This window comes from Coleofasciculus sp. FACHB-542 (genome assembly GCF_014695825.1).
Classification (GTDB): Bacteria; Cyanobacteriota; Cyanobacteriia; order Cyanobacteriales; family FACHB-T130; genus FACHB-T130.
In genome coordinates this window covers 1-47,036 of sequence record NZ_JACJPB010000029.1, presented here as the reverse complement: position 1 = coordinate 47,036, position 47,036 = coordinate 1, and the positions used below count along the sequence as shown (strand labels likewise).

The window sequence follows — 47,036 nt, the reverse complement described above, 5'->3', positions numbered from 1 at the left end:
AACAAGTCTTTGAGCCGCTCCCATTGGTCATCGCGCAGGGCATACCGTCGTGTCATTGCTCAGCCTTTTCTTCTCTCTGTTGCTCTAGCTTATCTAATTGATGACACGCCCTAGCAAAATGCGGGACTTCAGTTTTAATGGCTTATTCACCGAGTTACTCCTTTCCTGGCGACTAGCTGCTAATTGCCTGTTTGAGTGTTATTGATTACTGAGATAATCCAAGATAACTTGGTTCAGTTTAAAATAAAATAATTAGTTAGAAAAACTTTTAATCTTGCAAACCAAATGTACTTCTATATTTAGTATTAGTATATTTATTAACTTAGCTCATTTTATTTCGATTAGTGCAAAAATTCTCAATGATTTACGAAACTAGCTTCGGGGTGTTATTGAACCACAAGCCGCAAAGAGCAAATAGACGTCCGCGTTCGTGAACTGGCTTTGAAAGAGCGAGCGTTTAGACGATGTTTGAAAAGTATCAAAAGTTGATATTATCTGTTTATCCCGCCTTAGAAAGGGGATAATTCAGCTCAAATTCCTTCTTTTCAAGGGGGATCTCCACCATCTAAGCGTCTCAATTAGGACTTTTTCAGGCATCCTCTAAGTAAATTTGCTTTCAGATGATTTTCCCGCCCTCATAGAAACTAAAATAGTGATGAACTAGACACAAGGGCAGAACAAAAATATGGCAGTCAAAAGTGGCGATTTGGTTCGTGCTGTGCGAGAAAAATTAGAAAACAGTGTGGAAGCGCAAGCTAGCGACTCGCGCTTCCCTTCCTACATATTTGAAACCAAGGGTGAAGTTGTACAATTGCGGGGTGACTACGCACTCGTCAAATTTGGTCAGGTGCCAGCACCAAATGTCTGGTTACGTGCCGATCAGCTAGAACCCTTTAAGTAAACTCAACGGGTAGCTGCAACCTTGTAGCGAGACGAACCTCTAAGTAAGGTTTTAGCTTAGGGAGAGCCGACTTCCGTGGGCGGGTTGAAAATGTCCCTGTTGACAGATGACGTGCTGTACAGGCAGTTATCACCCGCCCTTACCCTCAACGCTAACAATTCGCTAATGATTGCAATAGAGCGGTTTTCTAAGAGCAACACCGCTTCGCTACCGCGTCCACCAACTTTCAATGAGCGAGAAAAACCCTTCAGTAAATTCTCGTTCCGGAGACGCTGAAGTTTTTTGATCGTCCGAATTTTTACGGATTTCAGTAAAGCTCCAGAGGGCTATGATGTACCGCATACTAGGCTCTATTCTGAATCGTTTATTTAAGCACTTTTAGTAGCCGATTATCGGGAGAAAGGAGATTGGTTCAGCTTGCTTTTTTCTGGCTTTTGACCTAAGTTTTTAGCCGAAAATTAATACAATTTTCGGCTAAAAATACCTTAAATTATTAAACCATATATGGTATTTCCACAATGAATTATTTAAATAAAAACTTTCGTATTGCTGGGAAGTTATTTTCAATTTTTGTTACAGTATTCTGCCTAGTTTTGATAAGTAGCAAAGTAAACTTACCTGGTTCAGTCTCTGCACAAGACTCAAAAGTTTACTATGTATCGCCCTCTGGCGCAGATTCTAATTCAGGAACTTTGTCTAAACCCTTTCAAAATATTCAAAAGTGTGCCAGTGTAGCGACGGCTGGATATACCTGTTTGATTCAAGGCGGGATTTATCGAGAAACTGTTATCCCCGCTAATTCTGGAACTGCGGGAAAACCCATTATTTTTAAAGCTTATCAAAACGAACAAGTAACAATTAGCGGTGCAGATCCGATCTCTAATTGGACTCTGCACAATCACCCCAGCGGAAAAGTCTACAAAGCAACAATGAACTGGGATTTAGGTGAAGGGAATAACCAGGTTTTTGTAAATGATGAAATGATGGTCGAGGCTAGATGGCCTAATATTAACAAAAACCCAGCACAAATTACCAGTAAAGACAAAGCGATCGCTGATGGTGGTTCAATTAGCAACCCAAATGCTGCTGACAATTCACGAGTCAGCGGCACAATTTTAGATGAAGCTTTAAGTGACTTTCCTACTAGTTTTTGGAATAACGCCAAAGTCAATCACGTTCCTGGTCCAAATTGGGCACCCCATACCAGCACGATTACCAGTCACACCCCTAAAACTATTAATTTTAGCGACTATCAATATTATGCAAACTCTCTAGGCTATGCTCCAAAAGCGGGTAATTACTACTATATTTGGGGTAAGTATGAAGCTTTGGATGCACCGAAAGAATGGTTTAGAGATACTTCGGGAAATTTATATTTATGGACGATAGATGGAAGCAATCCTGCAAGCAAACGTGTAGAAGTAAAAAAAAGGCAATGGGCATTTGAGATTAATAGTAAATCTAATATAAGCATAGAAAATATCAATATTTTCGCGGCAGGCATTCACTCAAATAATAGTTCTAATATTTCAATTAATCAAGTCAAGCTTTTGTATGGTTCTAATTTTGCAGTAATTCCCCATCTTTGGTATGACCAAGGAGCGCCAGCTATTTTATTGGGAGGAAATAATAACGAAGTAAAAAATAGCGAAATTAGGTATGCGGCAGGAGCGGGAATTAGAATCGAAGGCAATTCGAGTAAAATTACTAATTCTATTATCCACGATACAAATTACTCCGGGACTAGCAGCGCCATCCATATTAAAGGCGCAGGCAATGCAATTATGTACAACACTCTATTTGATTTAGGAACTCCAGGCGCGATCAATATCAATGAATTGACGCAGGGCAAGGTGATGTACAACGAAGCATTTAATATGGGGCGGCAAAATAGCGACGGAGGTACGGTGCAGGCATGGGGACATGATGGCAAAGGGACTGAGATTGCCTATAATAAAATTCACGATAGTCAAGCAGAATACAACCCCAGTTTGCATTATTTTGGCAGCATGGGAATTTATTTAGACGGCAACAGTTCTAACTATGTAGTGCATCACAATGTTCTGTGGAATATTCCCAAGCATGGGATTGCGATTAACAGTCACGGCACTCCCTGTCTAAATACAAATAGGCAAGTGTATAACAACACTGTAGATGGAGAGATTTGGTGGGAACCGTCTCGATCTAATATGAAAGGTACTATCCTCAAAAATAATATTGCTAAAGAATTTAAAGATACCCAGTCCGCAGGGGGGATGACAGTGGAAAACAATATTGTCATGGAAAAAGATGCGGCAGGTCAAATCACTGTTCCCGATGTACAGTTTGTAAATAGAAGCAACCACGACTATCAACTCACTGCTACTTCTGCGGCTGTAGATAAAGGTGCGGTCATTTCTCCTTACACCAATGGATTTGTAGGGAAGCAACCAGATATTGGCGCTTTTGAATACAATAAGAAACCGTGGACCGCTGGTGCCGCGATCGCTCAAGAAGATTTGTCTCTGAAATAACATTCTCCGCACTGATAGGGCGGATATTCTTCGTTCAACGATTCGGCTTGCCAATCTCCTGTTCGCGAAGCGGCGCGTCAGCGGAGCATTCGGAGCTAAAATCCCTCGGAACCTCAACCCCCAGCCCCTCGACCTCCACGGAGAGGGGAGAATAGAATATTGAAACCCTCCAAGAAGAGCGGGGAGGGGCAGGGGTAGGGTTAGGTGGTACTCCTTGTCCAGTCTTCTCCACCAAGAACCCCCTCGATCCTCTCAGACTAAGGGGAACAAGGGGGTTACTGCTAATTACTTGTATCGTCTCGTTCAGGATCTGTTGAGAAAACCCTGAATTTGTTTCAGAGCATACGGAAGAATATTAAACCCTGCCCAGCCTGCTGCTGCGACAATTGGCAGCAAAACGATTAACACGCGCCAGTCAAACTCCATTGAAGTTTCCTCTCTTATTGCTTAAAGATTTTTGAACAATTCTCATATTTTATTTTTAGGCATCGGGGGACAGTTTGATACATCCCTTGACTTATCCGAACTCCCCAACTGTCCCAGACATCAATGGGGCGTCGTAAATCCCAGATCCGTCCCCTTGCCTGCATGAACCAAAGCCAACTTCTCGTAGCGCCTTGCGTGTTCGATCAGTTCTGCCGTCTCAGCCTCAGAAAGTTCGCGCACCCGCTTGGCAGGCATCCCCACCATCAGCGACAAAGGGGGCACGTCCTTCGTCACCACACAGCCAGCACCGATAAGACTTCCAGCCCCCACGCGCACGCCATCTAGCACCACTGCGCCGATGCCAATCAGGCAACCGCGTTCAATATGAGCCGAATGAATCACAGCGCGATGCCCGATGGTTACATGATCTTCCACAATGGTTGGCTTGCCGGGATCGCCGTGCAAAATCGCACCATCCTGAATATTTGTCCGTTCTCCAATTTCAATGCGTTCTACATCTCCTCGCACCACAGCCCCAAACCAGATGCTGACCCCTGCACCAATCTTTACCCAACCCATGACAACGGCATTCGGGGCGACAAAGGCAGCTAAGGAGAGATCGGGGCTAGGCCAATAGGAATTATCGGAACCGAGGGACGGGTTTAAACTACTCACAAGATGCGCTCAGTGACTCCACAAAATAACCACACTCTTTATGGTGAGGGCGAAGCTTCACCTACACAGATATAATAAAGCCACTGGCACCGTTGGACAGATACATAGAATGCCGATACACACTCCATGATGAATCCAGGCTTACAGTACCCGATCTTTGGGCCGGAGATTCACTGCCCCCATTGCCGCCAAACGATTCCGGCCTTGACGCTAACGGATACTTATCTGTGTCCGCGTCATGGTGCCTTTGAGGCAGATCCGAAGACTGGTGAACTGATTCACTTACAGTCTGGGCGTCACTGGCGTCGGTGGAGTGATGAATGGTACCGGCAGCACACCCATCCGGATGGGATTCGGTTTGAGATTCACGAAGCCCTAGACCGACTGTATACTCAAGGCTACCGAGCGACGCGAGTCATTATTGCCAGTCGTTATCGGGAGTTAATTAGTGCTTATCTGGAACGCAGTACCCCTTGGCGGGGGCAGTCAGATCCGCCGAAACCCAGGCTGTACGGATTGCCGGTGGAATTTAGCCCGGAACCGGAAGAAGAACCCTGCTGGGAAGTGATTAATTTCGATTTGGAAAAAGAACCGGGTATCCCTGTGAGATATCCTTATTTTCGGTTGTTTGAATAATTTCGTTCGTGATTAGTCATTTGTGATTAGTCATTGGTCATTTGTGATTAGTTATTGTCAATTGGGTAAAGACTGGCAGACGATCGCGAAAGACTAAACACTAAGGGCTAAAGACTGATCGCAAAGGACAAAAATCATGCATCATGTTTCGATCCGCACCGCAAATATTCATCGCGCGATCGCTTTCTACGAACATCTGGGATTTACTGTCTGCGAACGCTTCACCGCCGGGATCACCCTTGCCTGCTGGATGGAGGGTAGTCTCGGACGCATTGAATTAATCCAGATTCCGCAACCGAAACCCGCCCCTGACGCTTTTGGAGATGAGCATTACGTCGGGTACTACCATTTGTCTTTTGATATCACCGATACCGCATCTGATTTGCCGAGTTGGTTAAATTCTTTAAAAGAACGCTTTGATGAGGCAGCACAGACTTCTCCAGAGCAGTTTTTTCCCCTGAAGGTACTTTTAGAGCCAACGCAGCAAATGATCGGCTCAAGCGTCTACGAAGTCGCTTTCATTGCCGATACCGACGGCTTACCCCTGGAATTTATCCGCGTTTTGAGCAGCAGCGGCTCGGCAAATTAAGTGTTATTAATTGGGGAAATGATGTTGCAGGGGCTACCCTACAACATCATTTTTTGATTTCGCAATGTCCTGACGCGCAGATGCGATCGCTTATACACCTTGCGATCGCAGATTTTCTGAATCTCAGTCTTAGAGAGGAGGAGTATTCCTTCAAATTATGCCAAAAGTAACAGATTTCTTCACCATACAATGATTAACTTAAAAATCCTCAATGCCCCCCTATCGCATTGCTTTTTTTGAAAAATTTATGTTTTATTAGAGGGTTGGATTTATTAAATAATCTGGCAGTAAAGGACAATTTTTAATGATAATTACAGCCCCGCTCCCTAGTATTGTCTCCTCTGGCTTACTGCACTGGATAATACAGCCGCAGTTAGCCTTGCACATTCCAGATGGCTTCTTGAGCTTGCCCGTTAGCCTCGTGACATGGGTACTCGCCATCGGACTGATTGCACTCGCTCTAAATCGAGTGCAGGCTGACTACCAGGAACGGGCAGTCCCGCTGATGGGTGTGTGTGGAGCCTTTATTTTTGCCGCCCAAATGATTAATTTCCCAATTCCAGGGGGCACCTCCGGGCACCTGCTGGGTGGGACGCTCGCGGGAGTTTTACTTGGCCCGTGGGCGGGATCGCTCGTCATGGTGGCAGTCTTCATCGTCCAGGCAGTCTTGTTTCAAGATGGTGGACTGACTGTGCTAGGAGCCAACATCACCAATATGGGACTCATTGGCACCTTTGCGGGTTACTACCTCTACAAAACAATTCGCTTTGCCTTAGGACGGGATAACTGGCGGGGAATGTTAGTGGGTACGGCAATTGCAGCTTGGGCAAGCGTGTTTATTGCCTCAATTTTGACAGCAGTACAACTAGCTTTGTCCGGAACAGTGCCCTTTGGGGTAGCCGTAGGGGCAATGGCATTTTGGCACGTCCTAATCGGCATTGGAGAATCACTGATTACCGTCGTAGCAGTGAGTTATGTATGGCGATCGCGTCCCGATCTGTTGTTCGATCCACCCCGCCGAGCTGTTTCCACTGCATCTCGTTCGCTGTCACAGCGTTAAGCACTGCGTGCATCTAGTTATATAGGAAAGGGATTAAACGTTTATGAGTAGCAACCTCTCACGGGAACGCAACCGGGCTTTTGTCATCACTGGATTGGGTGTTGCCCTGCTGATTGCAATTTTTTTGTCTCCATTCGCTAGCTCAGATCCAGACGGATTAGACCGAGTTTCTCAGGATCTAAAGTTTGAGGATAAAGCAGCCGAAGAAGCACCCGCCCAAAAACTCCCCTTTTACGCTGTTTTTGAAGAATATGCCCTCAGAGGCGTACCAGAAGGACTCGCCACACCCTTAGCCGGTTTGATTGGAACCTTAACAACATTTGGTTTGGCTTGGGGCATCGGCAAGCTGGTGGTTCGCAATTCTGTTTCATCTTCCTCAGACTATGAAGTCCCCTCGTCCTCAGATAATCCAGATGGCCCCCTGGATAGCTAAGAACTAAAGCGTAAAGCGAATGCTGCTGCACATTATTGCCGTTCAACTAGATGCTGATAGCGATCGCAAAACTCCCTGGCACTCATTAGCATCCCGGACTCGAATCCTGTGTACGCTACTCCTTGTATTTGCGATCGCCCTGACGCCAAACGGACGCTGGTGGACTTGGGCAATCTATGGGTTAGGCGTGCTAGGCGTTGTTCTCCTGAGTCGGGTGACATGGAGCATCCTGCTGAAGCGAATCGCCGTTGAGTTTGCTTTTATTGGCGTTGTACTGCTAGGCACTTTGTTTCGGGACGGCGGCGAGGTGTTGTGGTCTTGGGGAGTGCTACGGATTACTACCGTCGGGCTGATGGTTTTGGGTAGCGTGACCCTCAAAGCGCTACTTTCGCTGATGATGCTAAATGTGCTGACTTTAACTACTTCGGTTGCAGCGCTCCTGAATGGATTAGTCGCCTTGCGAACCCCACCCCTATTGGTGGCGATTCTAGCATCCATGTATCGCTACATTAGCGTCCTGATTGGGGAAGTTAACGCCATGCGTCGGGCAGCAGCCTCTCGCAACTTGATGGGCAGTAACCACTGGCAACGCCAGGTGATTGGCAACATGATGGGAACGCTATTTATCCGTACCTATGAGCGGGGGGAGCGGGTTTATCAGGCAATGCTGTCGCGGGGTTATCAAGGGCTACCGCCCGTCGAGAAGGTGCCGTCGGGCGGACACCGAGACATTGTGGCTTTAACCTTAACCGTAATTTTGGCACTGCTGGGACAAGTGGTTTATTTATTCTAAAAATTTTTAATTTTTGCTATGCACCATAATCCAATATTTATCGAAAATCTTAGCTATATCTACCCTGATGGAACTCATGCACTCAGGGGAATTAATTTATCGATTAAAGCAACTGAACGGGTGGCATTAATTGGAGCCAATGGTTCGGGAAAGTCCACTTTGCAGTTACATCTGAATGGGATTCTCTTACCCGAAGCGGGAGAAATCATCATTGGAGAATGGCCTGTCAGAAAGGAGAATTTGCAAAAAATTCGGAATTTTGTGGGGCTGGTATTTCAGAATCCAGATAATCAGTTATTTATGCCCACAGTTTGGGAAGATGTTGCCTTTGGTCCGATGAATCAAGGCTTGCGAGACAAGGAACTTACCGCACGAGTGCTTCAGGCGATGGCAGCGGTGGATATCGATCCAGAACGCTATGGACAGAGGAATACAGATAATTTATCTGGAGGCGAAAAGAAGCGGATTGCGATCGCAGGCGTGCTGGCAATGAACCCCCAAGTGTTGGTATTTGACGAACCCTCGGCTCAGCTAGATCCCCGTTCTCGTCGCCAGTTGATCGAGTTGTTAAAAAGCTTGCCGCTGACGCAACTGATTGCCACCCACGACTTAGATTTAGCCTTGGAGTTATGCGATCGCACGGTAGTCTTGAGTCAGGGTCAGGTCGTCTACGATGGTGCAACTGAGCAGGTGATGAGCGATCCTGACTTCTTAGTTCAGCACTCTCTAGAGTCGCCCCTCTGCTACAGTCGCCCTTACTGCCAGCTTGAAGATGCGCCGGTTAAAAAGCGCGTTCTTGTTTGAAATTTAATACTTTTCGGTGAATTACCGATAGTTCCCCACTGCATTCAAACGAGATATTGCTATAGATTTGAAATCTTCCCGCAACTATAGCCAATTCCCCACTAGCACGTAGGGTGCCCAGTAACGGGGATGCTGGTATCGCGGATTCTGCAACAGAGACAGCTGGGCAAACCGGAGTGCTTCCGCTTTCGTCTCCTTGGTATTGGTTAACTCTTGATAAAACTGACTCATCAGAAGGGCGCTACTCTCATCGTCCAGCGACCATAGAGACGCGAGGGTACTCCGCGCCCCAGCGCGTACCGCAACCCCAGCCAGTCCTAAAGCCGCCCGTTTGTCCCCAGTAGCGGTTTGGCAAGCACTGAGGACGAGTAATTCGATCGCAGTTGGTCGGTTCGTATCTCTAATTCGGAGTAAATTATCCAACTGAGTGACATTAATCCGATTATCCCAAGTTAGAATAAATGTCTCCTCAGCTTTAGAACTGAATTGACCGTGAGTGGCAAGATGTACGACTGGAAAGGAAACCGCATTCATTTCTTTTTGGAAAGCGGTACTGGTAAATTCCTGATTGAGCAGTACCGTAGTGGGCACTACAGATTTAATCTGATTTAATTCCAGGGTTACATTGTTGAGCGCAGCAAACCCTTGGCGAGATTCAGTAATTCCGGCAGTTAAAGCTTTGATTTTTCCCCGTTCTAAAGATTTGGGGCCGAGTAACTGCAACCCTGGAGTTAATGCAACGCCATACTTTTGGACAAGGTATTGTTGACCGTCGTAGAGTGCAGCCATCGGGATATTTCGCAAGGAACCATCTAGGACAAATACCAAAGTTTTAATGTTGCTCGCGAGATCCTGCGATGCAGGTAAAATCAACCAATCATAGACTTGCTTAGATAAAGCTTGAGTTTCTCGCAGCGTGTACGGTTTGGTCAGTTGCTTTCGCAATTCTCCGACAATTCTTTCTACTTCACTCTGGCTGATAGCAGTTTTGTAGTGGCGTAGCGGTTGTTGAGGTAACTTGAGAATGACTTCTAATCGGTCTGCCAAAATAATCGGATAGATGACTGCGGCGGTCGGATCGTCTTTATCGATGACTTGGTCGATTTGGACTGTTTTGCCTTGCAAACAAGCGGTGCGAAAGAAATTATCGAGTTCGGCGAGTTGTAGAGATTCAATCGTGTTACGGGCTAGTTTGAGATTGTCTTGACTTGGCTGTGAAGTTCCCTCTGTTTGCAATAGCAACTCGACCAGTTGCCGATAGATAGGCTCGACTTCCTCTCGAAAAGAAAACTGAACGTCAGGATTAATGGTGACTAAATCGCTGCGGAGAGATTGGAGAATATTCACCGCTTCCGTGTAAGCAGCGATCGCATCTTTGGTTTTTCCCTGCGCTTTCAATAAGCGTCCTAATTGCCATTGCCAGCGATAGGAAATATCTGAGGCGTTAATTGATTGGGCGAGAAGTAACGCTTGCCGAGTCAAGTCTTGGGCATTCTGCAATTGCTGAGTTTGTTCGTATAGTCCGCCGAGATGTCCCAGCGCATAAGCTTCTGCCCGGATATCTTGGATACTTTTGGCTTGTTGAACTGCATTCGCTAACACCTGACCGATTTCTGTCCAGGAGGAAGTATTTGCAGTGTCAGCTTGTTTGAGTCGCGTCAAACTTTGGGCAAAATTAATCTTGGCATAAACAGCCGTTCGACTGGGGGGTAAATTCGCAATTTCCGCTTGCATTTGGGAACCCAACGCCTTGGCAGCGCTCAATTGCTTCGTTTCCACCAACAAGCTCAATTGATTGAGTTTGGCTTGGTTGCGGGTCATTGGGGAAGGGGCAGTTGATTCGGCTTGTTGATAAAACTTTAAAGCTGCTTCCGTATCCTGTTGCGATCGCGCGGTATTTCCTAAACCCAGGAACGCTGCACTAATGTCTGGGCGAGACTTGAGTTGCTGGGCGACATCCAAACTTTGCTGCAAAACCTGCCGGGACTTCTCTAAATCGCCAACGACGCGGAGGGTGTTACCGAAAGAACTGAGCGCGATCGCTTTCATCGGATTGGGTTGATTCGCCAGCGTCTCCTCTACCTGAGTCAATGCCTTCGCAGCTTGACGATAACGCCCTAAAGATTGCAGCGCTAAGCTTTGGTTAATTAAGCTACCCGTAATTCCCGCCTTGTCTCCTGCTTGCGTATAAATAGCCGCCGCTTGTTCCCAAGTCGTTAAAGCTTGTTCCGCTTGTCCGAGTGCCAATTGCAGCTGCCCTTGGATGTTGAAAGCTTGGGCGAGAACGGGCAAGTGGTCTTTGTTGGGATTTCTCGCTTCTAATAGTTTCAGACTGTTTGCGATCGCTTCCGTTGCCTCCGTCCACTGTCCGAGTTGTTGGTAAGCTAAGGACAGGAAGCTCAAAGTAGAAGCTTGATTGAGGATATCTCCTTGGGCTTGAAAAGTGTTTGCCGCTTGTTGCCAAATCCTTACCGCCTCAACAAACTGTCCAGTTTCATAAAATTCACGTCCCTGTTCCACTTGAGTTGCATTGGAACTTAGTTCGGTAGCATCTAATGCCACCTCTCCTGCCCCCCTTAAAAAGGGGGGTAAGGGGGGATCGAGACTCTTTGGGGCAGAGGTTTCCCTTGAATTGAGGAAACCTAACCCCCTAACCCCCTTCCCTCGTAGGGAAGGGGGAAGAATTCTTCTCCCCTCTTCTGCTCCCCTTAAAAAGGGGGGTAAGGGGAGAGCGAGACTCTTTGGGGCAGAGGTTTCCCTGGAAGGTAACGCCTGACGAGGTAGGGACACAGCACTGCCGTGCCCGTACTGACTTGCCAACAGCAGCGAATGAGAGTGTACCTTTTGACCCCAAGAAAGCAAAAGGGTCAAAGTTAATCCGAAAAGCCCGTACTTTAGAAAAGATTGTACTGCACGGAAAAGTACAGACCGTTTTCTTGCCATGTTCTTTCCCTCGAAGAGAGATTCACTAAAGGAATTCCCCAGTCCAGGCGGGCGCTGAAGCGTGGTGATTGCCGCCACTGCAATCCTAACCCAACCGATAAAAGTCTATTGGGTTCAGGATCTTCTGTGCCCGAACTGTTCCAGGCGGTGCCAAAATCGACGAACGGAATGATTTGGAGAACGCCCTGCACTTGGGGGACGCGCAGCACTGGGTACTGAAGTTCTGCACTTAGCAAGACGCCGTTATCCGTCAGCAGAGCATCCTGACGATAACCCCGAATGCTTTCTAAGCCGCCTAAACCAAATTGTTCTAAAGGGACTAGCGTTCTATCTGCTAGTTGCACGTTGCCACGCACCAATAGCAACGTTTCTGGGGCGAGGAGGCGTACCCACTGGGCTTGCCCTTGCCATGAATAAAAGCGACTATCGGGACCAGATTCGTTGAGAGTTGCATCAAAGGCACCGAGTCCGATATTAAATTGCGATCGCAAGGCAATGACTTGGCGAGTCCCGGTTTGCGTCCATTCCTGAAACAATCGTAATGCTGATATCCGGGTGCGTCCCTCGTCATCAGCGCCCGCCGACAGGGGAAACGGAATCTCTAGCAAAGAAGTTTCGCTCTCCCTCCGAGATGCTGTTAAACCGACGGTGAATTGTTGGGTGGGGGTTTGAACAATTGGCTGGCGCAGCGTCAATTCATAGTAGCGCGAGGCGGCATAAATATCGAGTCGGTCGAAGGGTGGCTCAATCACATCGCTGGATGTGGTGCCGTAGCTGACGCTGAACGTGCCATTGTAAGGATTAATCGGCAGTGTGTAAGAAGTATCGAAGCTATCGCTGCCATCCGTATTGCTGTAGGCAAGGCTTAAACCATCTCCCAAACCGAATAAATTCGCTTCATTCACTTGCAATCGGCGTCGGAAGCTGCCCACACTGGGAGAACGACCGTTATCGATGCCGATTTGGGTGCTAAAGGTCTTCGCCTCTGTTATCCGAACCTCCAGCAAACTGAATCCCGGACGGGTTCCAGCAGAGAGTTCCGCGGATAAATTGGCAATCAGCGGATTGAGTTGCAGCAGTTGTAATGCTTCTAAGAGACGCTCTCGATTGAGCGGCTTTGAGGTGGCGACAGCCAAACGCGATCGCACGTAGTTGGAATTTAACCGTCGCGTGCCGCTAATTTTAATGTCTTCTAAGCCGCCTTCGACGACCTGAATGGTGACGACGCCTCCCTGAATCGTTTGGTTGGCGGGAATCAGGGCACCTGACGTAATATACCCTTGGTTGACGTAAAACTCGGTGACAGCAGTTCGAGCTTGCAGCAGTTCGGCAAAAGAAATTGGTCGATTGGTAAACGGCTTGGTAATTTCCGCTAGCTTTTCGGAACTGAAAGCTGTATTGCCGATGAATTCAAACTTTTCCACCGTAATGTTGCCAGGAACCGTCTCCCCCGGTGTCTCCTCGTCTGGGGAAGGCTGGGTGGGGGACTGGAGTAAGTCTTCTGGCGGCGGTAGTGGCGCAGGCGTTTCCGGGGACGGAAGCGGCGAAGGGGAGGGAGGTAGCGGTTGAATGATGTCTTGTGGCGGAGGGAGTTGAGGAACTTGAGCCGAGTCAATCGTTTCCGGAAGCGATTGCGCTGCTTGCGCCGTCAAGCAGATACTCAGTATGGCTAAACTTAGCCGAAGCAACAATAAGCGATCGCCCCCAGAAAGATTACGGCACATAGCACTTAGCGGTTGTTAGCCCGGAATGAAGAGAGGAGTACGGAACAGCAGCGGTGAGAACAACTTCGCCTTTATCGTTTTTCACCCAACCTTGTGCTTCTACCGGCTCTTTTGTCAAGTTTGACTGTATGGCAACATCCTTTTGGGAGTGAGTGGAAGCTGGTGCAACCTGACGCCAATCTGTCCAAACGGCACTGCTGCTTCGGGTTTCGCTAGGATTGTCCGGCAACCCTCCGCTTCCCGTCACGGTGAAAGAACTCGCGACGTTGCTGCCACTCGCCGGACAAGTTTGTGCTATCAATCCAGAAGCATCGACCAATTCGGCTGGTAAAGTCGCTAACCCGCGACTGGGATCGACATCCAAAGTATTAATTTGTACGGTACCATCGACTCCAAATTCCGAACTCGCCGTGATGTCACTTTGGGAGGTTGGGCGCGATCGCAACTGGCTACCAAAGATACCAGAAGTGGAGATGTTGATATTCCCTCCCCGACCTTGGAAGGCATTGGCGGTAATATCGCTATTTTCAGTCGGGACAGCGACGATGAATTTGGCATTGATGTCCAGATTCCCGCCATCTCCACCTGCTTTTGCAGTGCCTGCGGTGGTGGAAAGGTTACTATTGCGGCGCAGCAATAATAAGTCTTGCACTCGCAATCGAATATTCCCGCCGTCACCGGATACAGTTTGGGCGTTGAGGGTCGCCCCATTGTCTAGCAGGATAGAGCCAGAGTCAATTTCGAGTTCGCCAGCTTTTCCTAACCCTTGACTGCCCACAGAGATTTGTCCCCGATCCCGAACCGTTAACCACTGAGTTTTAACCGTCAGACTTCCCCCATCTCCGGTCGAAAATGCCGGAAGATTACTGCTATCGGAGGGGGAACCATCTCCGTCTCGGATGACATCGGCGGGGTTGCCGGTGCCAGCAAATAATCTGCTGCGAAGCTTTCCATTCCCTGAAGTCCCAATCAGTTCTACCAACTCAGAGGCATTCACCTCCACATTTCCCCCGAAACCTGCCCCAAAAGTAGCCGCAGAGACTTCTGCCCCATTTCGGATCGTCAATTTCCGAGTGGTAATCGTTAAGTTTCCAGCTTTCCCATTGCCTCTAGAAGTTTGAACCGACAATCCACTGGGACGGCGATCGCTCGGTGCGGTGCCACTCAGTTCCACCCGATCGGTGGCATAGACGTTGATACTTCCTCCCTGCCCCGTTCCGGAACCACTCGCTGATATCCGCGCCCCATCCCGAACTAGCAATTGCCGGGTCGTAATTGTCACGTTTCCCGCATCTCCCCCTGCATCTTTAACATCACTGGCGAGTTTGCTGGGTTTTTGACCATCCGCTGAGGTGCCGATCAGTTCTACCGAATCAGAGACATTGATGTCGATAATCCCTCCTTTCCCCTTGCCGGTGGTTGTTGCAGATACCTGAGAACCCCCTTGAACGATCAGCCGCACAGCTTGGATAAAAATTCCTTGTCCATTTCGATTCCCCAGGGTATTTGCAGACACTTTTGATTCATCGCTGAATGTCACCTGTCTGCCGGAAAGCTGGATCGCCCCGCTACCTTGACCATTGACATCAATTACGGCTTGATTCGTGAGGGATATATCTGCATGGACGACGCTATCTAGAAATTTCAAGCGCCAACGATTGCCTTCGACATTCAGCTTTACGGTTCCTGGTTCTGCGACTCCTGCCAACTCGACTCGACCACTCCGCGCTTGTAAAAGCCCGCCCTTCCAACTCACATCACCGCCTAATAACAACAAAGTCTGATTTTCTGCGACTTTCAGGGTGCTAGCAGAACCCACGATTGGTTTCGGCAGTTGTGAAGAGATGAACCCACTCGGATCGCCAACCATCGTCAGTAAGCTACTCGCTCCTTCTGGATTGGTGGCGCTAAACTGACTACCATCCGCCCACACCAAAGCATCCAGCGTGGTGGCAACAAAAGAGCCTCTGGTGGTGCTGCCGACATTGAGTTGAGCCTTTGACCCGAAGTGAATGCCACTGGGATTGATCAAGAAGAAGTTGACCGGCTGATCGGTAAAAATTGAGCCGTTAATCAAGGAGGGAGAACCCCCTGTAACGCGGGACAGAATATTCTGGATATTGGCGGCGCTGCTAAAACCCGCTACCTCGCCTGCGTTGAGGCTAAATTTTCCAAAGCTGTGGAACAGATTACTGCCGACGGTTTGACCCGCTGATTGAGGAATAACGTAATTAGGACCCGTTAAGGTTTTTACCAAGCCGAGGCTGCCATCAAGGGTGATATTTTGGGCGATCGCGCGATCGCTCCCAGCGGCGATCGTACCCAGCGCGATCGCGCTTCTTATCCAACAAGGGTGGCAATGCAGCGATCGAAGCACTCTGCGAATTAACACGCTTGGCTAGCATTACCTTGACGGTAAGGTTTCCGTATATTCACGCAATAGCCTAACACAGCCTACCCATTTAGATGCTCACGTTTAACCTTTTTCCATAAAAGTTGAACTAACTTGCTAACACTGAATCATCAAGACGCGATCGCAATATTAGCGAGGACACTGGGACGCTAACGCTAAACTCTTAGGGGAAGAAGAAACAGCAGCCATCAGCACGACTTCACCTTGATGATTTCTCCCCCATCCAGTCGCTTCCACGAAAGGTATCGCCGGGGAATGAGCCTGAGATTCGGCAACCGCAGTTGAGCGAGGGAAAGCTTTTGCAGCGTGCGAGATCCGATTTGGACGGCTTGTTTGAGAAATTCGCCAATCTGTCCAAACGACGCTGCTGCTTCGGGTTTCGCTGGGATTGTCCGGCAATCCACCGCGCCCAGTCAAGATTAATTCACTTTGTGCAAGCCCCCCACCAGTCGGACAAGTTTGTGCCACCAATCCAGACGCATCAACCAACTCCGCGGGTAAAGTCGCTAACCCGCGACTGGGATCGACATCCAAGGTATTGATATTGACTGCGCCATTTACACCAAATTCCGAACTCGCCGTGATATCACTTTCTGGCGTGAGGCGGGGGCGAAACTGGGTGCCAAAGATGCCAGAGGTTGTGATATTGATATTCCCTCCCCGACCTTCAAAGGCATTCGCAGTAATATCGCTATTTTCTTCAGGGACGGCGACAATGAATTTGGCATTGATGTCCATATTGCCGCCGTTTCCACCTGCCTTATCGGTGCCTGCGGTGGTGGAAATGCTACTACCGTGGCGCAACTGCAATAAATCCTGCACCTGTAGGGTAATATTGCCGCCATTTCCCGATTTGGTTGTTGCAGTCAGGGCGGCTTGGTTGTCTAAAAGAATTGAACCTGCCTCGATTTCTAGATTGCCTGCATTTCCCGTCCCTTGGCTGCTGACATTGACTTGAGCGCCATCTTGGACAATTAACTGCCCCGTGGTAATTTTTAAGTCTCCCGCAGTTCCAGCCCCTGATGTTTGAGTCAGCAAGCTGCTGGCTTGCCCCTGAGCCGATATTCCTACCAACTGCACAGACTTCTTAGCGGTGATGGTCAATTTTCCTCCCTGACCCTCCCCTAAAGTTCCCGCCGATACCAGCGCTCCATTCTGGACAGTCAACTGTCCCGTTTCAACCGTCAAGTCTCCCGCGGCGGCGCTACCTGTTGTCCCCACCAACAAGCCGCTTCTAAACTGACTATTTGCTGACGTTCCAATGAGTTGTATCGAATCTGCGGTGACGCTCACCGTTCCGCCTTTACCTGTCGCGCCGCCAAAAGTAGAAGCAGAAACCTGTCCCCCATCCTGAGCAATCAACTGTCCGGTTTTCACGGTCAAGTCTCCAGCAGCTCCGGAGCCGCCTTGAGTTGCTGCAAACAAACCGCTAGGATTTCCTTTTGCGGAGGTGCCAATCAATTGTACGGACTGTTGTGCGGTAACATTCAATTTTCCGCCCTGACCTGCTGCATCAATCGTAGAAACTGAGACCTGCGCCCCATCTTTGAGAGTTAGCCGATCAGTTTTCAGCGTTAAGTTTCCGGCGGCTCCAGCACCTTCAGTTTGAGTAAACAAGCCGCTAACATCTACCCCATCTGCTGAAGTACCAATCAATTCCACAAACTTTGCAGCAGATACGCTTAACGTTCCCCCCTGACCCGTGCTAAAAGTAACACTTCCTATCTGCGACCCATCTTTGACAATCAACTGCCCAGTTTCAATTGTTACGTCTCCAGCCGCGCCATCTCCGATAGTCTGCGTTAACAAGCGGCTTCCGGCTAAGAGTTCGAGGGACTCCTGTGCGGTTACGGTAATCGTCCCCCCTAGATTTGACCCGATGGTGTTCGCCTCAATTTTTGAGCCATCGGTGAGCGTAATCCGCTTGCCGGAAAGCTGGATAGCACCGCTGCCCTCACCACTGGTATCAAGGACCGCTTTTTCTGTTAAAGAAATATCTGCTAGTTGCACCCCTGCCGGAAAATTCAAATGCAGATTGTTCCCATCAACATTTAGCCCTACAGTTGCTGCTTGCGCCACTCCTCCCAACTCGACGCTACCGCCGGGAGCTTTTAACTGCCCTGCTTGCAACTCTATATCCCCACCCACTAACAACAAACTCCGACCATCAGGAACTTGTAAACCTATCTCAGAAGATTGAATAACAATCGGCTGAGGGGCAATTTGATTAAATAAAAAAGCCGAAGGATTGACCGTTAGAACTGGGGGAACATTCGGCGCAGAAGCACTGAAAAAACCCTGAGTGTCAAACGCAATTGCATTCGCTGTCGTCGCTACAAACGAACCACCGATATCCAGAGAAGCCTTTGAGCCAAAGAGAATCCCATTGGGGTTAATTAAAAATAGATTGGCATCGCCAATTACCCCCAGCGTCCCCAAAATCTCGCAACGGCTCCCTCCTGTCACCCGACTCAGTATGTTTTTAATCGCTGGAGGAGGAAGAAAATAGGCGGCTCCAATTTCTCCAATATCGAATTGTTTAAAACTATGAAACAAGTTGGAATCCCGTGTTGCACCGCTAAAGATAAATTCAACCGGAATGCCAGGAGCAACAGGTACCACTACAGAACTTTCCGTTCCTAAGGTTTCATCGGGTACGATTTGGGCACATACGCGACTGACTTTGAAAAGCGCCCCTACTATCGCCAACGAGCATACCAGACCCAACTGCAAAGTCTGTTGGAGCCAGCGTTTAGGGTTCACGGGATTTGTCTCCATTCAGGTAAGTGAAGAACTGAGTTGGGTATTTTACTGCAACAAAGCTTGTAAGATGTCTAGAAAGTTTTCGCTTCTTCCTAACACACCTTAAAAAGAAGAATTGAGCGTTAAACACTCCCTAATTTACCCAAATTTACAATAGCGCCTATTCTATGAAGCTCAAGTTCAAATTTGACTCGAATTGAGTTGCAAAAGTTACGCGATCGCTCACCAAACTACTAAAGTCAATATTTGCAGTTTGGCTGACTAAATTGCTATTTGCTAAAGCGAATCTAACCAGAGGTGGCACAATAAGGATTGCACCTAAAATATGTTTAAAGTGGGCAGGAACGTTAGGAGTAGCAGGCACATAACTTTTGATGCCATCCTGAAATAGATTGAAGTCTTTAATAATGTCAAAACCATCAGCACTCTGGACATAATAGCCAACTCCCATCTGTATGCCCCAGCCAATAACGTTGGTAAATACAAAAATATCGCTGCCAGCACCGCCTGTGAGAGTGTCAAAGCCAGCACCTCCAACTAAGGTATCATTGCCAGCGCCACCAATGAGATCGTCAATGCCATTGCCTCCATAGAGGTCATCTTTTCCTTCAAAACCAGTAATGGTGTCATTTTCTACACCCCCCTTTAAATTCGGGTCATTTCCAGAAGTACCGTTGATAATTGCCATGTTAATTCCTCTTTATTAATGTTTTTGTTGTTAGCTTAGTGTTAAAAAACACAAGGCTAACCATCTGCTTTTGTGGAAAATTACTCAGTTAAAAACTCTATTCGCTGTGCAGCCGCTAAATGCGAGATTAGTTGTATAGCAATTCAAGGTTTGGATGCGATACATCTGTAGAGATATGACATTGCCATATTCCTACCAAGGCGGCGAAAACGTCAGCACCGCGATACATTCCCCCCGGCTGAAAAACACTATAAAATTCATTCAAGCTTCTCCAACCAAGCGTATTTTCAGTGCATTGAGTGACAATTTGCTACTGGAATTGGACTAATGGCAGAGAACTGATTGAAACTAATCTCTTAATTGGCAAGTTTTTAACCCTTACTTTATAAGGTTAACTATTTTGTGAGCTTGTTACCAGTCACTTATTTTGGTAAAATATATTTGTGGTAGCTCATTTAAATGTTATTCAGTTAGGTAACACTTAGATAATACAATTTAATTTTATTGCTCGGATTTATCTGAGCGCTAGAACAGTGACAGACAAGCATTTTGCCTGGGTCATATCTAGCGCTTAAAGTTCGGAAATTTAAAACAGCAGCGATTGTGTAAAAATCGGGTTAAATCCCGACTCAAATTGATTTACATAACTTATGCGATCGCTCAAAAAATCACCAGTGTCAAGCGCTGGAAATGTACTGACTGTGCCTCTATTTTTCAAAGCGCCAAGAACCTCAGGTGGAGGCATGATGGGTGCGCCTGTAACGTGTTTCAACTTGTCAGGAGGGCTATCACTACCAGGCGGCACCTTAGGAGCAGGAACATATTCTTTGATAGCATCCTGAGCTGGATTGAAGTCTTTAATGATGTCATAACCATCAGCACTCTGAACGTAGTAACCAACGCCTGGGATAGCTCCATGTGAACTAACTCCTTTAAATACAAAGATATCACCCCCAAGATCGCCCGTAAGAATGTCAAAGCCAGCACCTCCAACTAAGGTGTCATTGCCTTCTCCTCCGTTGAGGGTATCCATGCCATTGCCGCCATAGAGGTTATCGTTTCCGGCAAAACCATTGATGGTGTCATTTTCTGTGCCTCCCTTCAAATTAGGGTCGTTTCCAGGAGTGCCGTTGATAAGTGCCATGTTAATTCCTCTTTACTAAGGTTTTTGCTGGTAGTTTAGTGTTAAAAAATCAAAAACTAAACGTCCGCTTTCGGGAAAATTTACTCAGTGAAAAACTCTATTCACTGTGCAGCCACTAAAGATTAGTTGTATAGCAATTCTCGCTTGGGTGCGATACATTCTGTAGGGACATGGCATTGCCATCTCCCTACCAAGGTGGGGGAAACGTCAGAACTGCAATATATTCCACCCAACTGAGAAACGCTATAAAATTCTTTCACCCTTCTCCAAAAAAGAGTATTTTCAGTGCATTAAGTGACTTGCTCTTGGAATTGGACTAAGGGCATATAACTGATTGAAACTAATCTCTTGAGCCACAAATTTTCGACTTTTACTTTATAAGTCTAACTGTTTTCAAAACTTGTTGTTAGTCGCTTGTTTTGGCAAAACATATTTGTGGTAGCTCGTTTAAGTGTCACTCAATTAGGTGACACTCAACTGAGAGAATTCAAGCTTATCTGGCACATTTATCTGAGCGCTAGAACAGTGACAGCGAAGCAGTTTTACTCGGTCATATCTAGCGCTCAAAGTTCGGGAATTTAAAACAGTAACGATTGTGTGAGAATCGGGTTAAATCCCGACTCAAATTGAGTTACGTAACTTATGCGATCGCTCAAAAAACTACTAATGTCAAGTGTTGGGAATGTGCTGACAAAACCGCTATTTTTCAGAGCGCCAAGAACCTCCCCTGGAGGCAGGATGGGTGGGCCTGCAACGTGTTTAAAATGGGGAGGAATACCAGGCTCAGAAACAAATGCTTTGATAGCATCCTGAGCTGGATTGAAGTCTGTAATGATGTCATAACCATCAGCACTCTGAACGTAGTAAACACCTCCTGGGTTAACTCCCTGTGAAACATAGCCTTTAAATACAAAAATATCAGCGCCAGGACCGCCCGTGAGAGTGTCAAAGCCAGCACCTCCAACTAAGGTATCATTGCCTTCTCCTGCGTTGAGGGTATCTATGCCACTGCTGCCATAAAGGTTATCGTTTCCGGCAAAACCATTGATAGTGTCATTTTCTGCGCCTCCCGTCAAATTCGGGTCGTTTCCCAAAGTGCCGTTGATAAGTGCCATATTAATTAGTCCTTGAAAAAATTAGTGGTTTGGCTGTGATTTTAGTGTTGAAATATACAACACTGAAGTTTCCTACTTTTTTAGGAACACACTTATCTACAAACCGAATTTTTAGCTTCCGGATTCTTTAGTATTTTTGGGACAAAAGTGAAATTTAGTTATGTAAGTAGGGCTGAAGCTGACAGCATCGATTGATAGGAATCTTGTTTTAAGGTGAGCTAGCCCTTCAGATACCCGGCTTCTCTCTTGAAGTCGGGTATCTCGCCTTCACGAATCATTGAGGAGTGCGATCGCTTCGATGTCAAATCCGGTGAATTACCGCATAATCCGCGATCGCCTGCCAAAGCCTTGAGGCCAAATTAGACTTGTTTGTTTACTGTTGTTGAGCGGTGCAGCAATCAATTACAGGTTCTTGAGCGATCGCTTCCAAGCCACCAGAGTTTAATAAACTTACCCAATCATTCGTGAGGGCAGCATCTTTTGGATTCGTACTCCGGAGTTCAGCAAGAGCAGTGAGGGCATCATGCCAGATTCCTTGTTTGGCATAAAGAACCACACGTTCCCGTGGGGTTGCTTTCTGTAACTGACTCATCAAAGTGGCAGAAGGTGCAATCCGTTGAACTGACCCTTCAACCAAGGGTGGAGCATCCGGATCGCAATCAATCATGAAAAACCAACGGTACATCTTGCCAACTTTTAGCGGCGCTATTGTAGCAGGAAGACTCACTTTGACTACACCAGGCTGCTTTTGGGATGCGATGAACTTGGTTTGATAGACATTGTTACCCTGGTCATCCTGTAGGATGAATTCCACAGCCAGGTCGGGTGTGAGCGCATAAGGAATGTAATACCAAAAGGTAGGAGCCTCAGAAGCCGTTAATGCCCATACGGACTCAAAGGTTTTTAAGGGTGAGTTCCCAGATTGTCCTTCATTCAAACTTGTCTGAGTCGCAGGCACCAAGGCAGTCAGAGGCTCCTCGCCGATCGCGGCTGGACACGTACCACGGCTAGCCCCTCCTCGCTGTCGTCCAGCAGGGGCGCTGCGGTCTGCTGGCGGTGGGGGTGCCTTGAACAGAAGGGTGCCGGGGCTACGGCTAGCGCCTCCTTGCCGTCGTCCAGTGGGGGCGCTACGGTCTGCTGGTGGTGGTGGCGCGTTGGACTGTACGGTTAAGACTTCTGCGAAAGCAGGTTTTACGGGGATTTGCGTCAAACTGCCGATAAAAGCAACTAGGAAGAGGGCAGGCCATTTGCCACCGCTTGTATTAGGAGACCTCTCCCCCAACCCCTCTCCTGCAAGGCGAGGGGAGTTCGGCTCCCCGTTCCCTGGTAGGAAAGGCTCATGGGGGCTTAAGTTTTTCAGGTGCAAGATATAAGGTTTGGCACGCTGGGCGATCGCTCTGGCAAGGATTATCTGTTTAAAAGGGAACTTCATATAGCTAGTCGAAGGAATTTTAAGGTGAGTGACTATCGTCTAGCTCGAAAGGTTGCATACACGGCTACGCTGGTGCTGCTCGCTACCAAGGCTAGCGCTGGTGGAACCAAAGGCACCCAACAACCGCTTTGGATTAACAGTGCCAAGCATAAACCATACAACAAGATTTGTGCGGCGGCGATCGCTATCCCTAAGTGGACCGGGGACTTCAGATAGCAGACGAACAACCCTCCCAGTAAAGACCAGCCCCAAATCCAAAAAACTTCGCCCCACTGAGGCCACACCCATAATAGCGATCGCCCATCTTTCACTGCACTAATCATTTGACTCACCATTTGCGCTTGCACAAATACTCCCGGCATTTGCTTTTCAGCCCACTGACCTTGACTGTAGGGTGTGAGCCAATAGTCATGAAAACTGTTAGCGCTCGTGCCGATCAAAACAATCCGATCCTTGATGGAATTGGGATCGATCTGACCGTTGAGAACTTCTCTGAGGGTCACTCGATCCGCAATATTTTCCGGGGAGCGGTGGGAGCGATAATTCAGCAGCACTTGATGACCCCAGGCATCGGTTCCTTGGTAGCCACCTGTAAAACTCTCCAAAGGCTTAAAAACCACCTTACCCAGTTGCAAGAACCCCTCTGAATTAATTGTCGGTACAATGCCTTCTGCCGCTAAATAACGGAATGCTAATTGGGCGCTGAAGGCGTAGTAAGCCGTACAGGGAGAGGCGGGGTCTGGTTTCAGCGATAACAGATGGCGACGAACCACTCCATCGGAATCGACCATGAAATCACTAAACCCTAAACGTTCTGTTGGGATTTCTGGCGGTGGTGGAATCCCCGGTTCCTCCGCCTGCGGATCGCTGACTTTGCAAATACCAATTAAGCGATCGCTTTGGCGTAACCGATTGGCTAAATCTTTCTGACTGGGTAATGCTGGAAAATCTCGATAAATATCTAAGCCAATCGCTCGCGGTTTATACTGCTCTAGTTTCTGCAACAGTTGATTGAGTGCCGGATCTGACAACGACCCACGCCTCTGTTCTGGATTCTGAGCTTGAACATCTGCTTCAGTAATGGTAATCACCAAAAGGCGCGGATCTGGCTTTTCATCGGGTCGCCTGGTCAGTATTTGGTCAAAAGCTTTTAGTTCTATTGATTGCAGCATTCCCTGATGCCGCACCCCCGCAATCAATGATGCGATCGCTACGCTGGCAAGCAACGCTACCCGCAGTCGTCCCCGCCAGGTTTGAGCTTGAGTCTGGGAGGTTCGGGAGGGGGATGGTAGTGGGGAATCGAGAATCGGGAATTCTTCTTTCCTTTTTCCAACAATTCCTTGCCAAGTCGGTGGCAACACAGCCGGATTTTGGCAAACGATTGGCAACCAAGTCGCGCAAGGAAATTTAGCTTCTAGTCCTTGCAATCTTTCCCGTGCTTCCCGTACTGCTAAATAAAACGACTCACCACGAGCAAAGGCTTCGAGAAAAGACTTCAAAAATTCTTGTGCAACCTTATCCGGTACGGGTTCCCGCATCACAATAATTTGCGGAATATGTAAAGAAGCCAAATCTTTTGCCAAACCTAACCCATCGCAAGAGTTAAAAATCGCGATTTTTAACCCGCGTTCAACCGCTTTTTTTAATCCATATTTAAGTTCTTCTATTGATAAGCTTTCTGTTTGATTAATATAAATTTGTCCTGTTCCGCCATTTTTCTGGCTAGAACTATGACCCGCAAAAAATAAAATATCCCAGCCTTGTTTCCAAAGCTGTTCGGTTAATTCTTCCCGTTGTGGTTCTACCAGAAATCTGATTTCTGCGTTGGGTAATTGCTCTAATAAAATCCGATCGGCTTGGGTATTAATTCCCGTACTATTCCCCAAAATTGCTAAAATTCTCACCTTTTCGATAGGCGATGAGAGTTGTTCTACACGTTCGTAGACTGGAGCGCTTAAAGCAATTTCGGCTTTTGGGTAGCGATCGCATAATTCCCAAAGATGCCAAGGTAATTTCCGTAGCTGAACGTCTTCGGTTTGGATAATGAACCGAATTTCATCGGCAGGAACTAATTGTTCTAAGAGTTTTTCTCGAATTGCCCGAAACGGCTCCGAATTCAGCCAGACATTTAAGCGATCGCGCAATACATTGGCTGCCAAACTACAGTCATCAATCTTGGCAACATTAGTCGGTTGACTAATTTTTGCTTCTAGTCTGTAGGGCACTCCCAAACGACGATAAGCGGTTGTCCAGATGGTGTAGTGTTGGGGAATTTCTGGAGCGGGAGGTAACATTCCAACGCTTTCTATCGAAGGGCGTTCACCATCGTTCCCAATTTGTAATGAGACTGGGAAACCTTCTTCAAAAGAACCACTCCATAGTTTTATAACAACTAATTTAACCATTTTGACGGTAGGACGATTAGTTTTCAGCAATTAAATGTAAGGGTTGTTTCCAGATAACTGGAAAAATTGCTCTTGGATTACAAGAGGTGTCTCAAGTTTACAAATAATCGCTAAATAACAAAGTCTTCTTGAATGCTGGCATTCCCCAAAGCGACTCTAACGCTAAACTGTTCTCCAGAATTGCCACTAAACTCTAATTGAATGTAATCATCTGCATCTCTTGACTCAGCTTCTAGAAAATTAGAGCCAGATTCATCAAGGACAATCAATTGGAGAGAAGGGGGTAGATAAGCTTGATTACCCCTAGGATGCACCTGAAGAAGAATATTCGTTTTCTCCTCAGATTCTGGATTGATTTCAACAACTAAAGCGACAGAAAGGTCGGCAATCTCTACCCCTAAGTCTATCAATTTTGCTTTGCGAACGGCAGCTTCTGGCTGTTCCAAACTGGGAGCAAGTACATCGCCTCTAAAACTAAAAGCTAGATTTGATTCAGGCGGAGTTAGCAAGGTTTCAACGGTTTGCCAACCGGCTTCAAAAACATTGTTGAACCACTGGCTCAAGTTGGCTTGGGTTCTGCGGAAGGCAGGGGCGAGAGACGATGCAGCCGCTGTAATCGGATGCATTAATTCCTGCAAGCGATCGAGTAAATCTTCAGGCGATCGCAATTGACCGATCGACAACTCTGAGGTAGTAACGCTGGGGGTAAATCCCAACACACTTGCCTGTCGCATCGATTCATCGATTTGAACCATCACATAGCCAATTCGATCTGACCAAACTTCGGGGGGAATGTGGCAGATTTGTTCGGTGCTTCTCAACGGACGACATTCTAAGCGACCAAGTCCCCGCACTTCTAGGTCAGCTACATCAGAACATAAGCGCACGATGGGATTCCAGCTATCACTGGCTGCAAGATTGGTGGGAATCCCCATCATCTGCAAGTAATCATTGACCACACAGACAGATAGGGTATTCAACAGAACTTGCTCTGCTTTGTGCGGCGTCGGCTGCTGAGTGGCAAACTGCTGTGCTATTGTGCGTGCGGCTTGGGTAATCGGTAACGGTAGGGCAAAATCTTCTAGTTCGTGGGGGTTAAAAGTCATTGTTGGGAGGCTCCGTTCTTTATTTATAGATATCCCTCCGATTCACCAAATTTACGCAAGCGAGGGATACATTGGCGCTGATAAAAACTGCTCAATGTGGAAATGGGGAGGTTAAATTCCGCTGAAAGCTCTTTCCAACCAGCTTCTGGGGGTAAGCGTCGCAAGATTAACGCTTGAGCATTCACTTCGGGACGACCGGCAATGTGCGTGCGGCGCAACTCACCTTGAGAATCGGCTTCCACCCACTTTATGATGTCGTCCAACAAGGGGGGAACATCCGGAGTGGCTTCCAGACTATCCACCGGGTCAGTCGTTTCACCGATATCGCCCGACTTTGACCTTTTGGCTTGACCTGTAACGGTTCTCGATTCTTGTTTTTTACCGTCAATATAGAAATCTTGAAGCCGCCGTTTCAGGTAGGTATTCAGCCAGGTGATGACACTGCTGCGATTCGGGTCATAAGCTTCGCCAGTATTTCCTTCACAGATGTTTTGACAGAAATACACCCAGGTCTGTTGCAGTGCATCTTCATAGTAAGGCGTATATTCTTTCCAAAGCTTGTGTGCGATTAAGCGGATCACCCTAGTTAAGTTTTTCTGGCGCTGGGCACTTCCATGCGGGTGCATACAGGCTTCTTTCACCAGATAGCGAAGCTTTGACTCTAGTCCATCCATAATTTGCGATCGCCCCTTCGGTTGATACAGCGCCAATTTTGTCTGGAAGCGTATCTATTTAAGATAACTTTCCCCTTGATGTCTACTCCATACAGTTAGAGATTACGGATTCTCGATAGCTGATGAATCAGGATTCCGGCAGGTGGCAAGGAAGAACTAGGCGCGTAATTATGCGTTCTTCAAGGATAGCGATCGCTCTGGTTGAAAGTAAATAGCCCAACTGTCGCACGATTCAGTGACACTCATTTGAGCGATCCAAGATATGTTTCAACGTCAAAAGCAATTGTTAACACCGCTTTGAACAACATTTATCTACAGTGCCAAAGCTGAAAAGCCTATGTAGGAAGGGTTTTCATTTCCTCTCTCCCCACTGAGCTGAGGCACAACCACCCATATTTGCCAATTTTATGTAAACGTTTGTAACGACCTGCATAATTGGCTCTACTCAGGCTGACAAGTGCATAGAGGTCAACGAAATGCAACGGGGAGATTAACTAACCCAACTTCTGGTTTCCCACGCATCATCACCAGCCTCCAGTCAACAGAGCAACGAGCGATGTCCGAAAGCTCTCTAGAAGTGCAACGGCGAACAATAACACTTCTTGAACATACAAACCTTTCGGACATCCGCCACCACCAATCAACCGATTCAAGCGATTGATTGATTCCAACACACCAAACAACACCAATTCTCATCCTTACTAAAGAGCAAAGATTATGGCGATTATCAACGGCACCATTTACAACGACACACTCAACGGCACCGCTTACAATGATTCCATTTACGCCAAAGACGGGAACGATACAGTTTATGGCGGAAGTGGCAATGACTACATTGATGGCTGGTATGGCAACGACAACCTCTATGGTCAAGATGGCAATGACACCATCCTCGGCTACTACGGCGATGACTACATCAATGGCGGCTACGGCAACGACAGTCTCTATGGCGAAGTAGGCAACGACCACATGGATGGCTGGTATGGGGATGACTACCTATCCGGTGGTGCAGGCAACGACACGATGCTGGGCTACTATGGCAACGACAGCCTGTATGGCGGCACTGGCAGTGACAAACTCTATGGCGAAGCCGGTAAGGACTACCTGAATGGTTATGGCGGCACGGTTGGTGAATACGATACCTTGAGTGGTGGCAGCGAAGGTGACACCTTCGTTCTGGGTACCGCTAGTAGTGTCTCCTACCTGGGTGGTGGCTACGCAACCATCACTGACTTCAAGTGGAATGAGGGCGACAAGATTCAGGTCAAGGGCAGCTACACTGACTACACCCTGAGTAAGAGCTATGACTTCGGAGGCACCACGGCGCTGGATACAGCAATCTATAAGGGCAATGACTTAATTGCGGTGGTTCAGGATACGACCAATGTTTACGCTTCTGCTGACTTTGTCAGCGTTTAGGTTGACACATCGGGATAACTTGACTCGATAACTTCAGCTCCCCTCAGAGACATGAATCTCTGGGGGGCTTTTTTCTTTTCTGTTTACGCGATCGCTACCCTTACTTAAACTGTATGGTTGCACAATTTCATGTAAACGTTTGTAACAACTTGCATAACTAGCATTACTCAGGCTGACAAGTGCATAGAGGTAAACAAAATGCACTAGGGAAAAAACAAAGTAAATTCTGGTTTTCCTAACAGCATCAACCGCCTCCAGTCGATAGAGCAACCAGCGAGCTCCAAAAGCTCTCTAGAAGTGCAACGGCGAACAATAACATTTCCTGAGAATACAAACCTTTTGGACATCACTGACCACCAATCAACCGATTCAAGCGATTGATTCCAACACCCCGACCAACACCAATCCTAAGCAATCCTAAAGAGCAAAGATTATGGCGATTATTAACGGCACCGCTTACAACGACAACAACACCTACAACGGCCCCGGCTATCCTTTCAACTACCACAGTCAGATCATCGGCACTGCCTACGACGATTCTATCTATGCTGGAGCCGGTGACGATATTGTGAAAGCTGGCGCAGGCAATGACTACGTAGATGGTTGGACTGGCAACGACAGCCTCTATGGTGAAGATGGTAATGACACTATCCTCGGCTATGACGGCGATGACTACATCAATGGCGGCTACGGCAACGACAGCCTCTATGGCGAAGTAGGCAACGACCACATGGATGGCTGGTATGGGGATGACTACCTATCCGGTGGTGCAGGCAACGACACGATGCTGGGCTACTATGGCAACGACAGCCTGTATGGCGGCACTGGCAGTGACAAACTCTATGGCGAAGCCGGTAAGGACTACCTGAATGGTTATGGCGGCACGGTTGGTGAATACGATACCTTGAGTGGTGGCAGCGAGGGTGACACCTTCGTGCTAGGTACCGCTTACGGTGGCGTCTCCTACCTGGGTGGTGGCTACGCAACCATCACTGACTTCAAGTGGAATGAGGGCGACAAGATTCAGGTCAAGGGCAGCTACACTGACTACACCCTGAGTAAGAGCTATGACTTCGGAGGCACCACGGCGCTGGATACGGCAATCTATAAGGGCAATGACTTGATTGCGGTGGTTCAGGATACGACCAATGTTTACGCTTCTGCTGACTTTGTCAGCGTTTAGGTTGACACATCGGGATAACTTGACTCGATAACTTCAGCTCCCCCAGAGATTCATGTCTCTGAGGGGCTTTTTTTTCTGCTGAGGCAATGACTACCCCTAGCTGAACAATATGAAAGGGACATCAAATGACCCTAAAGAGGGCGGGATTGCACAGGTAAAGTGCCCAAATATATTGCTGTACCTGCCGATTAGCAGAATCATTGTAAACGTTTGTAAAGCTTTGCAAAACTACTGCACCTGTATCTGACAAGTCTATAGCGGTTCATCTAGAACCCAATCTTATTGAGACCGCAACCAGGGTACAAACCTCGATCTTCCCGGAAGGTATAAACCAATGAAGGCGCAGTGGAAAAGAGTATTCGTTAAAACAACAGTTTGGCTAGTTACTGAGATCATCCTGAACCTCTTGGGACTCGATAACCTAGCTGATTACAACGAATTTATTCTTGAGCAAAAGAAAATAATGGCAATGAACCATTTATTTGCGCCAACTCTCACTAATAAACTTTGCCTCTATTGGCTTGATTGTGACTCTGCGTTCCAGATGCCACTGGGCTTAGCACCTAAATTCTAAGGAACCTAAAGACAATAGAAGTTAAGAATATTAGGCAATTCTACATTTTGAGAGTAAATTTTGGGTTAACGAGTGCCATTGATTTATAGAAATTATACTACCAATCTAAAGGTAGAGCGGTTGGTCAATTGCAGGCAAAATTCAGTTGTAAAAATAAGCTAAGAAGGTATCAATAGCTAAAATAAATGCTTTATATTGTTAGTAATTAGGGTAGAGTAATTTTAAAGGATTTTGAGCTGTTATGCTTTCGATTTCTAATGCTTTGCATCGCCTAATGACTGGCGCGTCCTTGACGGTTCGTTAAAAAATATCTGACCAATCAAATCGGGTTGCTATAGAAAGGAATCGGTGATTTCCCGTGATTGATTGCACTTTGCTCAATGTTTGGTTTTTTTGGAGACAGGGTAGCTTTGGCTTGATGCCTAAATTTTAGTTTTACGAGAGAGTAGCTGTCCCTCTAATTTATCCATGTTAAGGGAAGGCTGAAATGATGGTACGAATAAACCCGTTTTATTGAGGTTTCCTCAAGCTGCTGCGATAAAAATCAGTTCACTGAGTTTTTGATGCGATCGCGTTTCTTGTCTTTACAGCAATCTTCAAAATTTTTTGCTCTCGGCAAACAGCTGCTCTGAATCAAAACTTACTTTCATATCTACCTGTTCTGGAGGGATGAAGTTATGGAATTTGAAGATGCGATCGTTGACGAACAAGAAGGTACAGGGATTCCTATATTTCTAGCTACCGAAGGCAGCGGTGACTACGATCTTCCAGGAGGACAAGGTAACTTCAACGAGTGGGAACAGAACTTTGACGAACCCTGGTTTGCTAAGGCTGATGTCAAGTTTGTGGACGGGCAAGCGTCTATTCCCCTGCAAATTTTTAACGATAATGTCGTTGATGGAAATGACACTCTAGTATGGACCATTAAGGACTCAGCTCCTTTTGGGTTTACGCAGGAGACCTATACATTCAAGGAAAACGATGCCAACAATCCGAACAACGGCGTTGTTCCAATTCAGTTAAGCCTCAACTCGAATATTAAAACTGCCGTGATTACCATCGAAGATGCTAACAGTATTGTTACTCCCATCTTCGGTAATGCCGCCAACAACTCTCTATATGGCGATCAGGGGGATGACGTTGTTTATGCGAAAGCCGGGAAAGACTACGTCAATGGCTGGAACGGCAACGATAGCCTTTACGGTGAAGCCGGGAAGGACACGCTACTGGGTGGTTTTGGCAACGACTATCTGAATGGGGGCTACGGTAAAGACAAGCTGTACGGCGAAGCGGGAAATGATATTTTAGATGGTTTAAATGGGAATGACAGCCTTTATGGGGATGCTGGCGATGACCTTCTGATGGGCTGGTCTGGTAACGATTGGCTATCTGGCGGCGACGGGAATGATGTCCTCAAGGGTCAGGTTGGCAAGGACACTCTCGGCGGCGGTTTTGGCAATGACCGGCTGACGGGTGGTGAGGGGGCGGATAAATTTGTCTTTAATTCTCCGGGGGAGGGAATTGATAACATCCTGGACTTCAATTCCCTAGAGGGGGATAAGATTCAGATTTCTGCTAGTGGTTTCGGCATTGGGAAAGGTCAATCCGATAAGTTCAGCTACGACAGCAGCACAGGTGCTTTGTTCTTTGAGCAGACACAGTTGGCGTCTGTGCAAATCGATTCGGGTTTTGTCCTTGCCTCAGACATGATTATTGTTTAAATATCGTGCGTGCAAAATGGCACGCTATTCTGGGAAGCGATCGCCTTTTTCATCCTGACAGACGTCTGGATACGTTTTTACTCAGGTAAATGGTTGAATCCGACCCAGTTACGGGTTTGTGTATGAAACTGCGTTCTCTGTCATATTGGCTTTTTGGCAGTCTTTCCGGGTTCTGTCTGGTGACAACCAGCCCCATGCAGGCGCAAATTGTCGAGGATTCAACCCTACCCCAACCCTCCATCGTTACTCAAAGTGGCAACAGCAGAATAATTACCGGAGGTACGCAAGCTAACTCCAACTTGTTCCACAGCTTTGAGGAATTTTCGATTCCTACTAACGGCAGTGCTTACTTTAACAATGCTGCCAATATTCAAAACATTATCAGCCGCGTCACGGGTTTCTCGGAGTCTAAGATTGACGGCTTGATTCGAGCCAACGGGACAGCCAACCTATTTCTAATTAACCCCAATGGGATTACTTTCGGCTCAAATGCGGCGCTGAAGATTGGCGGATCTTTTTTGGCGAGTACGGCGACTAGCCTCAGCTTGGCTGATGGAACTTCGTTCAGCGCCACGAATCCCCAAACGACACCGCTGCTGACTCTCAGCGTACCGATTGGTTTGCAATTTGGAAAACCGGCAGCCAGCATTCAAGTGCAGGGGGCTAAGCTGCAAGTGCCGTCTGGGAAAACCTTGGGGCTAGTGGGTGGTAACTTGACGCTCGTGGGAGGAAGATTACAGGCGGCGGGGGGACGGATTGAATTAGGCAGCGTCGCTGGAGCAATCACACCCGCTTCCCCCGTACAAGTTAACCTCACCCCAACTGCCCAAGGCTATGCTCTGGGGTATCCGAATATCCAGAACTTCCAAGACATCCAGTCCCAGCAAACGACGGTAACGACCAGCGGGAATGGGGGAGGCGATATTCGCGTCCAAGGTAGGCGGATCGCGCTTACAGAGGGTTCTCAGATGCTGGCGAATACCTTGGGTTCAGCACCTGGAGGGACTTTAGCGGTCACTGGCTCGGAGTGGGTGGACATTAGTGGCAGTTCGCCTAGTGGCGATCGCAGTGGTTTATTTGCCAGGGTTAATTCAAAAACAGCCACCGGATCTGGGGGAAATCTGACCGTTGAAACCGGAAAATTCATTGTCCGGGATGGGGCGCAAGTCTCCACTTCTACTTTCGGTCAAGGGCAGGGCGGGAATTTAACGGTGCGGGCGACCGATTCGGTAGAAGTCAGTGGCAGATCGAGCGATCGCGAAATTGGAAGTGGATTGCGGGCTACAGTCCAAGGGGGAGCTACCGGATCTGGGGGAAATTTAACCGTTGAAACTGGACAATTGATTGTCCGAGATGGAGCCGAAGTAACAACTTCTACTTTTGGGCAAGGGAAAGCCGGAGATTTGACCGTAAAAGCGACCCAAGTTCAAGCGATGGGTTATGGTTTCGACGAAAACAATACGCTCAGGCAAAGCAGTTTGCGTGCCCAAGTAGAACAAAACGCCACCGGAACTGGAGGAAATTTAACCATAGAGAGCGATCGCTTGAGCGTTCAAAATGGGGCACAAGTTGCAGTGACGACGCTTAGCAAGTTTAGCCAAGCCAAGGCTGGCACTTTGACCGTTCGAGCTTCAGACGTGGAACTGGGAGGGGTTGCTATTTCCGAAGACGGTCAATTGCTGACAAATCACCTCGGTTTGCCTTTTCCGAGCGGCTTATTTTCCGGCAGTGGTATCGGTTCCCAGGCAGATGGAGGAGCCTTAAGCGTTGAGACTGAACGATTGCGCGTCCGCGATGGAGCCGTCATCCAGACTTCTACTTTAGGTGCAGGGGATGCGGGAAATTTAACCGTTCAAGCTTCCGAGTTTGTGGAATTAGCGGGTACTGCTAAAGGCAGTCAGTTTCCCAGTAGCTTGCTTGCTGTTTCTGGAGGAATTCCCGGCTTTCCAGGTGTTTTTGACGCCACAGGTCGCGGGGGAAGTCTGAGAGTTAATACTGGCAAGTTGACGATCCGGGATGGGGCAGCTGTAGCCGCAAGCAGTTTTAATCCAGCGAACGATGCCAAAGGTGCTGGCAATCTTGAGCTGACTGCTCAAAGCCTGAGTTTAGATAACCAGGCAACGATTACAGCAGCAACTGCATCCGGTAATGGGGGAAATATGGTGCTAGTGCAGGATTTGTTACTGCTGCGCCACAACAGTAGAATCTCAAGTACCGCTGGCATTGCAGGTGCGGGTGGCAATGGTGGCAACATCACGATTAACAGCTCATTCATCGTCGCCGTCCCTGGGGAAAATAGCGACATTACTGCCAATGCTTTTACTGGCAATGGGGGGAATATTCAAATTACGACTCAAGGCATCTTTGGAATTCAGTTTCGGGAAGACGAAACTCTCCTAAGTGACATCACCGCCAGTTCTGAGTTTGGGGTGAACGGTGTGGTGGAAATCAATACGCCGGATGTTGACCCCAGTCGCGGTGTAGTCGCTTTACCGACGGACTTGGTGGATGCCTCTGGACTGATTGCATCAAGTTGTGGAACCACGGTCGGGCAACAAAAAAGCGAATTGGTCGTTACCGGACGCGGTGGAATTCCACCCAATCCCGGCGAAACCCTCAGCAGCAACCTCGTTTGGAGCGATTTGCGCCTGATAGCTCAGCAAGCCGGGAATCTTCCGAATCCTGCGGTTGTTCCCAGCCATCCGGCTACCGGGCAGACTACCGAGCAGTTGATAGAAGCGCAAGGATGGGTGAAGAATACCTTTGGCGAGGTTGTTCTCACCGCGCGATCGCCCACAGGGATGCCTCACGCCACTTCCTGCGCTGGCTCCTAGAAAGGGGTACAAGTAAAGTTTTGTAACGTATTGCATAATTCCTGATTTTTCGGCTGATACATCCTTAGAGATTTGCAGATTTTGTCAGAGCAATCGCGCTCAAAATATCAGTCGCAAACCAGAAATTCAAAGGGACTCAGGTATGACTACAGCTTTACAAATCGGTAATCGCACCCTCACAGCTGAGGAAATCATTCCCCTACTGGCTAGCTACCAAATGTTTCCTCAATTGCTGCGTGAGAGCATTATTGATAGCGCGATCGCTCCTTTTAACTGTACGCCTGAAGAAATTGCTCATGCCTGCGGGAATTTCTACCAGCAAAATCAACTGACTTCTGAAGCCGAACAGCAAGCTTGGCTAGAGCGCTACGGGATGAGCCAAGAGCATTTAGAAGCCTTGACAACCCGGAAGTTAAGAATTGAAAAATTTAAACAAGCGACTTGGGGGAACAAACTAGAATCTTATTTTCTCAAGCGCAAAGGTCAATTGGATCAAGCCATTTATTCGTTGATTCGGACGAAAGATCCAGGCATTGCCCAAGAACTTTATTTCCGCCTTTCCGAACAAGAGCAGTCTTTTAGCGAACTGGCAGCTGAGTATTCCCAAGGGCCTGAAGCACAAACGGGTGGAACCATCGGCCCGGTAGAGATCGGAACTCTCCACCCGCATCTGGCGAGACTGCTATCGGTTAGTCAAAAGAATCAACTTTGGTCGCCCAGACCTTTAGGTGAATGGATGGTCATTGTGCGCCTAGAAAAGTTAGTTCCCGCCCAATTAAATGAATTCATGCGTCAACGATTGCTGCGAGAACTTTTTGAATCGTGGGTGCAAGAGCAAATCGGGAACCTACCCGAAGCAGACAAAATTTGGCTGGGAGCTGCAACAAATCGTAAAGTTGAACCAAGCGGTCAACTGGCAGCAGCGTAAACGAGCGATCGCTAAGTAGAGCATCGCTCTATTTAGGTGTTAAAAACAACTTCAAGAATACGCATTTTTCTTGCATTGAACTATTCTGATAAACTACAGAAGAGTGGTGCTAAACCTGTCAAAATGATTCAAACGGATCTGAGGCATCACTTATTAAAATATTCTGTTTTTTTCAGCAAAAGCATCGGTTTTAACTGTAATAGATTGTAAATATTTGAATAAGGAGGACGGCGTTCTTTCCCATCAAGTTACAGCTTGGATGGAGGGTGCAGCCGTAAGACGGGATGACCCACACGACAATTAGTATCAAAGAAATTCTCGCTGGTATATCTCCGTTTAATCAACTGCCATCCGTCGTCTTAGAAAAAGTGGCAGCAAAATTTCAATTTTTACGCTACCGCATGGGACAAGCAATGTTTGTGCGGGAAACAATGCCAGCGCAAATTGCCATTATCTATCAAGGGCAAGCCCGCCTTTTAGGTTATGACCCCCGGAGCCAAGCACCTGTCACCCTGAAATTATTAGAACCCGGCGAAATTCTCGGATGGGTTAGCTTAATTCGGGGAACGGCTTGCGAGACAGCGATCGCTTCGACAGAAACCATTTGTTTAATCCTCCCAGACGCCGATTTTTTAGCTTTATTAAACCAGGAACGCTCATTTGCGGCTGCTTTTGAAAACCGTTGTTCTTTGATTGAAGTCTTCGATCTGATTGGGGAAGAATTGGCGCGTCAAGCTGACGGGACAACCAATCTCAAGGAACTGGCTTTAAAAGCGGTTTCAGACGCAACGATCCTCAACTTACCGCCCGGAAAAACTCCCCTGAGCAAGATAGATCCCGACTGGGTATGGCTGGTGAGTGGCGGAACTGTCGCTGATTTCTCTGTCGGAAGCCGCTTGATACCGAGTACACCCGGAAATTTACACGTAGAAGGCGGGAGAGGGGTTCGTTTATTAGGCTTGCAGAAGTCCATCCTGTTTCCCTCGGAATCGAAAGGCGCGATCGCATTGGCATCAGCTTCCCTTGCCCCTACAACCGACTGGGAAGCGATTCCCTACGCGCCGGAACAGCCTCCCGCCCGTGAAACGGCGACGCCCTTTAAGCAGGAGAAACACCCCTACATTTACGGGAGAGGTCGTTTGGATGCAACATTAGCTTGCTTCCAAATGCTGTCTCAGTACTTAGGGATACCTTTCCGACGGGATGTCATCAAGAGAGTCTTAGTCAATCACCTCAAGCACACCGAGAACTTATCTCTGCAATTTTGCGGTGCGGTGGCTGAGTTAACGGGGTTAAATACGCAATTAATTAAAGTGCCTGCGGCTGCGGTGTGTCGCTTGCAAGCTCCCGCCATGATTAGCTGGCAAGATAGTTTTGCGATTCTTTACAAAATTAGCGATCGCGAGTTAGTGCTGGCGGTGCCAGAAGTTGGCATCTTACGCAAAAAACCCGCCCAATTTATGGAAGCGTGGGGGCCAGAAGGGGAAGTTCTGCTGCTCCGACCCACAAAAGAAGCTTCTAAAGAGCGGTTTAGCCTGCGTTGGTTTTTACCTTCTATCTATCGCTACCGCAAGGTTTTAATAGAAGTTTTAATTGCTTCCATTTTTGTACAAATCTTTGGTTTAGTAAATCCTCTGATGACTCAGGTGATTATTGACAAAGTTCTTGTACAAAATAGTATCGATACTTTATCTGTTTTAGGCATTTTCTTAGTAGTCGTCGCTGCTGTCGAAGCAGTTCTGACCAGTTTACGCACGCATTTATTTGTTGATACCACCAACCGGATGGACTTGGCTTTAGGCTCAGAGGTCATCAGTCACCTTTTACGCCTGCCCTTGTCCTATTTTGAACGGCGACCTGTTGGGGAACTCGCTACTCGCGTTAATGAGCTAGAAAATATTCGCTCCTTCCTGACTGGAACCGCCTTAACAGTAGTGTTAGATGCCATTTTTTCAGTCATCTACATTGCGGTGATGTTGATTTACAGCGGAGTGCTAACGCTAGTCGCATTAGCGACAGTACCACTGTTTGCTTTGCTAACACTTGGAGTGTCACCGATTATCCGGCAGCAGTCGCGGGTGAAAGCAGAGCGCAACGCCGAAACTCACTCTTATTTAGTGGAAGTTCTGTCAGGAATCCAAACAGTTAAAGCGCAAAATTTGGAACTGCGATCGCGCTGGCAATGGCAAGAGCGTTATGGTCGTTATATCAGTGCTGGATTTAAAACAGTTTCAACCTCTACGACTGCCAGTTCAATTAGCAGTTTCCTAAATAAACTCTCCAGTTTGTTAGTGTTATGGGCTGGAGCTTATTTAGTCCTAAAAGGAGAATTAACATTAGGACAATTAATCGCTTTCCGCATCCTTTCCGGTTATGTAACAAGTCCGTTATTGCGATTAGTACAATTGTGGCAAAACTTTCAAGAAACCGCTTTATCTCTTGAGCGATTGGGCGATGTTCTCGACGCCAATCTCGAAGCAGATGAAACCGATCGCCACAACATTCTCATGCCAGCCATTCAAGGAAGCGTGAAGTTTGAAAATGTTTCTTTCAGCTTCAATCCTAGCGGCGCTCTTCAGCTAAGTAATATTAATCTGGACTTTCCAGCAGGGCTATTTATCGGCATCGTAGGACAAAGCGGATCGGGTAAAAGTACGTTGACAAAACTTTTACCCAGACTCTATGAGCCAAGATCGGGCCGGATTATCATTGATGACTACGATATTAGTAAAGTAGAACTTTATTCCCTGCGGCGTCAGATTGGAATGGTGCTTCAAGATACTCTCTTGTTTGATGGGACGGTGCAGGAAAATATCGCGCTAACCAATCCAGATGCTAGCGATGAGGAAATCATTGAAGCCGCCAAGGTAGCATTTGCCCATGACTTTATCATGGCTTTGCCGAACGGTTACAACACTCGCGTTGGAGAACGAGGTTCTGCCTTATCCGGGGGACAAAGACAGCGAATTGCGATCGCGCGTACCGTTTTACAAAATCCTCAGTTACTGATTTTAGACGAAGCCACCAGCGCTTTAGACTACAACGCAGAGCGACAAGTGTGTTTAAATCTCGCCTCGACGTTCCGCGATCGCACTGTATTTTTTATTACCCATCGTTTAACTACAATTAGAAATGCCAGTCTGATTTTGATGATGGATCAAGGTGCAGTCGTTGAACAGGGAACTCATGATGAATTAATGGCTCTCAGAGGTCGCTACTACTGTCTGTATCAACAACAAGAAGCGCAACTATAGAAATCCGAATGGGAATTGCTAATGGCTAATTGCTAATGGGTAGCTAATAACTCCCCTCTCCCTCTCTCACCCTCTATTATTTAGTACGCAAACACAGCACCGCTTCGCTAACACTCTTCAGTCCTCAACTCTCAGTCCTCAGTCCTCAGCCCTCAGTCCTAAAAACTATTGTCAGCTATGCTTCAACAAAATGGAAAACAATCTAACCAGCATCTATCTTTAGTACCTAAAACAGTTCCAAGTCCTAATCCTAATCAGGAAGTAACGCCACCCGCCTCTACCTCAAACAACTTCGATCAAGCTGTTATTCTGCAACAATCCCCGACTTGGTCTCGCGCGATCGTTTGGGGAATCATGGGAATGACAACTTTTGTGATAGTTTGGGCTTCTGTATTCCAAATTGAAGAAGCCATCCCTGCGACTGGCAAACTGGAACCTCAAGGTGCTGTTAAGGAAGTTCAAGCTCCAATAGCAGGGGTAGTGAAAGAAATTTATGTCAAGGATGGACAACGAGTAAAAAAAGGAGATAAACTGCTGAGTTTAGACTCAGAAACAGCTCAGGCTCAGTTAACTTCTCTGAATAAAATTCAGACGGCATTAAAGCAAGAAAATCAGTTTTATCGATCGCAAATAAAAGGCGCAGGTTTCCCCGCTGCAATAGATGGAGAGACTGCTCAACTAAAACTACCATTAGAGTTAGTCTCTCTGACTAAAGTGCGCTCCTCTTTAGCCTCAGAAAATCAACTGTATCGCGCTCAACTAAGAGGTTCTGCCAAAGGAACAAGTCTTAGCTTAGATCAACAGCAACGTTTTCAATCGAGTATAGCAGAACTAAATTCTCGCGTTGCGACTGCTAGGTTGGAAGCTGAGCAATTGGAAAAACAGCTAAGTCAAACTCAGGTAGAGATAGCGAGTTCCAAAGACTTATTAGAGGTGAATCAGGGAATTCTCGACGATATAGAACCGATCATGAAGCAAGGAGCAGTTTCCCGCGTGCAATACCTGAAGCAGAAGCAGGATGTACGTACTCGCCAAGCGGAGGTGGATCAACTGACTCAGGAACAGAAGCGGTTACAGCTAGCGATCGCGCAAGCGAATGAAAAGCTGCAAAATACCATCGCTTTGACTAAACAAGATTTGCAAACCAAAATTGCTGAGAATGAAAAACGTTTGGCAGAAATTGACGATCAGCTAAACAAGGCAATTGTAGAAAACAACAAGCGCCTTGCAGAAATCGACAGCCAAATGAGCCAAGCAGAACAAAATTTAAAATACCAAGAAATCAAAGCTCCGGTAGATGGAACTATCTTTGAGCTAAAACCTCATGGACCAGGTTTTGTTACCAATTCTACCGAACCCGTTTTAAAAATTGTTCCAAGTGACAGCCTAGTTGCTAAAGTTTTTATCACCAATAAAGATATTGGCTTTGTGAAAGAAGGGATGGAAGCAGATATCAGAATTGACTCTTTTCCATTTCGGGAATTTGGCGATACGAAAGGTCGTTTAACCTGGATTGGATCGGATGCTCTACCACCCGAACAAATTCGCCCGTATTATACGTTTCCTGCCAAAGTTAGCTTAGATAATCAGTCTCTTTTAATTAAAGGTCGAGAAGTCCCGCTGCAATCAGGGATGTCGGTAAGTGTCAACCTGAAGGTACGTAAACGCACAATCATGAGCATTTTCACTGATTTATTTATGGATAAAGTTGAAGGCTTAAAGACGGTTCGCTAGGGTTTCTTAGCAGAAAGATGGAATAGGGAGAGGGAAGTTTGGAAAAAGTTGCATAGGACGCGATCGCGCTCGTTGCCAGACCAGGGAGCGGAGTATCCTGGGAAATAAGTTCTGGAGAGGTATCCTCATGCTGAAGCTTTATCACACTCCCCTTTCCGCTAACTCAAGGCGCGTATGGGTGGCGCTACTGGAGAAAGAAATTCCCTTTGAGCTGGTATCGCTGAATATGGATGGCGATCAATTTCACCCAGAATTTCTAGCGATGAATCCCTTCCACCACATTCCAGTTTTAGTGGATGATGGCTTTAACGTTATAGAATCCTTAGCCATCCTTGACTATCTAGAGGCAAAATATCCCACGCCTGCCTTACTACCTACGGATGCCAAGGCGCTAGCAACCGTGCGGATGGTGGAAATGGTGACTGTCAACGAACTGTTGCCTGCCATAAACCCATTCGCCAATCAAATGATGGGCTTGGATGCAGACGCACAGCAGTTGGAGCAGTCAAAGCAGAAAATTCTGACAGTGCTGAACTTTTTTGAGAGTCTACTGGGCGACGATCGATACTTTGCAGGTAGCTCTAGTCTCACCCTCGCTGAGATTGTCGCCGGAACGATGGTGCCGTTGTTGCCTATGCTAGGCGTATCGCTGGATAACCATCCCAAACTGAGTGCCTGGTGTGAGAACTTGGTGCAACGTCCTGCATGGCAAAAAACCCAGCCCACTCAGGAGGCAATTGAAGCCTTTAAGCCTCGATTCAAAGAGTTGATGGCAGCACGGCAGAACCAGTCTTAATACCAGTTAGTAGGTGTAATCGCGAACTGATTCAGATGCGAGAACAACCGTGGAGCCTCCCGCCCTAGGAATGGTTTCAACAAAGTTAACTTAAGATAATAAATACCTGACAAATTAACAGGGAGAGTGCTTCCTCAGTCGTCAATCACCCCAGAAGCAGGCGGGAGGAGCGATCGCTTTACCCTGTTGACATCCCACCACTCGCCATCTGTCAAATGAACATCCTGAACAATCTGCTTTTCCAACCCCCTCAACCTCCCCGCGAGAAAAAACAACGTCGTGGCGTTGAAATTAAGTCACAGCGTGAAATTGAAATCATGCGACAGGCGGCGAAGATTGTGGCAACCGTGCTGAAAGAAATTCAAGAGATGGTGCAGCCCGGTATGACAACGGCGGATTTAGACGCTTATGCCGAAAAGCGCATCCGCGAAATGGGGGCAACACCCAGTTTTAAGGGATATCACGGCTTTCCCGCTTCCATTTGCTCCAGCATCAACAACGAAGTCGTACATGGCATTCCCAACGCCAAAAAAGTCATTCGGACTGGCGATGTGTTGAAAGTTGATACAGGTGCTTATTTCCAGGGCTATCACGGTGATTCCTGCATCACTATCGCCGTTGGTGAAGTGACACCAGAAGCGGCTAAGTTAATCCGCGTGGCAGAAGAAGCACTCTTTAAAGGAATTGAACAAGTTAAAGCTGGAGCCTACCTGCTCGACCTTGCTGGTGCCATTCAAGACCATGTGCTAAGCAATGGTTTTAGTATTGTGGAAGACTTCACCGGACACGGTGTTGGGCGGAATTTGCACGAAGAACCGTCAGTTTTTAATTTCCGCACCCGCGAGATGCCAAATGTCAAGCTTCGGGCTGGAATGACTTTGGCAATTGAGCCAATTTTAAATGCTGGTTCAAAGTTTACCCGCATCTTATCCGACAAGTGGACGGCAGTGACGGTGGATAATGCCCTGTCAGCTCAGTTTGAGCATACCGTACTGGTGACGGAAGATGGATATGAGATTTTGACCGACCGCTCGAAAGTTTAACGCATCGTTACATTGATTGACCCGCAGCATAAAATGCTGGGAGTATACAAACAAAGCTCGCCTATGCGGGCTTTGTTTATTTTTATAGAATAAGTTGATAAAGCGATCGCATCTTGATACAAATTCTATTCTCATCTCTAAAATTTGAAATTTAAAATAGCTATGAGCAGGTGGCAATATGTACCAAACAGCGCAAGAATTAGAAGCACAAATGCCAGATGCTACAAAACTTTTGAGCGATGAACCAGAAATGGAAAGTTCTTTGCACTACAAGCAACTAGCTTTATTGGTGAGTTGCTTAGAATGGTTTTGGCGCAAGCGGAATGATTTTTTTATTGGCGCTAATCTGACAGTTTATTTTAGTCGGCAACAACTGCGAAATCGAGACTTTAGAGGACCAGATTTTTTCCTAGTGAAAAACACGGAAAAAAAAGAGCGTCTCTCTTGGGTAGTGTGGGAAGAAGAAGGCAAATATCCCGATTTAATTATCGAATTACTGTCAAATACGACTGCTAGCATTGACCGAAATCTCAAAAAAGAGTTGTATCAAAACCGCTTTCGCACGCCAGAATACTTTTGGTTCGATCCCGAAAGTTTAGAGTTAGCAGGATTCCGGCTGGTAGGAGAACAATATCAAGCGATCGTGCCCAACCCTCAAGGCTGGCTGTGGAGTGAGGTTCTAGATTTGTATTTGGGTATAGAAGCCGGAAAATTGCGCTACTTTATCCCAGAAGGTTCTCTAGTTCTTACCCCAGAAGAGGCAGCAGAACGACTAGCAGAACAACTGCGATCGCTTGGTATCGAACCCGATACTTAAGCGAAAAAGCGATCGCGTGAAACAATGTTTATTGGCAAGCTAGGATTTTATTGCCTAGACGCGCTCAGGCGTTCAAGATTAAGTAGCGATCGCCCAAAGTCCCCATGAATCAAACTGATTTAGCTTTTACTCCAGCGATAGAACAGGCGCGGCTCATCCGCAGCAAACAAGTATCACCGTCAGAGTTGGTAGAAGTTTACCTGGAACGCATTCAGAGACTGGATTCCCAACTGGGGAGTTATTTTACCGTCATGGCAGATATGGCGCTTGCCGATGCCCAGGCGAAGACGGAAGCATTGGCAGGCAACACAGAAGAATTTCCGCCCTTTTTTGGAGTACCCATTTCAATTAAAGACCTCAACCCCGTTGCTGGTGTTCGCTGTACCTACGGAACAGCCGCGCTGATGGACAAAATTGCCGCTTATGATGATGCGGTGGTGACGCGGATTAAGCTGGCGGGGTTTACGATTCTCGGTAAGACAGCGACTTCTGAACTGGGTTCTTTCCCTTATACAGAACCTCCGGCGTTTCCACCCGCCCGGAATCCCTGGAATCTCGACTATACACCAGGGGGATCGAGTGGGGGCGCAGCGGCGGCTACGGCGGCGGGGTTGTGTGCGATCGCTCAAGGTTCTGATGGGGGCGGTTCGGTGCGCGGTCCCGCTGCTTGTTGTGGTTTAGTCGGCATTAAACCCTCCAGGGGTCGGGTGTCTTATGCACCCGTGGGCGATCATCTAAATGGCATTGCAACCAATGGCTGCTTGGCGCGTAACGTTGCCGATGCTGCCGCCCTTCTGGATGTCATGTCTGGTTATGTCGCGGGCGATCCCTACTGGTTGCCCGACCCAGGAACGACTTTTCTTGCCGCAACTGCCCAAAAATTGGGGTCTTTGCGGATTGCTTTTTCTACAACAATTCCCCCGATAGGCGAAGCCGATTCGGCATCTGGGCAAGCCGTCCAAAAAACTGTGCAATTGCTAGAAGAAATGGGTCATACCGTTGAACCCGGTTGTCCAGACTTTACCGATTTGATCAAACCTTTTTCCAAAGTTTGGCAAGCTGGTGTGGCGGCGACGGGGATTCCCGGCGACTACTTGGAACCGATGAATCGCTGGATGCTAGAGAAATCCGGTTCTGCGGGTGAATATCTGCAAGCGGTTGCTCAGATGCAAATTATGGCGCGGCGCATTGTTGCCTTTTTTGACAACTATGACGTTTTGGTAGTGCCCATTTATATGCATCAGCCAATTCGGGTTGGGGAGTGGGCGCACCTGAATCCGGAGGAAAGATTGCAGAAAATCATTCAGTGGATCGCTCCGTGTCCCCCATTCAATGCCACCGGACAGCCTGCAATCGCACTTCCGACTGGTTTTGACGCCAACGGGTTGCCAATCGGCGTGCAGTTGGTGGGACGCCCCGCTGACGAAACCACGTTGATTGCCCTCGCCGCACAACTAGAAGCTGCAAAACTTTGGAGCGATCGCCGTCCTGACTTTGCCGCGCAATAAAAGCGATATCTGTTTCTCGTTCCCCGGTTCAGCTGGGGAACGAGGCTAATTAGCCCCAAGACAGTTTATGCTTTGGGATTATCCTACTGGTTAAATTCGTTAGAGTTCCTGAATACGCGGACGAATCAACAACTCACCGATATTGACGTGTTCAGGTTGGCTTACCACGTAAAGAATCGCGTTGGCAATATCTTCCGCTTGTAGAATATCCGCACCCGGAGCATAAAAACCGCCTTGCCCGGTCACAGCTTCTTTCGTTGCCTCATGCTTAATTGAATCGGCAAGTTCAGTCGCTACTGCTCCTGGTTCAATGTCTGTCACCCGCACGCCATATTCAATTGCCTCTTGGCGCAAACTATCAGAGATGGCGCGCACCGCAAATTTGGTTCCGCAATAGACAGCCGCCCCTTTAAAGGCAAAGCGTCCAGCCACCGATCCAAGATTCACAATATGACCGTGCTTGCGCTTAGCCATGCCGGGAAGGACAGCATGAATGGTGTAGAGGAGTCCCTTCAAGTTCACATCAATCATCCGCTCCCACTCATCCACACGCCCTTCCAGCATCGGTGCCAGAGGCATTAAACCAGCGTTATTGATCAGGATGTCCACGCCACCCATTGTTTCCAGTTCCTCCCCAAGCTGTGCCACAGCTTCCCGATTCGTTACGTCCAACGGTTTGATCATCGCCTGACCGCCTGCACGTTCAATTTCCTGGGAAAGCTGTTCGAGTTGCTCGGTGCGACGTGCCGACAAAACGACTTTCGCTCCGTTCTGAGCCAATATTTTGGCGGTCGCTGCGCCGATGCCGCTACTAGCACCAGTAATCCAAGCTCGTCCTGAAAGGATTGCCATATTTTATGTCCTGTAATGATTAGAGTCGTACTTTACCCATCCCGATGGGGATGAATTTGTCGGTTAGGGAATTCACGCCAATGGTTAGAAAAATGGGCAGTTTAGGCGATCGCTATTTTTGACTAAGATTGCCCTCCAATGCCTGATTAATAGATCGTTCCAAGCTTTCTTGACTTAACAAACCCGGCAAAATGCGATCGCCAATAATAAACGTCGGGACTGAGGTAATACCGACTTCTTTGCGAGTCTGTTCTAATGCCTGCTGATGAGCTGTTTTATACTTTCGAGTTTCCAAGGATTCTCTAAACTCTTTTTCATCCAGCCCAATTTCTCCCGCTAACTGCGTCAAAATCTCGATATTGCCAATATCCCGATCTTCTTGAAAAAACGCTCGGAGAAGACGGTCATTGTATTCGTTAGCTTTACCATGTTCTCTAGCGTACTGATAACCCTCGAACGCTAGATGTGTATGTGGTTGTGGCGAGATAGTTGGTAGCTTGATCTCAACACCCATTTTTCTTGCTAGCGGATAGACTGACTGCTTCCACACCGTTTGAAGATAATCGTCTTCCGGTTTCAGCGTCGCCTGTGGTGATGGTCGAAGCTCAAAGGGTAGCCACTCAACTTCAACGTCCTTTCCCTGAATGGCTGCTTCTAGGGGGAATTCGGCTAGAAAACAGTATGGACAAACGTAGTCGGAGAAAACTTTTATTTTCAGAGTCATGGCATATTCCTCTCAACAAACGATGACGCAGGGGGATTAACTGCCAATCGTGGTGGTTCAAGCGCTAAAAGAGCGATCGCGCCTTGACTTTCGAGGTACTGGACAAGTATCAATAATTGCTAGGTGCTAGCTGGAAGCGAACCGAACTAGGGTTAGCCATGTCTGCGCCTTCAACTCAAGCCCAAGCAATCCATTCGTTTTTCCAATCTTCAATAATGTCTGCATCCCATTCAATATCCCCCTCAAATCCTACTGGCGCTATTTCTGCCTACCTTCCATCTGAGGTATCAGTTGCAGAATAGACCTCCTGCATGAATCAGGAGGCATGTGCCAGTTCGTAGTTCAGCAAGCCAGCAATTAGGTTTAAGCGCAAACCAAATCTCTGCCTGCGATTGCGATAACGTCCTGAAAA

The 47,036-nt window shown here is 47.5% G+C and carries 36 protein-coding genes and 1 pseudogene; 20 read left to right on the top strand and 17 right to left on the bottom strand.

Features of this window, described 5'->3' with window-relative positions:
* Nucleotides 1–685: 685 nt before the first annotated feature.
* Both H6F52_RS10125 and H6F52_RS10120 read left to right on the top strand, forming a co-directional pair.
* A complete protein-coding gene (locus tag H6F52_RS10125) occupies nucleotides 686–901 on the top strand; it encodes an NAD(P)H-quinone oxidoreductase subunit O (RefSeq protein ID WP_190411028.1) in 216 nt (71 codons plus the stop codon).
* Between the two features lie 518 nt (nucleotides 902–1,419).
* The gene (locus H6F52_RS10120; RefSeq protein ID WP_190534253.1) at nucleotides 1,420–3,414 is read left to right on the top strand and encodes a right-handed parallel beta-helix repeat-containing protein; all 1,995 of its coding nucleotides are present in this window, start codon (nucleotides 1,420–1,422) and stop codon (nucleotides 3,412–3,414) included.
* A 303-nt stretch (nucleotides 3,415–3,717) separates the two neighbouring features.
* On the opposite strand, the gene H6F52_RS10115 is transcribed toward H6F52_RS10120, so the two are convergent.
* Together H6F52_RS10115 and H6F52_RS10110 are read right to left on the bottom strand one after the other, a co-directional pair.
* Nucleotides 3,718–3,840: a photosystem II protein Y gene (locus tag H6F52_RS10115; protein WP_190430290.1), complete on the bottom strand. Its 123-nt coding sequence runs from the start codon at nucleotides 3,838–3,840 to the stop codon at nucleotides 3,718–3,720.
* A 120-nt stretch (nucleotides 3,841–3,960) separates the two neighbouring features.
* Entirely contained in the window at nucleotides 3,961–4,515 is a 555-nt protein-coding gene (locus H6F52_RS10110; RefSeq protein WP_190534250.1) for a gamma carbonic anhydrase family protein, read from the bottom strand.
* Between the two features lie 126 nt (nucleotides 4,516–4,641).
* On the opposite strand from H6F52_RS10110, the gene H6F52_RS10105 reads away from it, so the two are divergent.
* The 6 genes from H6F52_RS10105 (at nucleotide 4,642) to H6F52_RS10080 (ending at nucleotide 8,830) form a co-directional block, all read left to right on the top strand.
* Entirely contained in the window at nucleotides 4,642–5,151 is a 510-nt protein-coding gene (locus H6F52_RS10105) for a TIGR02652 family protein (protein WP_190411032.1), read from the top strand.
* Between the two features lie 136 nt (nucleotides 5,152–5,287).
* Nucleotides 5,288–5,740 carry a VOC family protein gene (locus tag H6F52_RS10100; protein ID WP_190430292.1) on the top strand — a complete coding sequence of 151 codons (453 nt, stop codon included), beginning with the start codon at nucleotides 5,288–5,290 and terminating at the stop codon, nucleotides 5,738–5,740.
* A gap of 304 nt (nucleotides 5,741–6,044) precedes the next feature.
* Nucleotides 6,045–6,800: an energy-coupling factor ABC transporter permease gene (locus tag H6F52_RS10095; RefSeq protein WP_190434947.1), complete on the top strand. Its 756-nt coding sequence runs from the start codon at nucleotides 6,045–6,047 to the stop codon at nucleotides 6,798–6,800.
* Nucleotides 6,801–6,843: 43 nt separating this feature from the next.
* Nucleotides 6,844–7,233, top strand: coding sequence for a PDGLE domain-containing protein (locus H6F52_RS10090; RefSeq protein ID WP_190411035.1), 390 nt, complete (start codon nucleotides 6,844–6,846; stop codon nucleotides 7,231–7,233).
* A gap of 19 nt (nucleotides 7,234–7,252) precedes the next feature.
* Nucleotides 7,253–8,026 (top strand): cobalt ECF transporter T component CbiQ, encoded by a 774-nt coding sequence (cbiQ, locus tag H6F52_RS10085; RefSeq protein WP_190534248.1) that lies wholly within the window; start codon nucleotides 7,253–7,255, stop codon nucleotides 8,024–8,026.
* A gap of 18 nt (nucleotides 8,027–8,044) precedes the next feature.
* Nucleotides 8,045–8,830 carry an ATP-binding cassette domain-containing protein gene (locus H6F52_RS10080; protein WP_190434952.1) on the top strand — a complete coding sequence of 262 codons (786 nt, stop codon included), beginning with the start codon at nucleotides 8,045–8,047 and terminating at the stop codon, nucleotides 8,828–8,830.
* Nucleotides 8,831–8,914: 84 nt separating this feature from the next.
* On the opposite strand, the gene H6F52_RS10075 is transcribed toward H6F52_RS10080, so the two are convergent.
* The 12 genes from H6F52_RS10075 to H6F52_RS25450 form a co-directional block, all read right to left on the bottom strand.
* Nucleotides 8,915–11,392, bottom strand: coding sequence for a CHAT domain-containing protein (locus tag H6F52_RS10075; protein WP_347276203.1), 2,478 nt, complete (start codon nucleotides 11,390–11,392; stop codon nucleotides 8,915–8,917).
* A gap of 332 nt (nucleotides 11,393–11,724) precedes the next feature.
* On the bottom strand, nucleotides 11,725–13,497 hold the full coding sequence (locus H6F52_RS10070) for a ShlB/FhaC/HecB family hemolysin secretion/activation protein (protein ID WP_190534241.1): 1,773 nt from the start codon (nucleotides 13,495–13,497) through the stop codon (nucleotides 11,725–11,727).
* Entirely contained in the window at nucleotides 13,487–15,889 is a 2,403-nt protein-coding gene (locus H6F52_RS10065) for a filamentous hemagglutinin N-terminal domain-containing protein (RefSeq protein WP_190534238.1), read from the bottom strand. The genes H6F52_RS10070 and H6F52_RS10065 overlap by 11 nt, the downstream gene beginning before the upstream one ends.
* Before the next feature lie 150 nt (nucleotides 15,890–16,039).
* On the bottom strand, nucleotides 16,040–18,673 hold the full coding sequence (locus H6F52_RS10060; protein WP_190534235.1) for an S-layer family protein: 2,634 nt from the start codon (nucleotides 18,671–18,673) through the stop codon (nucleotides 16,040–16,042).
* Between the two features lie 160 nt (nucleotides 18,674–18,833).
* Complete coding sequence (locus tag H6F52_RS26080) at nucleotides 18,834–19,361, bottom strand: hypothetical protein (protein WP_190534232.1); 528 nt, start codon at nucleotides 19,359–19,361, stop codon at nucleotides 18,834–18,836.
* 586 nt (nucleotides 19,362–19,947) lie between these two features.
* A complete protein-coding gene (locus H6F52_RS26075; protein ID WP_190534229.1) occupies nucleotides 19,948–20,505 on the bottom strand; it encodes a calcium-binding protein in 558 nt (185 codons plus the stop codon).
* Between the two features lie 578 nt (nucleotides 20,506–21,083).
* Complete coding sequence (locus H6F52_RS26070; RefSeq protein ID WP_190534226.1) at nucleotides 21,084–21,620, bottom strand: calcium-binding protein; 537 nt, start codon at nucleotides 21,618–21,620, stop codon at nucleotides 21,084–21,086.
* A 373-nt stretch (nucleotides 21,621–21,993) separates the two neighbouring features.
* Nucleotides 21,994–23,052 carry a DUF928 domain-containing protein gene (locus H6F52_RS10040; RefSeq protein WP_190534223.1) on the bottom strand — a complete coding sequence of 353 codons (1,059 nt, stop codon included), beginning with the start codon at nucleotides 23,050–23,052 and terminating at the stop codon, nucleotides 21,994–21,996.
* A gap of 32 nt (nucleotides 23,053–23,084) precedes the next feature.
* Nucleotides 23,085–25,346: a CHASE2 domain-containing protein gene (locus H6F52_RS10035; RefSeq protein ID WP_242033900.1), complete on the bottom strand. Its 2,262-nt coding sequence runs from the start codon at nucleotides 25,344–25,346 to the stop codon at nucleotides 23,085–23,087.
* 221 nt (nucleotides 25,347–25,567) lie between these two features.
* On the bottom strand, nucleotides 25,568–26,563 hold the full coding sequence (locus H6F52_RS10030) for a DUF1822 family protein (protein WP_190434976.1): 996 nt from the start codon (nucleotides 26,561–26,563) through the stop codon (nucleotides 25,568–25,570).
* Between the two features lie 23 nt (nucleotides 26,564–26,586).
* On the bottom strand, nucleotides 26,587–27,237 hold the full coding sequence (locus tag H6F52_RS10025; RefSeq protein WP_190426806.1) for a sigma-70 family RNA polymerase sigma factor: 651 nt from the start codon (nucleotides 27,235–27,237) through the stop codon (nucleotides 26,587–26,589).
* Nucleotides 27,238–27,761: 524 nt separating this feature from the next.
* Nucleotides 27,762–27,911: a hypothetical protein gene (locus H6F52_RS25450; protein WP_190529744.1), complete on the bottom strand. Its 150-nt coding sequence runs from the start codon at nucleotides 27,909–27,911 to the stop codon at nucleotides 27,762–27,764.
* 43 nt (nucleotides 27,912–27,954) lie between these two features.
* Here H6F52_RS25450 and H6F52_RS10020 point away from each other — a divergent pair, with 43 nt between their 5' ends.
* The 12 genes from H6F52_RS10020 (at nucleotide 27,955) to H6F52_RS09970 (ending at nucleotide 45,048) form a co-directional block, all read left to right on the top strand.
* Nucleotides 27,955–28,656 (top strand): calcium-binding protein, encoded by a 702-nt coding sequence (locus tag H6F52_RS10020; RefSeq protein WP_190411048.1) that lies wholly within the window; start codon nucleotides 27,955–27,957, stop codon nucleotides 28,654–28,656.
* Between the two features lie 433 nt (nucleotides 28,657–29,089).
* Nucleotides 29,090–29,839, top strand: coding sequence for a calcium-binding protein (locus H6F52_RS10015; protein ID WP_190411049.1), 750 nt, complete (start codon nucleotides 29,090–29,092; stop codon nucleotides 29,837–29,839).
* A 334-nt stretch (nucleotides 29,840–30,173) separates the two neighbouring features.
* Complete coding sequence (locus H6F52_RS25445) at nucleotides 30,174–30,413, top strand: hypothetical protein (RefSeq protein ID WP_190411057.1); 240 nt, start codon at nucleotides 30,174–30,176, stop codon at nucleotides 30,411–30,413.
* Nucleotides 30,414–31,090: 677 nt separating this feature from the next.
* Nucleotides 31,091–32,134: a calcium-binding protein gene (locus H6F52_RS10010; RefSeq protein ID WP_190534217.1), complete on the top strand. Its 1,044-nt coding sequence runs from the start codon at nucleotides 31,091–31,093 to the stop codon at nucleotides 32,132–32,134.
* 122 nt (nucleotides 32,135–32,256) lie between these two features.
* Entirely contained in the window at nucleotides 32,257–34,968 is a 2,712-nt protein-coding gene (locus H6F52_RS10005) for an S-layer family protein (protein WP_190534215.1), read from the top strand.
* Nucleotides 34,969–35,110: 142 nt separating this feature from the next.
* Nucleotides 35,111–35,896 (top strand): peptidylprolyl isomerase, encoded by a 786-nt coding sequence (locus H6F52_RS10000; protein WP_190410174.1) that lies wholly within the window; start codon nucleotides 35,111–35,113, stop codon nucleotides 35,894–35,896.
* Nucleotides 35,897–36,180: 284 nt separating this feature from the next.
* On the top strand, nucleotides 36,181–39,150 hold the full coding sequence (locus H6F52_RS09995; protein ID WP_190534213.1) for a peptidase domain-containing ABC transporter: 2,970 nt from the start codon (nucleotides 36,181–36,183) through the stop codon (nucleotides 39,148–39,150).
* Nucleotides 39,151–39,327: 177 nt separating this feature from the next.
* Nucleotides 39,328–40,884: an HlyD family efflux transporter periplasmic adaptor subunit gene (locus H6F52_RS09990; RefSeq protein ID WP_190534211.1), complete on the top strand. Its 1,557-nt coding sequence runs from the start codon at nucleotides 39,328–39,330 to the stop codon at nucleotides 40,882–40,884.
* A gap of 127 nt (nucleotides 40,885–41,011) precedes the next feature.
* Nucleotides 41,012–41,680, top strand: coding sequence for a glutathione S-transferase family protein (locus H6F52_RS09985; RefSeq protein WP_190534209.1), 669 nt, complete (start codon nucleotides 41,012–41,014; stop codon nucleotides 41,678–41,680).
* A 215-nt stretch (nucleotides 41,681–41,895) separates the two neighbouring features.
* Nucleotides 41,896–42,723: a type I methionyl aminopeptidase gene (map, locus tag H6F52_RS09980; RefSeq protein ID WP_190534207.1), complete on the top strand. Its 828-nt coding sequence runs from the start codon at nucleotides 41,896–41,898 to the stop codon at nucleotides 42,721–42,723.
* Between the two features lie 178 nt (nucleotides 42,724–42,901).
* Nucleotides 42,902–43,540, top strand: a complete 639-nt coding sequence (locus tag H6F52_RS09975; RefSeq protein ID WP_190534205.1) for a Uma2 family endonuclease — start codon at nucleotides 42,902–42,904, stop codon at nucleotides 43,538–43,540.
* Between the two features lie 104 nt (nucleotides 43,541–43,644).
* Nucleotides 43,645–45,048 carry an amidase gene (locus tag H6F52_RS09970; RefSeq protein ID WP_190534202.1) on the top strand — a complete coding sequence of 468 codons (1,404 nt, stop codon included), beginning with the start codon at nucleotides 43,645–43,647 and terminating at the stop codon, nucleotides 45,046–45,048.
* A gap of 99 nt (nucleotides 45,049–45,147) precedes the next feature.
* Here H6F52_RS09970 and H6F52_RS09965 read toward each other — a convergent pair whose 3' ends face one another.
* The 3 genes and pseudogenes from H6F52_RS09965 to H6F52_RS25440 form a co-directional block, all read right to left on the bottom strand.
* A complete protein-coding gene (locus H6F52_RS09965; protein WP_190534200.1) occupies nucleotides 45,148–45,900 on the bottom strand; it encodes an SDR family oxidoreductase in 753 nt (250 codons plus the stop codon).
* Between the two features lie 112 nt (nucleotides 45,901–46,012).
* Entirely contained in the window at nucleotides 46,013–46,624 is a 612-nt protein-coding gene (locus H6F52_RS09960; RefSeq protein WP_190534199.1) for a DsbA family oxidoreductase, read from the bottom strand.
* A 316-nt stretch (nucleotides 46,625–46,940) separates the two neighbouring features.
* Nucleotides 46,941–47,036 (bottom strand): annotated as a pseudogene (locus H6F52_RS25440) (IS5/IS1182 family transposase); the annotation flags it as partial.

Excerpts from the sequence above, each read along its gene's own strand:
- H6F52_RS09985 (WP_190534209.1), top strand. The coding sequence starts at position 41,012 with ATGCTGAAGCTTTATCACACTCCCCTTTCCGCTAACTCAAGGCGCGTA.
- H6F52_RS25445 (WP_190411057.1), top strand. The coding sequence starts at position 30,174 with ATGAAGGCGCAGTGGAAAAGAGTATTCGTTAAAACAACAGTTTGGCTA.
- H6F52_RS10040 (WP_190534223.1), bottom strand. The coding sequence starts at position 23,052 with ATGAAGTTCCCTTTTAAACAGATAATCCTTGCCAGAGCGATCGCCCAG.
- H6F52_RS10020 (WP_190411048.1), top strand. The coding sequence starts at position 27,955 with ATGGCGATTATCAACGGCACCATTTACAACGACACACTCAACGGCACC.
- H6F52_RS10105 (WP_190411032.1), top strand. The coding sequence starts at position 4,642 with ATGATGAATCCAGGCTTACAGTACCCGATCTTTGGGCCGGAGATTCAC.
- H6F52_RS10015 (WP_190411049.1), top strand. The coding sequence starts at position 29,090 with ATGGCGATTATTAACGGCACCGCTTACAACGACAACAACACCTACAAC.
- H6F52_RS09975 (WP_190534205.1), top strand. The coding sequence starts at position 42,902 with ATGTACCAAACAGCGCAAGAATTAGAAGCACAAATGCCAGATGCTACA.
- H6F52_RS09960 (WP_190534199.1), bottom strand. The coding sequence starts at position 46,624 with ATGACTCTGAAAATAAAAGTTTTCTCCGACTACGTTTGTCCATACTGT.
- H6F52_RS10095 (WP_190434947.1), top strand. The coding sequence starts at position 6,045 with ATGATAATTACAGCCCCGCTCCCTAGTATTGTCTCCTCTGGCTTACTG.
- H6F52_RS10030 (WP_190434976.1), bottom strand. The coding sequence starts at position 26,563 with ATGACTTTTAACCCCCACGAACTAGAAGATTTTGCCCTACCGTTACCG.
- H6F52_RS09970 (WP_190534202.1), top strand. The coding sequence starts at position 43,645 with ATGAATCAAACTGATTTAGCTTTTACTCCAGCGATAGAACAGGCGCGG.
- H6F52_RS10010 (WP_190534217.1), top strand. The coding sequence starts at position 31,091 with ATGGAATTTGAAGATGCGATCGTTGACGAACAAGAAGGTACAGGGATT.
- H6F52_RS09965 (WP_190534200.1), bottom strand. The coding sequence starts at position 45,900 with ATGGCAATCCTTTCAGGACGAGCTTGGATTACTGGTGCTAGTAGCGGC.
- H6F52_RS10125 (WP_190411028.1), top strand. The coding sequence starts at position 686 with ATGGCAGTCAAAAGTGGCGATTTGGTTCGTGCTGTGCGAGAAAAATTA.
- H6F52_RS10080 (WP_190434952.1), top strand. The coding sequence starts at position 8,045 with ATGCACCATAATCCAATATTTATCGAAAATCTTAGCTATATCTACCCT.
- H6F52_RS10000 (WP_190410174.1), top strand. The coding sequence starts at position 35,111 with ATGACTACAGCTTTACAAATCGGTAATCGCACCCTCACAGCTGAGGAA.
- H6F52_RS26080 (WP_190534232.1), bottom strand. The coding sequence starts at position 19,361 with ATGGCAATTATCAACGGTACTTCTGGAAATGACCCGAATTTAAAGGGG.
- H6F52_RS10100 (WP_190430292.1), top strand. The coding sequence starts at position 5,288 with ATGCATCATGTTTCGATCCGCACCGCAAATATTCATCGCGCGATCGCT.
- H6F52_RS09995 (WP_190534213.1), top strand. The coding sequence starts at position 36,181 with ATGACCCACACGACAATTAGTATCAAAGAAATTCTCGCTGGTATATCT.
- H6F52_RS09990 (WP_190534211.1), top strand. The coding sequence starts at position 39,328 with ATGCTTCAACAAAATGGAAAACAATCTAACCAGCATCTATCTTTAGTA.
- H6F52_RS26075 (WP_190534229.1), bottom strand. The coding sequence starts at position 20,505 with ATGGCACTTATCAACGGCACTCCTGGAAACGACCCTAATTTGAAGGGA.
- H6F52_RS10115 (WP_190430290.1), bottom strand. The coding sequence starts at position 3,840 with ATGGAGTTTGACTGGCGCGTGTTAATCGTTTTGCTGCCAATTGTCGCA.
- H6F52_RS10035 (WP_242033900.1), bottom strand. The coding sequence starts at position 25,346 with ATGTTACCTCCCGCTCCAGAAATTCCCCAACACTACACCATCTGGACA.
- H6F52_RS10090 (WP_190411035.1), top strand. The coding sequence starts at position 6,844 with ATGAGTAGCAACCTCTCACGGGAACGCAACCGGGCTTTTGTCATCACT.
- map (WP_190534207.1), top strand. The coding sequence starts at position 41,896 with ATGAACATCCTGAACAATCTGCTTTTCCAACCCCCTCAACCTCCCCGC.
- H6F52_RS10070 (WP_190534241.1), bottom strand. The coding sequence starts at position 13,497 with ATGTGCCGTAATCTTTCTGGGGGCGATCGCTTATTGTTGCTTCGGCTA.
- H6F52_RS26070 (WP_190534226.1), bottom strand. The coding sequence starts at position 21,620 with ATGGCACTTATCAACGGCACTTTGGGAAACGACCCGAATTTGACGGGA.
- H6F52_RS10120 (WP_190534253.1), top strand. The coding sequence starts at position 1,420 with ATGAATTATTTAAATAAAAACTTTCGTATTGCTGGGAAGTTATTTTCA.
- H6F52_RS10005 (WP_190534215.1), top strand. The coding sequence starts at position 32,257 with ATGAAACTGCGTTCTCTGTCATATTGGCTTTTTGGCAGTCTTTCCGGG.
- cbiQ (WP_190534248.1), top strand. The coding sequence starts at position 7,253 with ATGCTGCTGCACATTATTGCCGTTCAACTAGATGCTGATAGCGATCGC.
- H6F52_RS10025 (WP_190426806.1), bottom strand. The coding sequence starts at position 27,237 with ATGGATGGACTAGAGTCAAAGCTTCGCTATCTGGTGAAAGAAGCCTGT.